Origin of the sequence: Prosthecochloris sp., from assembly GCA_015482705.2 — a bacterium.
Taxonomy (GTDB): domain Bacteria; phylum Bacteroidota; class Chlorobiia; order Chlorobiales; family Chlorobiaceae; genus Prosthecochloris.
In genome coordinates, this window is sequence record JADMLA020000023.1 from 1 (window position 1) to 44,771 (window position 44,771).

At 47.2% G+C, this 44,771-nt stretch carries 45 protein-coding genes, 1 pseudogene and 1 riboswitch; of the genes and pseudogenes, 24 read left to right on the top strand and 22 right to left on the bottom strand.

What is annotated here, in order from left to right; genetic code table 11:
• Positions 1-90: pseudogene (locus tag QZ209_RS05440) on the bottom strand (MotA/TolQ/ExbB proton channel family protein); the annotation flags it as partial.
• A gap of 85 nt (positions 91-175) precedes the next feature.
• Positions 176-2,518, bottom strand: coding sequence for a TonB-dependent receptor (locus QZ209_RS05445; protein WP_294345440.1), 2,343 nt, complete (start codon positions 2,516-2,518; stop codon positions 176-178).
• Between the two features lie 218 nt (positions 2,519-2,736).
• On the opposite strand from QZ209_RS05445, the gene QZ209_RS05450 reads away from it, so the two are divergent.
• The 4 genes from QZ209_RS05450 to dmeF all read left to right on the top strand — a co-directional run bounded on the left by QZ209_RS05450 (position 2,737) and on the right by dmeF (position 6,302).
• A complete protein-coding gene (locus QZ209_RS05450; RefSeq protein ID WP_294345443.1) occupies positions 2,737-3,675 on the top strand; it encodes a CbiX/SirB N-terminal domain-containing protein in 939 nt (312 codons plus the stop codon).
• 12 nt (positions 3,676-3,687) lie between these two features.
• Positions 3,688-4,257, top strand: a complete 570-nt coding sequence (locus QZ209_RS05455) for a PepSY-associated TM helix domain-containing protein (protein WP_294345445.1) — start codon at positions 3,688-3,690, stop codon at positions 4,255-4,257.
• 44 nt (positions 4,258-4,301) lie between these two features.
• Positions 4,302-5,258: a CbiX/SirB N-terminal domain-containing protein gene (locus QZ209_RS05460; RefSeq protein WP_294345447.1), complete on the top strand. Its 957-nt coding sequence runs from the start codon at positions 4,302-4,304 to the stop codon at positions 5,256-5,258.
• A gap of 75 nt (positions 5,259-5,333) precedes the next feature.
• Positions 5,334-6,302, top strand: coding sequence for a CDF family Co(II)/Ni(II) efflux transporter DmeF (dmeF, locus tag QZ209_RS05465; protein ID WP_294345450.1), 969 nt, complete (start codon positions 5,334-5,336; stop codon positions 6,300-6,302).
• 82 nt (positions 6,303-6,384) lie between these two features.
• Here dmeF and QZ209_RS05470 read toward each other — a convergent pair whose 3' ends face one another.
• The 4 genes from QZ209_RS05470 to QZ209_RS05480 all read right to left on the bottom strand — a co-directional run bounded on the left by QZ209_RS05470 (position 6,385) and on the right by QZ209_RS05480 (position 10,885).
• Positions 6,385-8,211: a TonB-dependent receptor gene (locus QZ209_RS05470; RefSeq protein ID WP_294345453.1), complete on the bottom strand. Its 1,827-nt coding sequence runs from the start codon at positions 8,209-8,211 to the stop codon at positions 6,385-6,387.
• Between the two features lie 88 nt (positions 8,212-8,299).
• Complete coding sequence (locus QZ209_RS12615; protein WP_366515751.1) at positions 8,300-8,488, bottom strand: YezD family protein; 189 nt, start codon at positions 8,486-8,488, stop codon at positions 8,300-8,302.
• An 8-nt stretch (positions 8,489-8,496) separates the two neighbouring features.
• Complete coding sequence (locus tag QZ209_RS05475) at positions 8,497-8,958, bottom strand: c-type cytochrome (protein WP_294345455.1); 462 nt, start codon at positions 8,956-8,958, stop codon at positions 8,497-8,499.
• Between the two features lie 19 nt (positions 8,959-8,977).
• On the bottom strand, positions 8,978-10,885 hold the full coding sequence (locus tag QZ209_RS05480) for a TonB-dependent receptor (protein WP_294345457.1): 1,908 nt from the start codon (positions 10,883-10,885) through the stop codon (positions 8,978-8,980).
• A gap of 120 nt (positions 10,886-11,005) precedes the next feature.
• Between QZ209_RS05480 and QZ209_RS05485 the strand changes: the two genes are divergently transcribed.
• The 7 genes from QZ209_RS05485 to QZ209_RS05515 all read left to right on the top strand — a co-directional run bounded on the left by QZ209_RS05485 (position 11,006) and on the right by QZ209_RS05515 (position 14,789).
• The gene (locus tag QZ209_RS05485; protein WP_294345459.1) at positions 11,006-11,605 is read left to right on the top strand and encodes a MotA/TolQ/ExbB proton channel family protein; all 600 of its coding nucleotides are present in this window, start codon (positions 11,006-11,008) and stop codon (positions 11,603-11,605) included.
• A 2-nt stretch (positions 11,606-11,607) separates the two neighbouring features.
• Entirely contained in the window at positions 11,608-12,021 is a 414-nt protein-coding gene (locus tag QZ209_RS05490) for a biopolymer transporter ExbD (RefSeq protein ID WP_294345463.1), read from the top strand.
• Positions 12,011-12,655, top strand: coding sequence for an energy transducer TonB (locus tag QZ209_RS05495; RefSeq protein ID WP_294345465.1), 645 nt, complete (start codon positions 12,011-12,013; stop codon positions 12,653-12,655). Before QZ209_RS05490 ends, QZ209_RS05495 begins: the two co-directional genes overlap by 11 nt.
• A 160-nt stretch (positions 12,656-12,815) precedes the next feature.
• Positions 12,816-13,163, top strand: coding sequence for a hypothetical protein (locus tag QZ209_RS05500; RefSeq protein ID WP_294345467.1), 348 nt, complete (start codon positions 12,816-12,818; stop codon positions 13,161-13,163).
• Between the two features lie 26 nt (positions 13,164-13,189).
• Positions 13,190-13,696, top strand: coding sequence for a flavodoxin (locus QZ209_RS05505; protein ID WP_294345468.1), 507 nt, complete (start codon positions 13,190-13,192; stop codon positions 13,694-13,696).
• 98 nt (positions 13,697-13,794) lie between these two features.
• Positions 13,795-14,175, top strand: a complete 381-nt coding sequence (locus QZ209_RS05510) for a hypothetical protein (protein ID WP_294345471.1) — start codon at positions 13,795-13,797, stop codon at positions 14,173-14,175.
• A 119-nt stretch (positions 14,176-14,294) separates the two neighbouring features.
• Positions 14,295-14,789, top strand: coding sequence for a ferritin (locus QZ209_RS05515; RefSeq protein ID WP_294345474.1), 495 nt, complete (start codon positions 14,295-14,297; stop codon positions 14,787-14,789).
• A 272-nt stretch (positions 14,790-15,061) separates the two neighbouring features.
• On the opposite strand, the gene QZ209_RS05520 is transcribed toward QZ209_RS05515, so the two are convergent.
• Complete coding sequence (locus QZ209_RS05520) at positions 15,062-15,928, bottom strand: metallophosphoesterase (protein ID WP_366515752.1); 867 nt, start codon at positions 15,926-15,928, stop codon at positions 15,062-15,064.
• Between the two features lie 142 nt (positions 15,929-16,070).
• Here QZ209_RS05520 and glgP point away from each other — a divergent pair, with 142 nt between their 5' ends.
• Positions 16,071-18,182, top strand: coding sequence for an alpha-glucan family phosphorylase (gene glgP, locus QZ209_RS05525; protein ID WP_294345480.1), 2,112 nt, complete (start codon positions 16,071-16,073; stop codon positions 18,180-18,182).
• Positions 18,183-18,220: 38 nt separating this feature from the next.
• Positions 18,221-19,165 (top strand): dihydroorotate dehydrogenase, encoded by a 945-nt coding sequence (locus QZ209_RS05530; RefSeq protein ID WP_294345482.1) that lies wholly within the window; start codon positions 18,221-18,223, stop codon positions 19,163-19,165.
• A gap of 128 nt (positions 19,166-19,293) precedes the next feature.
• On the opposite strand, the gene QZ209_RS05535 is transcribed toward QZ209_RS05530, so the two are convergent.
• Positions 19,294-19,623, bottom strand: coding sequence for a hypothetical protein (locus tag QZ209_RS05535; protein WP_294345485.1), 330 nt, complete (start codon positions 19,621-19,623; stop codon positions 19,294-19,296).
• Positions 19,624-20,159: 536 nt separating this feature from the next.
• On the opposite strand from QZ209_RS05535, the gene QZ209_RS05540 reads away from it, so the two are divergent.
• From QZ209_RS05540 to QZ209_RS05555, 4 genes are all read left to right on the top strand, one after another.
• Positions 20,160-20,615, top strand: coding sequence for a GatB/YqeY domain-containing protein (locus tag QZ209_RS05540; RefSeq protein ID WP_294345545.1), 456 nt, complete (start codon positions 20,160-20,162; stop codon positions 20,613-20,615).
• Positions 20,616-20,740: 125 nt separating this feature from the next.
• Positions 20,741-22,024 carry a serine--tRNA ligase gene (gene serS / locus QZ209_RS05545; protein ID WP_294345486.1) on the top strand — a complete coding sequence of 428 codons (1,284 nt, stop codon included), beginning with the start codon at positions 20,741-20,743 and terminating at the stop codon, positions 22,022-22,024.
• Positions 22,025-22,204: 180 nt separating this feature from the next.
• Positions 22,205-23,182, top strand: coding sequence for a sulfotransferase domain-containing protein (locus tag QZ209_RS05550; protein ID WP_294345488.1), 978 nt, complete (start codon positions 22,205-22,207; stop codon positions 23,180-23,182).
• Between the two features lie 194 nt (positions 23,183-23,376).
• Positions 23,377-23,862 carry a DUF4405 domain-containing protein gene (locus tag QZ209_RS05555; protein WP_294345495.1) on the top strand — a complete coding sequence of 162 codons (486 nt, stop codon included), beginning with the start codon at positions 23,377-23,379 and terminating at the stop codon, positions 23,860-23,862.
• Positions 23,863-23,951: 89 nt separating this feature from the next.
• Here QZ209_RS05555 and QZ209_RS05560 read toward each other — a convergent pair whose 3' ends face one another.
• From QZ209_RS05560 to QZ209_RS05570, 3 genes are all read right to left on the bottom strand, one after another.
• On the bottom strand, positions 23,952-24,137 hold the full coding sequence (locus QZ209_RS05560) for a DUF2934 domain-containing protein (protein WP_294345497.1): 186 nt from the start codon (positions 24,135-24,137) through the stop codon (positions 23,952-23,954).
• 291 nt (positions 24,138-24,428) lie between these two features.
• Positions 24,429-25,502, bottom strand: a complete 1,074-nt coding sequence (gene metX, locus QZ209_RS05565) for a homoserine O-acetyltransferase (RefSeq protein WP_294345500.1) — start codon at positions 25,500-25,502, stop codon at positions 24,429-24,431.
• A gap of 93 nt (positions 25,503-25,595) precedes the next feature.
• Complete coding sequence (locus QZ209_RS05570) at positions 25,596-26,885, bottom strand: O-acetylhomoserine aminocarboxypropyltransferase/cysteine synthase (protein WP_294345502.1); 1,290 nt, start codon at positions 26,883-26,885, stop codon at positions 25,596-25,598.
• 106 nt (positions 26,886-26,991) lie between these two features.
• A riboswitch (SAM riboswitch) is annotated at positions 26,992-27,097 on the bottom strand.
• A 163-nt stretch (positions 27,098-27,260) separates the two neighbouring features.
• Here QZ209_RS05570 and rsmB point away from each other — a divergent pair.
• Together rsmB and xerD are read left to right on the top strand one after the other, a co-directional pair.
• Positions 27,261-28,598 carry a 16S rRNA (cytosine(967)-C(5))-methyltransferase RsmB gene (gene rsmB, locus QZ209_RS05575; RefSeq protein WP_294345504.1) on the top strand — a complete coding sequence of 446 codons (1,338 nt, stop codon included), beginning with the start codon at positions 27,261-27,263 and terminating at the stop codon, positions 28,596-28,598.
• Positions 28,599-28,726: 128 nt separating this feature from the next.
• On the top strand, positions 28,727-29,641 hold the full coding sequence (gene xerD / locus QZ209_RS05580; RefSeq protein WP_294345506.1) for a site-specific tyrosine recombinase XerD: 915 nt from the start codon (positions 28,727-28,729) through the stop codon (positions 29,639-29,641).
• A gap of 52 nt (positions 29,642-29,693) precedes the next feature.
• On the opposite strand, the gene QZ209_RS05585 is transcribed toward xerD, so the two are convergent.
• The 8 genes from QZ209_RS05585 to thpR all read right to left on the bottom strand — a co-directional run bounded on the left by QZ209_RS05585 (position 29,694) and on the right by thpR (position 36,974).
• Complete coding sequence (locus tag QZ209_RS05585; protein WP_294345508.1) at positions 29,694-30,206, bottom strand: tetratricopeptide repeat protein; 513 nt, start codon at positions 30,204-30,206, stop codon at positions 29,694-29,696.
• A gap of 36 nt (positions 30,207-30,242) precedes the next feature.
• Positions 30,243-31,631 (bottom strand): MBL fold metallo-hydrolase, encoded by a 1,389-nt coding sequence (locus QZ209_RS05590; protein ID WP_294345510.1) that lies wholly within the window; start codon positions 31,629-31,631, stop codon positions 30,243-30,245.
• 15 nt (positions 31,632-31,646) lie between these two features.
• Entirely contained in the window at positions 31,647-32,486 is an 840-nt protein-coding gene (locus tag QZ209_RS05595) for an ARMT1-like domain-containing protein (protein WP_294345512.1), read from the bottom strand.
• Positions 32,483-32,962, bottom strand: coding sequence for a DUF2721 domain-containing protein (locus QZ209_RS05600; RefSeq protein WP_294345513.1), 480 nt, complete (start codon positions 32,960-32,962; stop codon positions 32,483-32,485). The genes QZ209_RS05595 and QZ209_RS05600 overlap by 4 nt, the downstream gene beginning before the upstream one ends.
• 30 nt (positions 32,963-32,992) lie before the next feature.
• The gene (locus tag QZ209_RS05605; protein WP_294345516.1) at positions 32,993-33,685 is read right to left on the bottom strand and encodes an arginine N-succinyltransferase; all 693 of its coding nucleotides are present in this window, start codon (positions 33,683-33,685) and stop codon (positions 32,993-32,995) included.
• Between the two features lie 96 nt (positions 33,686-33,781).
• The gene (locus QZ209_RS05610; protein WP_294345518.1) at positions 33,782-35,539 is read right to left on the bottom strand and encodes a DEAD/DEAH box helicase; all 1,758 of its coding nucleotides are present in this window, start codon (positions 35,537-35,539) and stop codon (positions 33,782-33,784) included.
• 286 nt (positions 35,540-35,825) lie between these two features.
• A complete protein-coding gene (locus QZ209_RS05615) occupies positions 35,826-36,329 on the bottom strand; it encodes a hypothetical protein (protein WP_294345521.1) in 504 nt (167 codons plus the stop codon).
• A gap of 114 nt (positions 36,330-36,443) precedes the next feature.
• Entirely contained in the window at positions 36,444-36,974 is a 531-nt protein-coding gene (thpR, locus tag QZ209_RS05620; RefSeq protein WP_294345522.1) for an RNA 2',3'-cyclic phosphodiesterase, read from the bottom strand.
• Positions 36,975-37,458: 484 nt separating this feature from the next.
• Between thpR and QZ209_RS05625 the strand changes: the two genes are divergently transcribed.
• The 5 genes from QZ209_RS05625 to QZ209_RS05645 all read left to right on the top strand — a co-directional run bounded on the left by QZ209_RS05625 (position 37,459) and on the right by QZ209_RS05645 (position 41,546).
• The gene (locus QZ209_RS05625) at positions 37,459-38,736 is read left to right on the top strand and encodes a glycosyltransferase N-terminal domain-containing protein (RefSeq protein WP_294345524.1); all 1,278 of its coding nucleotides are present in this window, start codon (positions 37,459-37,461) and stop codon (positions 38,734-38,736) included.
• A gap of 144 nt (positions 38,737-38,880) precedes the next feature.
• A complete protein-coding gene (locus QZ209_RS05630) occupies positions 38,881-39,348 on the top strand; it encodes a DUF4293 domain-containing protein (protein ID WP_294345527.1) in 468 nt (155 codons plus the stop codon).
• Between the two features lie 2 nt (positions 39,349-39,350).
• Positions 39,351-40,352, top strand: a complete 1,002-nt coding sequence (gene pdxA / locus QZ209_RS05635) for a 4-hydroxythreonine-4-phosphate dehydrogenase PdxA (protein ID WP_294345529.1) — start codon at positions 39,351-39,353, stop codon at positions 40,350-40,352.
• 77 nt (positions 40,353-40,429) lie between these two features.
• A complete protein-coding gene (locus QZ209_RS05640; protein ID WP_294345532.1) occupies positions 40,430-41,125 on the top strand; it encodes an ATP-binding cassette domain-containing protein in 696 nt (231 codons plus the stop codon).
• A 196-nt stretch (positions 41,126-41,321) separates the two neighbouring features.
• Positions 41,322-41,546 (top strand): DUF433 domain-containing protein, encoded by a 225-nt coding sequence (locus QZ209_RS05645; protein ID WP_366515753.1) that lies wholly within the window; start codon positions 41,322-41,324, stop codon positions 41,544-41,546.
• A gap of 480 nt (positions 41,547-42,026) precedes the next feature.
• Here the strand turns inward: QZ209_RS05645 and QZ209_RS05650 are convergent, their stop codons facing one another.
• The 3 genes from QZ209_RS05650 to QZ209_RS05660 form a co-directional block, all read right to left on the bottom strand.
• The gene (locus QZ209_RS05650; RefSeq protein ID WP_294345537.1) at positions 42,027-42,554 is read right to left on the bottom strand and encodes a GNAT family N-acetyltransferase; all 528 of its coding nucleotides are present in this window, start codon (positions 42,552-42,554) and stop codon (positions 42,027-42,029) included.
• A gap of 21 nt (positions 42,555-42,575) precedes the next feature.
• On the bottom strand, positions 42,576-43,004 hold the full coding sequence (locus QZ209_RS05655) for a VOC family protein (protein WP_294345541.1): 429 nt from the start codon (positions 43,002-43,004) through the stop codon (positions 42,576-42,578).
• Between the two features lie 231 nt (positions 43,005-43,235).
• Complete coding sequence (locus QZ209_RS05660; protein ID WP_294345544.1) at positions 43,236-44,474, bottom strand: hypothetical protein; 1,239 nt, start codon at positions 44,472-44,474, stop codon at positions 43,236-43,238.
• Between the last annotated feature and the right edge of the window lie 297 nt (positions 44,475-44,771).

A 44,771-nucleotide genomic window follows, 5' to 3' on the forward strand; every position in this document is an offset into this window, starting at 1 on the left:
GTCCGGCGTCGTTCCCATCCAGAGGTAAAAACCTCCCGACACCAGCGTCGTCAACACGATCAGGAGAGTCGTGAATATTCCTTGTTTCATAGCATGAATCATCAATCATTAACAAAAAACCTCAAGCACAGCGCCCGTCATGACGGGCGCTGATAAAACGGACCACCACTCTTCATCAGAGAAGATTGCCGAACTTCATGCCGATATAGAAGGTTCGCGGGCTCAACGGACCATAGACGTAGCCCGGGTCACGATCGATCCCCGAATCGAAATCATCCTGATAGGAATTGAAGATATTCTTTACGCCCGCATAGAACTGAAGCCCGGCATCATCGACCGGAACCGTATAACGAACCTTGAGTCCGGCATCGAAAAACGCATCACTTTTACGCAACTCACCTGCGTCTGGATCAGCGATTTCAGGCCCGTAATACGGCACCAGCATCTCACCGGTGTAGTTACCGGTCAAGGCGATACCGACTCGGTCAACCGGTTCCCAGTCAACCGTTATGAAACCATAGGTATCGGGAGTCCTGAAAAACTCTTTTTCATTGAACTCCTGCGGTTCGTCATATTCGCTCGATTGGATGGTAAACCCAGCCCTCATACCAAGCATGTTCGAAGGAGCAAGATGAGCCTCGAGATTGACCCCCTTGACAACCGCTCCCTCGGCATTGTAACGGGTATAGATAACATTACCATCCACATCCGGTGTACCGATATCGATAGCGAACGGATCATCCAGCTCCGTGTAAAACCCCTCGACGAGGAAACCGAAATCCACATCGCCGACCATGGTATCGTAATCGACCGATGCCATATAACTCCTGCTGGTCTCTTCGGTAAGATCCGGATCGTTGACATGAATGATGCGCCTCGAACCGGACGATTCGATATGAAGATCCTCATCGAAAATCTGGGGAGCACGATATCCCGCCGCATAACTCAAACGCGCCTGCAAGTCATCGGAAAAAGAGTAGAGTAAGGTCGCTCTCGGGAGCAGAATATCATCCGATATATCCGCATCAGGACTGATTTCGTTGGTAATCTCGTAATTATCCCAGCGCAGCCCCAGAGTAGCTTTCAACTTGTCCCACGTATACTGATACTCCCCGAAAACACCGACAATATTGCTCTCCTGATCAGCCACTGGCGTTTCCGGCACATGGGTATCCGTGTCGATATCATAGTAACCGAGCTTATCATCCTCGAGCCACTCACGGTTGTTCTCGACACCCGCGATAACCTGGGAAGGACCGAAGATCGCCTTGTATTGAGCCCCCATCTGCAGACTCAAATCATCCGTATGGCCATAGGCGTCAAGCTGCTTCTCCGCACCGTAGTAGGCATCACGGTCGATGTGCTGTGTAGCGATATAGAGAGAAAGCTTGTCATAATCCCTAAAATACTGAGAGTAGGTAAGTGCTCCGTTGATGATCTTCTGCCTGATGGATTCAGCGATATCCGCCTCGTGTTCGACTGCGTCGAAATCGTTACCGCCTCGACGATCTTCATCGATCGTAAAGAAATCGGCCGTCAGCTTGCCACGATCGCCGATCTTTCTGAACGCACGAAGACCGATCGTTGTATTGGTGATTTCCGGAAGTTCGGAGAAGCCATCGCTGTTGGCGTCGAAAGGATCACGGTCCCGGTAAAAACCGAATACCGTCATCCCCATCTTACTGTCTGACGACACCACGGAAGCATTGAGAGTAGCCGTATAGTCATTGGCAGCATCATCGAAATCATCACCGCCTACACCGACCCATCCTGAAGTTCCTGAAAATTCATAGGAATTGACAACGGGATCCTTCAAAATCAGGTTGACGGTACCCCCGATAGCATTGCTGCCATAAAGAGCCGAACCGCCCCCTCGAACCACTTCGATTCGCTCGATCATATTTGCCGGAATCAACTCGAGACCATACACACCAGCAACCGCACTGAACACCGCCCGACCATCGATAAGAATCTGCGAATAAGGTCCTTCGAGACCGTTCATACGAAGCTGGTTGAAACCGCAGTTCTGACAGTCGTTTTCTATGCGAAGACCTGTCGCGAAATTCAATCCTTCACTAACCGTTGCTGCCTGTACCACTTCGGTCAGCTCTTCACCGCTCACTGTTGAAACAATAACCGGTGACTCTTTCCTCAACACCTCGTCCCGAGATCCGGTAACAACGATTTCACTCCCTCTGATAGCCGAGGTTGTAAGACTGAAGTTGAGCTCGGCATTCTGACCGTCTGTCACACTCACTGTCTTTTGCGAAGAACCGTACCCCATTGCACGAACTTCGATAACTCTCGAACCGGAAGGAACACCGATCAATCGGTAATTCCCGTCTTTGTCGGCCGCGATGCCGATAGTTGTCCCTTTTACCGTAACGTTCGCATAGGGAACCGGTTCCCCTTCGCTGACAACCCTACCCGTAACGGTATCGGCCATCACCCCCTGAAAGGGAATTGCACACAACGCGAGAAGTGCACATATCTGTTTAACCTGCTTTTTCAAGATCATGTTGCTGCTTTTCTTGAATTTTACTGATTACTAAAATCCTGCCACTTATTTATACAGAGTCAAAATAAAAATAGACCCCGAAAAACCAAGAAAAAAGTGCACAGCAAAGTAAAATAACCGAACAGAACAAATTATAACTGGACAAATTAAAAATATTTCCACTATATTATTCACAAATTTTCACTTAGCAATAGATCACTTCAAAAGCGATAAAAGCCATGATTGACAAGACTCCCTTCGGAAAACATCTCCTTCTTCTCTTCTGTCTGTTCTGGACGGTAGCATGTACCGACAACAAGAGTGAACCGGTAGAAAAGCCGAACAGTATCGAAAAAAAAACCGGCCTTCTGCTACTCAGTCACGGCTCACATTCGGAAACATGGCGTAATACATTGTTCGAACTTGAAAACAATGTCAGTCAAAGAATCCTTGAAAGGGGTGATATCGCCGGGCTAAAAACAGCGTTTATGGAATACCATGAACCGTCAATAGCCACCCGTCTGAAAGAATTCGACAAGGAAGGTTATTCGGACGTCATTATCGTTCCCGTTCTTTTGACGGTCAGCTCTCACTCCTTCGATGATATTCCGACCATCGTCGGTCTTAAGGAAAACCCGGAATCGGTTGAATTGCTGCGACTTGAAAACATCGAACGCTATACACCGAAAGCGAACGTGCATATCACACCTCTTCTGGATTTCGGAAAAATCCTCGAAAGCAATGTCCTTCGACGGACAAAAGCTCTGTCAAAACAACCCGAAGAAGAGGGTCTGGTACTCATCGGATATGGTTCGGAACCTTATGAAACCGAGTGGAGAGACCTTTTCAGGTCGACAGCGGAACATGTAGCCCGTGAAACGGGTATCGGTGAACACAGTATCGGGTGGTGCGGGCACATTGTACGCTATACTCCCGATTCGACAACAACAGCCATCGAACGCATCCTCGAAAAGAAAAAAACAGCCATTGTCATCCCGTCATTGATCGCGTTCGACGAAAATTTCCAGATACGCATCATTGGAGGTGGAATAGAAAAAATCGGGAATGAGAAAGACAGAGTGCTCTATAAACCGGACGCCATATTACCCGATCCCGATGTCGAGCAATGGGTTATCGATATCAGCAAGGAGTATGCAGCTACAATCAGTAACCAGTAATATCAGTTGAATATGAGTAAGAAAAACCGTGACTCACTGAGAAAAATCAACAATGTCCTGCATCGTGACTTGGGCTATTTTTTTGCCGGATTGATCATCGCTTACTGTCTTTCAGGTATAGCGCTGAACCATATCGATGACTGGAACCCCGATTTCATCGTCAACAAAAACACTCTGGATTTCGGACAGGGTTACGCGATCGACGACATTACTGATGAAGTGATAGCCGAATTCAGCTCCAAAGCGGGAGAATCATCGTTCAGACTCTATGACTTTCCTTCGGAAAGACAGGTAAAGATTTACTACAAGGATGCAACTCTTTTCGTCAATCTGCAGGATGGCACCGGAGAATACGAAAAAATATCACGAAGACCGTTGTTCTATCAGGTCAATGTACTCCACCGTAACAGCGTAGAATGGTGGAAATGGGCCTCGGATATCTTTGCCGGGATGCTGATTGTCATTACAGTATCTGGAATGTTCATGCTGCGGGGCAACAATGGGCTTTCCGGTCGGGGCAAATGGCTGGCGACCGGGGGGTTGATCCCTCCCCTCGCAGCCATTATCATTCAGAACCTTTGATACCGTTCGCCGACATGCCGAATTTGCACCATAACCGCTCTACCATGAAGCACAGATTCTACCGGAATAATTTTTTCTCATTGCCGCAAAAAATCATTGCTTTTCTGCTGATCTTCCTCACAGCATGCAGCGCACCGGAAAAGGAAATCGTTAGCGATTCAAAGCCAAAAAGTATAGGAGTGCTTCTGCTCAACCACGGCTCGAGATCGGAAAGATGGCGCTCGAATCTGCTTGACCTGGAAGAAAACATATCTGGAAAAATCCTTGCTATCGAAGGGATAGACGGCGTCAGGACAGCATTCATGGAACATGCTGAACCATCTATTGCCGATGCCTTGGAAACGTTCGACCGTGATCAATACCGGCATATTGTCATCATTCCGATTTTTCTGACCATCGGCACTCACATGTTCGATGACATCCCTACGATTATCGGAAAAAAAGAAAATCCTGCCTCCCTCGAAAAAATGAAACTCGAAAACATAGAACGATATGTGCCGAAAGCAACAACACATCTCGCACCGCCTCTTGATTTTTCCGACCTCATGAAAAAGAATGCCCTCAGAAGAACGAGAGCATTTTCCACCGAAGCACAAGAAGAGGGCCTGGTGCTTGTAGGCTACGGTTCGACAGCATTTGACGAACAGTGGACGGCACTGTTCAATGATGTAGGTACACATGTCTGCAACGAAACAGGTATCACCGCTCATACCACAGCCTGGTGCGGCCACATCGCTCATTACAGTCCTGACACGACCACTGCAGCGGTGAGCCGTATACTCCAAAAGAAAAAACGAGCGATCGTCATCCCGTTGCTTGTATCGAGCAGTGAACAATTCCAGGGAGAAATTATCGGTAGCGGCATTACAAAAATCAACGACTACGAAAGCAGGGTTCTGTATAAACCCGATGCCATTCTCCCCGACATTAATCTGGAGCAGTGGATTATCGATGTGGCGAGAGAATATGCTGAAAATATTCAAGCAGGAACAAAATTCTAAAAAAACTGAAATTTGTAATTATCGTCGAATCTGCCATGAGTAGAGACACTAAAAAGGAAAGTAAAAGAGAACAACATGCATGTACACACATTGGCACGATGGCAACACAGCCATGACTTTGCCACGATAAACAACAGGGGTGAACAGCGCACACGCTACGTTCTTCTTTTGACAGCGGTTACCATGGTGGCGGAGATCTATGCCGGCAGCATGTACGGTTCGATGGCTCTTCTTGCCGATGGATGGCACATGGGTACGCACGTAGCGGCGTTCATGATCACTATTTTCGCCTACCGGTACGCCCGCAAACATGCCAAAGATCCCGCATTCACCTTCGGTACCGGCAAAGTCACGGTACTGGGAGGCTTTTCGAGCGCGGTCGCCCTTGCTGTCGTAGCTCTCGTTATGGTCGTGGAATCACTGGAAAGAATCATGAATCCCCAGGTCATTCATTTCAACGAAGCCATTACTGTCGCAACCATCGGCCTCCTGGTCAATCTGGCCAGCGCCTTTATGCTCAAGGACGAACATGCACACCACCATCATGGGCATATACACGAACACAATCACCACCACGACCACAACCTACGTGCAGCATATCTGCATGTTCTGGCTGACGCCCTGACGTCATTGCTTGCCATCATGGCGCTCATGGCAGGAAAACATATAGGCTGTAACTGGCTGGATCCAGTCATGGGGATTGTCGGAGCCGTTGTCATAACCCGCTGGTCATATGGATTGCTCAGGGAAACCGGACCGATACTGCTCGATGCGAGTATCGAGAAAGAGTATCGAAAAAAGATACTCGATGCCATCGAGAAAGATGCCGACAACAAAGTTTCCGATATGCACATATGGAAAGTCGGAACAAACGATTATGCTGCAATAATTTCTGTGGTAACCCATTTTCCCAATACGACAGAACATTACAAGAATCTGTTACATCCTTTCGAGCAGTTGTCACATGTTACCATAGAAGTGCATGAATGTAAGGAACCTCCTTGCATAACACCGCAGCTTTCCGTTCAGCCGCAACAGCGGTGAAAAAACAAAAAAAGAGCCCCGAGAACCAGCCACGCTTCTCGAGACTCCTTCAAAAACAGCAAAAAAGCTGTTTTATCAATGATTACAAGTCAACTCTTACCCCGGCAAGAAACTCCACGCCGTCGATATCGTACTCGTCATCGATGTCTTTCTCATCAAAAATATTGTCCACCTTGACAAACACCTCGGTATACTCGCCGATCTCTTTTGCAATGGAAGCGCTCCATATCCAGAAATCATCGAGCCTGATCGTGTTGTCTTCGTCATCCCAACGCTCACCGGTATACGCCGATTCGATATGCATGCGAAGATCCGCTACCGGAATTCTGAAATCGACACCTGCAAAAAATTTGTGGTCGGGTCTATGAACCAGTTCATTTCCGGTAAGTTTGTTTTCCGTATCGAGCAGCGTATATCCGGCCCTTGCTGATATATGGTCATTGAGGCGAGCATCCAGGTTGACCTCAACCCCCTGTGTCATGGCTTCATCGACATTTTCGTAGTACATATCCCATGGAGGAGGCCCCATACGCACAGTCCTGGTATCGATCAAATCCTCGAGCTCGTTCCTGAACAACGATACCTTTCCGGTCACATCCTTGCTGAACGCATACTCGGCACCTGCTTGATATCCCAGGGATTTTTCCGGCTCGAGATCAGGATTGGCATGAACGAGGTATGGCCCCATCATCCAGTCGCCGTATAGTTTCAAGAGCGAAGGAGCCTTGAACGCCGTCCCGACCGAAGCTCTGAAGGTCAAAGCATCGGATGCTTTATACATGACGCTTGCTTTCGGGTTGATCTCCTCCCCCCATTTCTCATGTGCATCGAGCCGCCCGCCCAGCACTATGACAACAGGGGAAAGATCGATCTCGTCCTGCAGATAGAAGCTGTGCAGGTTTTGATCGACAAAAAGCGATTTGCTTTCATCTTCACGCTCTTCCTGCCAGAATTCATAACCGGCGCTCACCAAATGCTTGTCGAACAGCACCCTCGAATAACCAACTTCCAGCTCATAATCGTCCAGCACATAATCGGTAGCCCTGTCTTCAGTCCAGTGATGATAATCGAACAGAGAACCTCTTATCCGCGCTGTCGATGCATCATCCGGCTCCCATTCGAAAAGAGCGTTCAAACCGTAACGCTCCTGGAACCGATCCTGTTTCGACATTTCACTATAGGAGTAATACGGCTTGAGATCTATATCCATTGTTTCGGAAAGATCATACGACAGGGTTCCCTGCACAATGTGCTCATAGTAAGGATCGAACTCTTTATCGACCCCATCGGACTCACGGTAGGTGTAGTTGAACCGGCCCCCGAGTTTCCCGATTCCTGTCCCGGCCGAAACGGTTCCTATCGTCGTGCCCCGGGAGCCCATTCCCAGCGAACCGGAAAATTCAGGGCTGTCGGGAGTCCCTCGAGTAATGATGTTGATCACACCTCCCACGGCATCACTGCCGTACAAAGCGGATGCGGGACCCTTGAGAATCTCGATTCTCTCGATCATCTCGATGGAAATCTGCTGGATATCGATAGCGTTCTGGTGCCCTCCGAGAACCCGTTGCCCATCGATCAGCACCAAAGTATGGCGGAACTCGAGTCCATGGATGCTTACATGACCTTTATCCCCATAAGAACCCGAATTCGATTCGATCGTAAGCCCTGTTGTTTTTTCGAGAGCTTCCTGAACCGTACGGACATTTTTTTCAAGCAGCTCCTCACGTGTAATGACTTCGGCGGCGACCGGTACATCTCCCAGGGTATGCGGCGTTTTTGTCGCGCTCACAACGATCTTGTCGAGAGTTTCGCTGCGCGGCTCTGCCGCCACCTTACCCGATGGACCGACGAATAGCAGCAAAACCAGTGTAAGAGTACTGATTCTCCTGTTATTGAAATGTAATTTCATAGTACATCGTTAATACACCAAGCATCCTCCGGTATTCCGGTCGGACGCTCTCTTGTTACTTCTGTTAAACTCTGCCTGTGCAGTCGCCTTATTTCTCGGACGGAAATCTTTTTTTTTCACGCCTTTCGATCTGAACAATTCTGGAATCGTGTATTGTGACAACAACCTCTCCGTACGCAATAGTTTTAAAACACTGAACCAACTCTTCCAGAATAATGGTGTCCTGACTCTTGCAATCATTGTGGTTTACCGCTTTCTTCTCAGAATTGTCTATCATAGTTTTTATCAATGATGATGACCGGAATCATGGAGACGTTTCAGTTCCGGATCGAATTGCTCCCAAAGCCACTCGGAAACCACGCTCAATTTTTCTTCAGACAGGTTCATGGCGGGCATGAGCCCGAAACGACGTATTGCTTCAGGACGGCATTTTGACAGTGAAGCATCGGGCTTCTGCATGAAGGTCACCATATGTTCTACGGCCTCTTTTTTTTCGGCAAAAGCCTCACGGTAATGTATTGCGATACCTTTTATCGGTGGACCGAATTTCGGAGGTGGCTCCATGGAATGACATCTGCTGCAGTAGCGTTTATAAATCGATGCACCATCGACCACCTCTGCAGCTTCACCCTGACTATCTTTGTTATCCGAAGCGTTTTGGGGGGAACCGCATCCATACCCCCCGGCAATACAGGCAAGCGATAGTGCAAGCAGTGCATGTCGCCCGAAAAGAAACTTTTTTTTCACTGTTAGTTTTTTTAATTCGTTACAGATTCAAACTTACACCACCATAGAAAAAAGTTCCGCTGCTCCCTGCCCCGTAGACGTTTCCATACCCGCCGTCAACCTGCTTGTCGAACAGATTGTCAACACCCGTGTAGAGACGAACATTGTCCGTCAACGATTTCGAGGCATACACATTGACGATGGAGTACGCTTCGGCTTCAGTCTCGACTCCTGTATACTGACTCCCTACGGTCACCACCCTGACATTACTCGAAAAACCGACGGAAGGTTCGTTATAAGCCAGCTTGAGAACATTGGAAACATCAGGAACGTACAGCAGTTTTTCTCCCGTCGTCCGGTTCTCTCCTTTCAGCATGGTCAACTCTTCAGCCAGCGACAGTCCGTAGCCAAGATCCAGCCTGACCGTCAATTCGAGCCCTTGGGTCATGGCCTCGGCAATATTTTGCATTTCATTGATCGGTATCTTCGGTTTCGATCCCTGGTACCGTCCGGTAAAGACTTCCGCGATCATATCGTCGATATGATTGCGAAACAGGGTAACGTTCACCCTGAGTGCACTGTAATCGAGATCAGCTCCGACCTCCCACGTACGCGATGTTTCCGGATCGAGGTCGGGATTCGGGATAAGGATTCTCCTTATGGTATAAGGCGAGCCGGAATAGAGTTCAAAAGCTGAAGGAGCACGGAAACCCTCGCCATACGACCCTCTTACACGCAAATAATCACTCAACTGATAAGCCGCCCCCAATCTCGGGCTATAGACCGATCCAAATCCTGAATGATCGTCGAAACGCAGGCCGAGAATGGCGTTCAGCCTGTCGGTAACGGACACCTCATCCTGAAGAAAAAGTCCAAGGTTGTCGATGTCACTCTCGACACCATCTTCAGTCCGTTCTTCAGTGCGATACTCGATTCCTGCAGTCAGCTTGTGACTGCCGAACAGGGAACCTACCCAACGGCCTTCGAACTGATCGGTAGTCTGCTCGACATCGTGCACCTCGGGCTCGGAACCGTCCGTCGGGGTGAGACTGACGTCCCAGTCATATTCCGAACGATAGGCGCGAAACAACATACTTGAACTCTCTGTAAGTGCTTTCTTGAACTCTATCCGCCCGGTCAGTCTTTCCGATGTGTTCAGCCAGTCGTTTTCCTTTTTCCTTTTCGGGCGTAACCCCTCACGCTCTACATCGGCATAGGTGACACCGACAGCCAGTTCCGAACCTTCATCGATTTCCCATGTCAGGGTTGCCGCTCCAGCTGTAACCTCTTTGTCGTCTCCATCGGTTTGCTGATCCGCTGTATCGAAATCAAACCTGCCTTTATCGACAAAAGAACCAGCGATAACATACCCCAATGCCCCGGAACTACCGCTTACTCCTGCATCGAATGCCGTGTTTTCGGCTTCACCGTGCCGACTCTCTCCATACTGAGCGTTCAACCATGCTGACGTTTCACTGGTCGGTTTCCTGGTGATGACATTGACGACACCGCCGATAGCGTCACTGCCATACAGAGCCGAAGCCGAGCCTCGAACGATTTCGATCCTCTCGATCAGTCCAGCAGGGATTTCTCCCAGGTCGACCTTATCCTGAAACCCTGTCGGCAAGCGCATACCATCGATCATCACAAGGGTCTTGCTGCTGCTCAATCCGCGCAAACGAACGGTACTCATTCGTCCACTGGCCGGTTCGAGATTGACCCCCTGCGCTTCAGTCAACACCTGATGCAGTGTCTGCACCCCCATTTCTTCGATATCACTTCGATCTATGATTTCGATGGCAGCAGGAATCTTTTCGACCGGTGTTTCCGACAACGTCGCCGTCACTACCATCTCACCAAGCTGATGATGCTGAACAGTTTCATCAGCGTAAACAAAAGAAGAACAACCTACGGCTACCGCTGCAATACCAACTAATTTTTTCACCATAAAACGTTTACCTCAGTGATGTTTTGAAAATCTAACTAATTTTAATTTGTCTAAATAACAATTAATTTGTAATTATTGAAACATTTTTTCGTCTCTCGCACCTGTAACCTGTTTTTCTCTATGTGGTATTTTTTTGATGCTGGTGGCCCCCTGATGTATCTGCTTCTTGCCTGCTCTGTTCTCACACTGGCATACACCATCGAACGAAGCATTCATTTTTTCAGGGCGGGACGCTCGGCCGATGTCCCTGAAGCCGTTCATGATCTTATCGAAAAGGAACAGATCGATGGAGCATTGCGGCTTTCCCAAGCATCATCCGGCCCGGTTGCAGCTGTACTCACGGCGGGACTTTTGCACGCAGGGGAAAAAAAGGAATCGATCGAAGAAGAAGTGACTTTGACCGGAAACAAAGAAATCAAGAGGCTCAGCAAAAACCTGCATCTTATCGAATTGATCAGTAGAGTTGCACCGCTCATAGGCCTGCTTGGCACAGTTCTCGGTATGGTCAATGCGTTTCAACAGTTTTCCTATGCGAACAGCTCTGTCGATCCGTCCATGCTGGCAGGGGGAATATGGGAGGCGCTACTCACAACAGCCGCAGGACTCGGAGTTGCAATCCCGTCGATGGTTGTACATCACCTGCTCGAAGAAAAAGTACAGTCCTTTACTTTCCTGATGCAATACTACGGTTCGGAAGCCATAAAACATCTTGGAAAATAACCATGCTGGAACTTCAAACACCTCCCCCAAAAAGGAAATGGCTCGACCTGACACCAATGATTGATGTGGTATTTCTTCTACTTATTTTTTTCATGCTGACATCGATTTTTGCAAAGCCGATGATGCCGGTCAGTCTTCCGGAATCAGAAACGTCAACCGTTCAGGAAGAACCTGAAATAACTCTCGGTATAAGCAGCGAAGGCTCCCTGTCGCTCAACAGCCAGAACATAACCATAGATCAGCTCTATGAGCGACTCTCCGGGCTCCTGGACAAGCATAGCGAGAAAAACATACGACTCATAGCCGACAAACAGATTCATTTCGGCCTGGTAATCAACGTCATGGACATCGCCAAAAAAGCAGGTGCAGACAATATCGCCGTAGTAACGGAAAAAAAGCGGCGTTATGAGCAATAAACAAATCAACATCATCTCGTTTGCCATTGCTTTTGCATTCCATTCAGCCTGCTTTTTGCTCTACAGGATCCCCCCTCTTGAAAGCCAGGCACAAATACCTTCAGCCGCAATCAACCTGAGCTTGGTATCGATACCGGCAAAAAACACTGACACACCACAACAGAAAACACCCTCTGAGCCGGAAAAAACAAATCCTTTACCCGCTCCCGTTAAAAAGAAAACTCCAGTAAAAAAGGAAAAGGTAAAACATCGAACGATCCAGCCAACGAAAGACAAAAAACTGCTTCAGAAAACAACCGATGAAACAGGAGAAAACCCACGGCAAACATCTTCTCAGGCGTCTGCTTCGAAAATCAGCAGTTACCTGGCTATAATTCGTGCTCAAATCGAACAGAACAAGCACTACCCCCGTTTTTCAAAAAAGCAAAACCATGAAGGCACCTCGCTCATCAAACTTCATATTGCAAAAGACGGGAGCGTGCTACAGATCACCATGCTCTCCTCCTCTGGCTATGAGCCTCTTGATAAAGCAACACTGGATGCCGTCAAGAAATCATCACCATTTCCCGCGCCATCCGATTACAAGCTTGGAGAATTGAGCCTGGAAATCCCCGTGTGCTACATGCTCAACTGACGCTCGGCACTCATCCCCAATAGTCATTCCATTGTCAGCCTTTCGCGAAAAATCAACAATTGCGAATACCTTTACTATTTCATGCGATTTTGAAAAAAATGTTTGACACAAAAAAATGTTTATTTATATTTTGTCTAATTTAAAACAAAACATCATAACTATGCCGGAACATCAGAATAAACACCGCCATTGCAGGCCGCAAAATACCCTGCTGAAAAAGTGCCATTGCGGGCACTACCACCTTCATTACAAATATGTGATGCTGACCATCCCCCAACAAACGCTCTTTCATATCATGAGGGAATGCTATGAATGGGAAGAGATGCGATCGGCAAACCCGGAAATATTCCATGATAAAACGTTGAAGCTCATGGTCGGAATCGTACAACTCAGCATTTCGGGAAAAGATTTTGATGAGTTCAACGCTGTCATTCAGGAAGGTTCGTCCGAAGCCCTAAAAATACTGGAACTGGTAGAAAAACCTTCTCGTCAAGGAAGCAAAAAATAATATCAACGCACAAAAATGATAATCTTATGAAAACCATCGGTTTGTTTTATGGCTCTGAAACTGGGAATACTGAGCATGTCGCATCGATGATTGCAGCAGAGATGGGCAACGACAATGTTGAACTACACAATATTGCCGACGCAGATCCTCAATCTCTTTTATCGTATGACAATATTATTCTCGGTTCATCGACCTGGGGATTTGGAGAGCTTCAAAGCGATTGGGAAAACTTCTTACCGGGTTTTGACCAGCTGGATCTTTCAGGTAGAACCATAGCCTTTTTCGGTCTCGGTGATCAAGTGAACTATGCAGACGTTTTTCTCGATGCAATGGGGACCATTTACGAAAAAGTCAAGGAAAGAGGAGGTCAAACCGTTGGCTCCTGGTCTGTTGAAGGTTATGACTTCGCAGCGTCTACGGCTGTGGTGGAGGGAAATTTCGTTGGTCTTGCACTTGACGTTGACAATCAGGACGATATGACGCCCGACCGGATAACTCATTGGGTCTCGAACATCAGCCATATGTTTCAATAACCTTTCAGTTCTTCACTCGTTGCCAGAATCCCCCAGCATTGAACGGCCGCTACCTCCTTGGCGGTCGTTTGTTTTACACTCATTGGAAAAAGAATATCATGAAAACGTTACCAATCATAGTCGCAGGAATACTAAGTCTCTTTACGTTTTCTTCAGCCTTTGCCGAAGAAGAACTGAAAACGGAACATATTGTGTTGTCGCAGCTGATGAAGGCTATTGCAGATAACGATTACGACGCATTTTTATCAAATGGAACACCCACATTCAAAAAAAACATCCCGAAACAGGCTTTTTCCTCGGTTTCCGACCAGCTCGCACCCCTTATCGGAAAAGGATATACAACCGAATATTTATCGAAGCTCCATCAACAAGGTAATACTGTGCATCTGTGGAAAATCCGTTATGGAGAAAGCAAAGAAAATTCAGTGGCGAAAATGGGCGTGATTGACGGACAGGTATCTGGTTTTTGGATCTTTTAAACCAATCCTCAAACAGGGAAAAATGGAAACATTTTGCTCGTAGATGATGTTTTATATCGAATTGTATATTTCGTCCCTTATGTTTTTAGTAACGTAATCGAGAAAAGGAGTAACAGTCAATGTTGAACAAAACTCTTCAGAAAGCATTCAACGAGCAGATAAACAAGGAACTGTATTCTGCACACCTCTACCTTTCCATGGCGGCCTATTGCGAATCCCTGAATCTCCCGGGGATTGCCCATTGGCTGAAAGAGCAGCAGAAGGAAGAAATCGGACACTCCATGCAGTTTTACAAGTACATCATTGAAAGAGGCGGCCGCGCTGAACTTGGGGCGATCGAACAGCCCCCATTGGATTTCAAATCACCAACGGCTCTGTTCCAGGATGTATTGAACCATGAGCGATCCATTACAGCGTCGATCAACAAGCTCTATGAAAAAGCCCTGAAAGAAAACGATTACGCTTCTCAGGTCATGCTCCATGGCTTCATCAAAGAACAGGTGGAAGAGGAAGCTTCCGCATCCGAGATTCTCGAAACCCTTAAGATGGCTGGTGAAAAAGGCCAGGCCCTGTTGATGCTCGATCGCCAGCTTGCCCGCCGCGGCATGGGTTGATAGAACGGAACATCCCGACAAATCGAAAGTTATCGAGAAAAAAAGGAAGAGGCGGTCTCAAAAGGACAGCTTGACGACTTTCGGTCACCATACATATACGTATCAGGCAGAGAGTCATGCCGCACTTGATGCGGCATACACACTGACTTTTATTGGAAGATGGATCCCCGGATCAAGCCCGAGGATGACTGCATGAAGACTATAAGGACTAATGAGACCGCCTCTTTCTCGTTGCCCCCCCATTACCTACCCATTACCTACTATCTTACTACCTATATATCGACAAACCTTTGCGCATACCTCCCGTCACTCTCGATGGAAATTTCACTATAACGCCGGGGGTTGCAACTGAAGCTTCCTCCATTAAAAAACCTCATGCCACCGATCATATAGGTCTGAAAACGATGAAAATGCCCATGAAGCACAATACCTGCATTTAAATGGAGCATTGCATTCAGAAGCTCTTCCCTGTTTTTCAACTCCATCGTCCAGTCAAATGCCTGGTCGATCAATGCATCCGTTTCATAAATCCTGAAGGCATGATGAAAAACCCCAACAACAAAACTTCCCTGAAGTGCTTTTTTTACCTCAGGATCGAAAAGAGCCTCGAGTTCGCCCATGCTGACCTGCCCTCTTGCTCCCAATGGATTATCGATATTCGCCCAGGGATAAGCCGTGTTGACGACGACAAAAGAAATAGACACTTCACCGAAATTGATCACCTTGATATAAGGAAAACCTGACGTCTCGCCTTCCCCTGTTATCAACTCCCTGAACATATGGCAGAACTCGTTGATCTTTCTGCGAAACCTTTTTTTTCTGCCGTTGGTATCCGGGTTCAGTGAGTTGTAGATTCGCATCTCCTCTTCAAGATTGATCAAATCATGATTACCTGGAATGATCGTCACCTTGTCCCACGAATAAAGCCCTTTTTTTTGCAACACCTCTTTGATTGTCACCCAGTCCGAAGGATCGGTAGAGTTAAAAAGATCACCGGTAATAACGATATGATTGCTGCCGGTATTTACAATAGCGGTCAGCAATCTGTCAAGGCGCTCGAACCCACGACTATCTTGCCTACCGGCAAGGTGCAAATCTGAAAAATGTGCCAGTTTTATGCTTGTTTCAGACAAATCCACAGAATTGATTTCCGGGCACCGCTAAAAATTCACATTTTAGAGACGCCGTTTTGTAATAGAAACTGTAAATTACTGCCGTTTAAAATAGCTATTCGGAATACACACAGCAATCTTTTTGGACTATTTTCATTCTTTGTAAGTTATGCGCCATATAATCGAATCACTACAAAATCTTTCCCGAAACCTCTGGTGGTCATGGGATACAGAAGCAAAAGAACTGTTCAAGGAACTTTCTCCCCTTGTCTGGGAGAGAGTCAATCATAACCCAGTCGAACTCCTGCGTCATATTTCACATGACGAAATCAAAGCCCGCCTCGATTGCGAATTCGGCAAAAAACTCGACAACGTCACAAAGCGTTTTGAAGCGTATCTCTCGGAAAAGGATACATGGGCATCAAAGCATGCCCAATCCCTGACAGAAAAAACTGTTGCCTACTTCAGTGCAGAGTTCGGCATACATGAAAGCGTAAGGATCTACTCTGGAGGCTTGGGCGTCCTTTCCGGCGACCATATCAAGTCCGCCAGCGACTTGGGCCTGAATTTCGTTGGCATCACCTTGTTTTATAAAGAAGGATACTTCCGCCAATATCTCAATCAGGAAGGATGGCAGCTGGAAGACTATCCTTTACAGTATCCGGAAAGTCTTCCGCTGGAAAAAGTTACAGACGCCGACGGTAACGACCTGATCATCTCCCTCGATATCGCTCAAAGCGAAGTACTTGCCCAGGCCTGGTACCTGAATGTCGGTAGAGCGAAACTGTATCTTCTCGACACCAACATTCCGGCCAACGAGTCTCATTACCGTGACATATGCTCCAGAGTGTATGGCGGTGATCAGAACATGCGAATCAACCAGGAAATTGTACTGGGTATCGGCGGCGTAAAATTGCTCAGAGCTCTTGGAATCGATCCTGCCGTCTATCATATGAACGAGGGCCATTCCGCATTTCTCACGGTAGAGCTCCTCGCGAAAGAATTGGCCGATGGCGTGGAGCCTGAAAAAGCGAAAGCTAATGTCAAAGAGCAATGTGTATTCACGACACACACCCCTGTAGCTGCAGGCCATGATCGCTTTTCACGTGACATGATGCACTACTCTTTCGACCGTTACCTCCAGAAAAACGGTATAGCTTTTGAGGATTTCCTCCGCCTGGGCTCCGAAAACCCTTCGAATCCTCACGATTTGTTCACCATGACGGTTCTCGCGCTCAACCTTTCACGAAATGCAAACGGTGTTTCAAAGCTGCATGGAGAGGTATCACGTGAAATGTGGCGGCATATTTATTCGGTTGATTCTCCGGGTGACGTCCCTATCGGGCATATCACAAACGGTGTTCACACCGCAAGCTGGACCAGCGGCTTCACCGATAAATTCTGGCGCCGTTATACCGACAGCCTCGACACTTTGACATCTTCCCAGGAAGACGCATCGAAGGTTCTTGCGAACGTAACCGACGAGGAGCTGTGGTGCCTGCGCTACCGCCTGAAAAGAAACCTTATCGACTTTATCTATAGGTACCTTTCAAACCAGCTTTTCCATCAGCATGTTTATACAACCTATATGGAAGCGGATTCATCGAAATCAAGTAAAAACCCGCTCTCGCCGGACGTTCTTACCATAGGTTTTGCAAGACGCTTTGCGACATACAAAAGAGCACCGCTGATTTTTTCGGACATTGAACGCCTCACCAGAATTGTCAACCACCCGACGATGCCGTTGCAGATCATCTTCGCTGGCAAGGCGCATCCTCATGACGATGCCGGCAAACATTACATCCAGCAGATTGTAGAGCATACTCGTCTTCCCCAGTTCAAAGGAAAAATCATCTTTCTCGAAAACTACAATCTCGGAGTGGCAAAACGCATGATATCCGGTGTCGATGTCTGGCTCAACAACCCGATACGGCCGATGGAAGCCAGCGGGACGTCAGGACAGAAAACCGTTCTGCACGGCGGTTTGAACTTCAGTGTTCCCGATGGCTGGTGGCCTGAAGCCTATGATGGTGAAAACGGTTGGTCGATTGGGAGCGGTGAGCTGCTCGACAATCATGAAGCCCAGGACCATCATGACGCAGAAAAACTCTATGATGTTCTTGAAAACCAGATAATCCCTACATTTTATGATCGTAACGTGGATAACATTCCTGTCAAATGGCTCAAGAAAGTCCGAAAAGCGATTACAACCATTGGCCCGGAATACAATACCCACAGGATGGTCAGGGACTATACAAAGAAATATTATTTGAAAGATTGAGAACCTATTCGTTCATCAGCAATAAAGCTGTTTAAACAATGATAGAAAATCCTGAACAGCGATCTTCGAGGTTTTCGGCTGTTTCCCTTGGGCGCGGTCTCGATCTGCGCTCACCGGTTCTTCTTGCATCGGGAACGGTTTCGTACGGTGAAGAACTCAACAAGCTTACGAACTTGAGTAAAATAGGTGGCATTGTCACCAAAGCCATATCGCCTGAACCCCGTCAGGGAAACCCTCCACAGCGTATTGCCGAAACCCCCTGCGGTATGATAAATGCCATCGGTCTCGCCAATGTAGGCCTGAAGAGATTCATAGCGGAAAAAATCCCTTTTCTACAGCAGCTCGACACCTCGGTTATCGTCAATATCGCTGGAAAATCCATCGATGATTACTGTACGGTCATCGAACACCTTGAAGACTGTGAAGGCGTCAACGCTTATGAAATAAATCTCTCTTGCCCCAATGTCAAGGGTGAATGTATGATCATGGGCGTCAGTCGTGAAGCGACTTTTGAAATCGTCTCGAAGCTGCGTTCGATTACGAAACGGCATCTCATGGTAAAACTAACCCCCAACGTCACCTCCATCAGCTCCATCGCATTGGCTGCAGAAGAAGCGGGTGCCGACTCGGTGTCGTTGATAAACACGCTGGTAGGTATGGCTGTTGATTACAAAAAAAGAAAACCCCTTCTTACCAACGTTACCGGAGGGCTGTCAGGACCCGCAGTGAAGCCTGTGGCGCTCGCTAAAGTCTGGGAAGTATACAACGCCGTCACGATACCGGTAGTCGGTATGGGTGGGATAGCCTCGTTTGAGGATGCCATGGAATTCCTGCTCACCGGAGCCAGAGCGATTCAGATCGGTACCATGAATTTTGTCGACCCCGATATCGGTGAAACCATTGCCGATTCCCTCGAAGAGTTCTTTGCCGAACCGGAAAATCCGACAATCGGGGAGTATACGGGAAGTTTGATTGTAGGATGAGAAAACGGAAACTATCGTCACTGTAACCGGTTCCCACAGAACTACATGGAACTCAACGAACATGCAGTAACTTCACTGTAGACGTTGGGCGATGAAAAATCCTCGCCCAACATCTACAGCAATGTCATCTACTTCCCGCCTTGAGAATCCTGCTTACCGCCGGCACGTTCTGCACCAAAGGCAGTCGGCACACCCGACTGCAACATGTAAAAGCAGCCATTCGATCCGCTGAAAGAACTCGAGATACCGGTAATCGATTTACTCGCAAGGTTACCGGCATAGGTCGTCTCACTGTTGTTGAAAGTAAACATGAACATCCCGGCAATTTGTACCCACGGACCATCGTAGCCTTCACCATTGGTCCATGTTCCATTAGAATTGACAGTCATCGAAGTCTTACTGTAAGAACCATCGCAGCCCCAATCGTAAAACAATGTCCAGTCTCCTGTAACAGCCATAATTTTTTCTCCTCATAAAGAAATGGTTAACGAAATTATACAATCAGACAAAACACAGAACTGCCGACACGTATGCATCACCTCCTTGAAATTGTAGCTTCATCGAGGGCTTTTCCGCCATTGATCATCAATCGACATTGATTGAGTTGATCCGTTTAGAACGTGAAATTGCGGCAAACTGTTTATGCAGAGTCACTCTCTTTGACATCGTGCAACGACAACGCATGTCACTCTACAGACAAAACAACAGGAACTGCTGAGGGGTAACACTGAAAAAAGAAAGGAATCTTGCATGCATAGTATGCAAAATCTGACCATCGAAAAAGAGAAAAGGCTGGTGTTATCGAAAATAAAAAACGAGAATGCGCCACATCAAAAATCTTGACTTTCACGAACAACGAGCATTGACTTTCATTAGGGAGCATATTGCCGAAACGCTGTGGTATAGTTTTTACTTTTAACTTTTGAGTTATGACTTTTGAACTTATCTTGGCTGACACCATTTCTTTCATTGATCACGATAAACAGCTACAATGATGAGTTTAAAAGTGCGTATCGACCAGGACCTCAAAGAAGCCATGAAAAGCGGGGATAAAAACAGGATAAATACCGTTAGGGCAATCAGGGCGGCATTTCTCGAAAAGGAAGTTTCATTACGAGTTGGAGGTAAGGCCGAGCTGAGCGAAGAGCAGGAACTCGAAGTTGTCATGAGTCTTGCCAAAAAACGTAAAGACTCCATTCAACAGTATAAAGATGCCGGGAGAATGGATCTCGCAGAAACCGAGCAAGCAGAACTGTCGGTGATTGAAACCTATCTGCCTGTCCAGATGGCAGATGAAGAAATCGAAACTACTGTAAAGGATATCATTGCCGAATTGGGAGCAACATCCATGAAAGACATGGGAAAAGTCATGGGTGCAGCCATGAAACGACTGAAAGGCAAGGCCGATGGCGGAAAAGTACAGGAGATCGTCAAATCAGCGTTATCATAATACGATGTAACCTTATTGTAAAGATCGATCGCCATTGCTATCGCTGTTATTATCGGTAAAAAAGTAAATGGTAATTAGAGTACAAACTCTCCTATAACAAAGCATCAAAACCGTGTTCCATTAACATGCTTGATATCAATTATATCCGACAAAACCCGGAAGAAGTTGCAGAAATGCTGAAAAAACGTCAGCAAGCAGAGGACTCTATCCGGCTCGATGAACTGCTTGAATTCGATATACAGCGCCGGCAACTCGTCCAAAAATCAGATGAGCTCAAAGCATTGAGAAACAAGGTTTCAAAAGATATCGCCACCATTAAAAGAACCGGGCAGGGCTCTGCGGAAGACCTCATTCGTGAAATGAAAGAGGTCGCGGACAACATTGCCCGAATGAACGAAACCCTGGGAGAACTCGAGGAAAAAATGGAAGCGATTCTGCTCTCGCTTCCCAACAAACTGCATATCGACGTTCCAACAGGTTGCTCATCTGAGGACAATGTCATTTATAAAGAACCGATAGCTTTCGATCATGCTCTTGATTTCCCTTTGAAGAATCATCTTGACCTTGGAAACACATTAGGCATTCTTGATTTTGAACGAGGAGCTAAAATTTCTGGCAGCGGTTTTCCGGTCTATGCCGGAAAAGGAGCTCGACTCGAACGTGCGCTTTTAAATTTCATGCTGGATTACCACACGGAAAAGCACGGATATACCGAAATCTTTCCTCCTTTCATGGTTAACGAAGACTCACTTCGAGGTACGGGACAGTGGCCCAAGTTTGCCGACCAGGTATACTACATGAACGAGGATGACCTCTACGCAATCCCGACTGCAGAAGTTCCTGTCACCAATCTTCATCGTGAAGAAATACTTCGTGACGAACAGCTTCCCATATCTTATGCTGCTTACTCGGCCTGCTTTCGCAGGGAAGCTGGAAGCTATGGGAAAGATACACGGGGATTCCTCAGAGTGCACCAGTTCAATAAGGTCGAAATGGTCAAGTTCACACGCCCCGAGGATTCGTATGATGCCCTTGAAGAGATCTTACACAATGCCGAAGCAATTCTCAAAGCACTGAAAATCCCTTATCGAGTCTTGCTTCTTTGCAGTGGAGATATCAGTGCCACTGCGGCAAAATGTTACGATATCGAAGTATGGTCACCGGCTGAAAACAAATTCCTTGAAGCGTCGAGTTGCTCCAATTTCGAGGATTACCAAGCGCGGCGAGCCAACATTCGCTTCAAGCCTGCGGGCTCATCAAAACCGGTTTTCATCCATACTCTAAACGGTTCCGGACTTGCGACTTCGAGATTGATGGTATCATTGCTCGAAAACTACCAGACCCCCGAAGGCACAATTATCGTACCGGAAGTGTTGAGAAAGTATACGGGATTCGACCTGATTGATTAGTACCCTGTTCTACAAACAGCAGAGATGCTTTTTACACATCTCTGCTTACTGTACGGAGTAGATGGAAAAAAGCTCATCATAAAAATCTCGAGCCTCTACCATCATTTTATTTTATCCACAAATAATAGAGATGTATCTTTTTGTTGTTTGGCAAACTGGAAACTTGAAAGGAAAAAAGCCGTGCACATCGAACAGATCATCTTGTCCCACCTGCTGAAACCGGTAAGAGATGTAACCCTGCACGCCAATCGTCTGCTTGATAACTATGATGAAGTCATATGGTTGATCGGAGACGGCCGAAGTGGCACAACGTGGGTGTCCGACCTGCTCAATCATGACAAAAAGTACCGGGAGATGTTCGAACCGTTTCATCCCCAACATGTCGATGAAATGAGCTTTTTATCACCACATGAGTACGTCAGAGCTGATGATTCACATGATCAGCTGAAACACATTGCAGCAGATGTTTTCAGCGGAACCTTCACCCATCCCGTAGTTGACTCGGCCAATCACTCACACCTCTACAGTGGTTTATTGATCAAGGATATTTTTGCCAATCTCTTTGCCTACTGGGCATCGATTCGTTTCCCGAACCTGAAAATCATACTGCTGATCAGAAATCCTTTTTCAGTTGCCCTCTCAAAAAGCAAAAAGAAAGACTGGTACTGGGTGACCGATCCGATGTTGTTGCTCAACCAGCGGAAACTTTACGAAGATCACCTGCATCCTTTTGAAGAACTCATCAAAAAAACCAGTGAGAATAATGACTACATCCTACGCCAAATCCTGATCTGGTCAATAATTAACTACGTTCCGCTTCGCCAGTTTCCATCGAACAAGATTCACATTGCATTTTATGAGGAAGTTTTTGCAGACACGAACAATCAGATTTCTTCCGCATTTCGATTCGTCAAGAACACTCGCGAAAACTGTCATGTTGAACTCGATGATGAAACCATCAAACGCCCAAGCAGGGTCGTCAGTAAAGACAGCAGCCTCTTTCAAGACAAATCTCCCGTAACCTCCTGGAAAAACGAATTTTCTCCAAAACAAATCGATGCGGGATTAAACATTCTCGATGAGTTCGGCCTAGCCGAACTTTACGATGATAACTCGTTACCCAACCGGAAAGTGCTGAATACAATCCAAGGTTTATAATCCCGTCGCGTTCCCCTCGAAGCATAACAAACGCAAAAAACGATAATACCCTGTTCATCCTTGAATTGCGGCATAATGTGGAAATTATTTACAACGTCCCGCAAAAAAAATGAAACCTTTTTGTTTCCTCATGCATAGTAACAATCAAAAGGCTTTGTCTTTGATGAAAAACTATTGAAAGGAGAAGAAAGCATATGAGCGCTACAATGAAATCATGGGCTACACCGTTGGCTGCCGGCACGTTTATCATCCTTGCCGTTACAGGGATTCTGATGTTTTTTAAAGTCGACGCTGGATATATCAAGCCTGTTCATGAGTGGTTGAGTTGGGCAATGGTGATCGGGGTGTTGTTTCATACCATTGCGAACTGGAAACCTTTCATCGCATACTTTTCACGCAAGCTTCCTCTCTCCATCATCGGAGCAGGTGTGATCATCACCATGCTTTCAATTGTTGTACCCTCTTCAGAGAAAGGCAGTCCCAAAAAGAACATGTTCAGAGCGCTCGAGTCGGCAAAAATTGAAATGCTTGCCGATATGACCGGTCAAAGCAGTGATGCCCTTATCGGTAAACTCGAGGGAAAGGGAATTACAAACGCCGAAACATCCATGACCATCGAGGAAATTGCAAGTGTGAACGGGAAAAAGGAAATGGAGATTCTCTGGACGATCTTCGAGTGAGAAACGCGGTTGTGATGAAAACATTTGAGGGATAACGTGCGCGATGGAGAAAGGGGGACCTCCATCGCGTACGAAAAAAACGAATCGGCTCAAACGTTTTTCTGTTCGGCAGATTCAGCTGACCCGGCAAACGCTGCTTCGGCTTCGAGCCAGTCTTCGACATCCGAACCGTATTTTTCTCCTTTTGCCTGCCACAGGTAGTAAGCTGCAGTCCTGATCTGTTCTTCACACTGTTCCTGCGTCATGATTTGCTTTTCATTCGTTTCGTTTGACATCGCTTTTGTAGTTTTAGGTTATACCATCCGCTACTGCCTTGCTTTTTTCACATCTTTGCAACATGTACTTCACTCTTTCAGCAAAACCAAATTACTCCGCCCCTCATATTCTGTCAAGGATCACCTTGTTACAATCATGTGAATTATGACTGGTGACATGAAGACAACACCTTTGCGCAGTGCATCGTTCTTTCAGCCACCAATTCGATCGATGGGAAAGTGCTTTCCGGAAAATAACGTTGAGTTCTCGACGGAGCAAGGCTATCGCATGGTTCCGAACGAAAAATGCCTTCAGGCTGCCGAGCTGTCTTTTGCCGTTATCTTGTCCCGAAACGCTTTCACCAGACGGCTGACTTTGTCAACCTCGATGAGAAACGCATCGTGCCCGTATGATTCATGGAGATACTCGATACGGCTTTCGGGAATATGCTCTGCAAGCTCTTCCTGCTCCTCTTTCGGGTAAAGAATATCCGAGGTGATAGAAAGCACCTCGACAGGCATCGCAAGAGACTCGAGTACCCTTTTGTAGTCTCCTCTCCCGCGTGACACGTCATGAGTATCCATTGCCCTGGTAAGGGTTATATAGGTATTTGCATCGAAACGGTTGACGAGCTTCTCACCCTGATAGCGAAGATAGCTTTCAGCCTGAAAGGTAGCATCGTCCTTTTTTTCACGCCCGAAACGTTCCTGGAAATTGTCGAAGCTCCGGTAGGAACACATCGCCATCATACGGGCGGCCGCCAGCCCCCTTGCCGGCGGAGCATCCAGCTCATACCATCCGTCATTCCAGTCCCGATCCGCACTGATTGCCTGACGCTGGGCTTCACTCTGGGCGATACACCATGCCGAATGCCGCCCGGACACGCCCATCGGCATCAGCGCACGAACCATTTCAGGGAACATGAATCCCCATTCGAGAACCTGCATTCCACCAAGTGATGCTCCGACAACCAGCTTCACCTGCCGGATGCCCAGTTCATCGAGCAACAACCGCTGAAGCCTCACCATGTCACGGATAGTCACCGCAGGAAAATCAGGCCCGTAACGTCTGCCGGTCAGGGGATTGCGGGAAAGCGGTCCGGTCGTACCGTAGCAACTGCCGAGTACATTGCTGCAGATAATGAAATCTTCAGTATCGTCGAAACCCATCGCCTCACCGAACATGCCGTCCCACCAGGCATCGGCATCGGCCGAACCGGTCAATGCATGACAGATGAGCACTACATTGTTTCGCTCCCGGTTCAAAGTACCCCAGGTGCGATACGCTATAGTCGTTTCCGGCAGTTCACCCCCGAGCTCGAGGCTGAAAGGTTTACGACTGACAAAAAATCCTGTCTTTTCAGATATGCTATCGATATACTCCATCCCCGATTATTCGTTTTCAAATTGGGAAAACCTTTTCATGTATCCCTTTCAGGACATACCGCTTTTCTTTTTTCGACTTCCTCCAACCTTTTCTCACAATGTTGAAAAGGCTTGCTCAAAATCACTCTTTATATCATCGATATGCTCGATACCGACCGAAACCCTGACCATATCCCTGCCGACTCCGGCAGCAGCCTGTTCCTCCTGGCTGAGCTGCTGATGTGTCGTCGATGCAGGATGAATAACCAATGTTTTTGCATCACCGACATTGGCAAGGTGACTGGCGAGTGTAACACTGTCGATGAACTCGATGGCTCCTTCATATCCCTTTTCAACACCGAACGTCAGAACACAACCAAAACCATTGGCAAGATATCTTTTTGCATTTTCATGCGTTGGATGATCGGGAAGACCTGGATAGTTTACCCAGGAAACTGCCGGATGTTCCAGTAACCAGAGAGCGAGAGCCAAGGTGTTATCGGCATGGCGCTGTGCCCTGAGCGACAGGGTTTCGAGTCCCTGAAGCAGAAGAAACGAATTGAACGGGCTGATAGCCGGCCCGAAATCCCGCAACCCTTCGACTCTCGCCCTGATGATAAAAGCAAGCTCACCGAATGTTTCGTGAAACTTGAGACCGTGATAACCTGGTGAAGGCTCTGTAAAAAAAGGAAACTTTCCATTGCTCCAGTCGAAAGCCCCTGCATCGACGATGACCCCACCCATGGAAGTACCATGCCCGCCAATCCATTTCGTTGCAGAACCAACCACGATATCGGCGCCGTGATCGAGAGGTCTGCAGAGATAGCCGGCACAACCGAACGTGTTATCGACAATCAAAGGAATACCGTTTGTATGTGCGACATGTGCAACCGCTTCGAAATCAGGGACATGAAAAGCGGGATTCCCTATCGATTCGAGATAGATGGCTTTTGTCGTTTCATCGATCAGACCTTCGAACGTTTCCGGCTGAAGATCCTCTGCAAACCTGACATCGATCCCAAGTCGTGAAAAAGACACCTTGAACTGATTGTACGTCCCACCGTACAGAAAACTGGAAGATACGATTGAATCACCGGCTTCACAGATATTGCTCAATGCTATGAACTGCGCTGAATGACCACTCGCAACGACAAGCGCCGCTTTACCTCCCTCGAGCGCAGCAAGTCGTTTTTCAAGCACATCCGTAGTGGGATTCATGAGTCGGGTATAGATATTGCCGAACTCCTTGAGCGCAAACAGATTCGCCCCGTGCTCCGGACTGTCGAACACGTACGATGTTGTTTGATAGATTGGAACTGCACAGGAGTTCGTTGCCGGGTCTGGCTCCTGTCCTGCATGAACCTGGAGTGTTTCAAACCGGTAGGAGGAATATGGCTGATTCATGATAGACGCTAATAGATGATTTCATGCAATCATCCTCTAAGCTGGAATCAGAAAGAGAAATTAGAACGAAGATTGGAAAATGGTATGAATACACAGCATGTACATACGATCATCTTCCCCGCACTCTCTGTCCGGGATGGATTTGGCACCAATCACTAACGACGGTTGCCAAGGCTTCTCAGGGCCAGTCCCTCCACCTTTCTGGATGATAGCTTATAAACTCGTAGAGAAAGAACTACTCTGGTTGGTCTCAATCTACAACAGAGAATATTATTTTACAAACCGCCTGTACCTCGAATAAATTGTTTTATTGTACGTATGCTCGTTATTTCGGAGCAATGTGAAACTACCATTTCATGAATCTGTCACTTTTTCATGCAAGCAAGAGAGATAGCACTCCTGGCATTACAGGAAACGGAAAAAAACAACATCAAGTCCGAACAGTCACTCCATCGGTTGCTTGATAAACACAACCCCGACAAAAACGACCGGTCTCTTGCCACAGAACTCGTCAACGGTACTCTGCGTTTCAGGTTGAAACTCGATTTCATGATAAGCCTTCACTATCATCATGATTTCAAGAAAGCTGCCCCGGTACTGCAGAACATTTTGCGCCTCGGCACCTACCAGTTGCTGTTCCTCGATAAAATACCTGGCTGGGCCGCTGTCGACGAATGCGTCAAACTCGCAAGAAAATACAAAGGGCGGCACATCAGCGGAATCGTTAACGGAGTGCTCCGCAAAATCGCATCCGAACCAGCTTCGACCTTCAATGAAACGCTCGAAAAAATGCCGCTTTCTAAACGGCTTTCGATAGAACAGTCGCATACGCAATGGCTTGTCGAACGATGGTTGGACACATACGGTGAAGAGCAAACAATATCGATGCTTCGCTGCAATAATGCATCGCCTCTGACGGCACTACGCATCAATACGTTGAAAACCTCCCCTGAAACCATGTTTGCCGCTTTGAAAGATGCATCGGTTGCTTTCAGCACTTGCATGCAAAAGCGGTTCATCCTCACAAGAGATTTCGATGCGTGTAAGCCTTTCATCCACCTTGGGCTGCTGACTGTGCAGAACCCGACACAGGCTATCCCCTGCCTGCTGCTGGGCCCCTTGCCTGGAGATACCGTACTGGATATGTGCGCCGCTCCGGGAGGAAAAACCACGTTCCTCGCTGAAATGATGCAGAACAAAGGTACCCTGATCGCAGTGGACCGCTACCCCAACAAGTGTAGAAAAATCATACAACGAGCCAATACGCTCGACATAACGATCATACGAACTGTTGTTGCGGACGCAAGGACAATTCGCCCGGAAAAACCTCCGAATGCGGTACTCCTCGATGCTCCATGTACGGGAACCGGTGTTCTGGGAAAAAAAACGGAACTTCGCTGGAGAATGTCACCCGAAAAGCTCAAGGAGCTGACGCTCCTGCAGTCGGAACTGCTGGACCATGCTGCAGATATACTGAAGCCAGGAGGAGTTCTGGTGTATGCCACATGTTCCGTGGAACCCGAGGAAAACGCTCTTCAGATAGAACGCTTCCTGAAAAGCCATCCTGACTTTTCAAGAGAATCGCCGCCAGAAACGTTTCAGGCTATCTTCCGCGAGCAGAAAACTGCTCACCCCGGTTCCTTTCTGACCCTACCGGGACAGCACGAAGGCTTTGATGGCGGCTTTGCACAACGCTTGAGAAAGAAACGTTGAAGTGTCGAGTCCGAAATGCCGGGACCGTTGAACAGCAAGAGCATAACAGCTTTTGCTTGTATGAGCACAAAGAATCGACATAAAACATGGTATGCTTTCTTTACTTCTGAATTTTGACTTCACCCGTAATGCAAGCCTTGAAAGAACCATACAGCAGTCATCTTGAAAGCTTTGTCAACTACCTGACGCTCGAAAGAAATTTTTCTCAACACACGATAGCATCTTACGTTAACGATCTGTACCGCTACCTTCTGTATGCAGAGGCCATCAAAAAAACGATTGCAGAAATCACCCTTACCCACATACAATCTTTCATTGTCGAGCTTCACGATGCAGGACTGGAAGCGCGTTCAGTGGCAAGAAACATTTCCGCCATCCGCTCTTTCCACAAGTTCCTCGTACGCGAAAACATCATCGAAATCAACGCAACGGAAAACCTTCATCAACCAAAACCCGCTCAGCATCTGCCGACAGTATTGACTGTTGACGAAGTTTTCAGGCTCATCAATGCTCCGATGCAGGAAGATCCTCCCGGAAAATACCGTTTACGGGACAAGGCATTGCTCGAGTTTCTCTATGCAACCGGCGTTCGTGTAAGCGAACTGGTCAACCTGCAGCAAAGCAATTGTTATCTCGACGCCGGTTTTGCCCGAATTTTCGGTAAAGGGTCAAAGGAACGCCTCGTTCCGGTCGGCCGTAGCGCAACCGAGTGGGTAAGACGTTATCAGCAGGATTTGCGGTTGAATATCTCAAAACCGGAGTCCGGAGATTATCTGTTTCTCAATGCTCGGGGTAAACAGCTCTCCCGAATGTCGGCTTACACCATTGTTCGCCGATACAGCGCAGTTGCTGCGATCACAAAAAAAATAAGCCCACACACGCTTCGCCACACCTTTGCCACACACCTGCTGGAAGGTGGTGCAGACCTTCGGGCTGTCCAGGAAATGCTCGGTCACAGTTCCATCATCGCCACACAGATCTATACCCATATCGACCGCTCTTTCGTCAAGGAAGTGCATAAAACCTTTCATCCCAGAGGATAGGCGCACAGCAAATTCTCTGCAAGTCGTCTTTTTTCAACGAGAAAGCACTCATTCAGTTCTGCCGTTCCATTTCTCCAAGCAACTCAACTGCCTTGGACTTTCCGAGCTGTGCTGCATCCCGGATATCTTTCAAGGCACCCGTGGTATCTTCCATCGCAAGTCTCGCAAGCCCTCTACGGTAGAACGCCTTGGCATAATCATCCCTGATCTCGACCGCCTTGGTATAATCCGCTACCGCCTCGCTGTAACGCCCTAGTTTATAGTAGGTTTTCCCTCTTCGGTAATATGCCTTGTGATAATCGTTCTTAAGAGAAACAGCTCGGTTGAAACTTTCGAGTGCTTCAGAATATTTTTCGAGTTTGTACAATGCTTTTGCACGATGGTAATTCGCTTTTGCATTTCGAGAATCGGCTTTGATGGCACGATTGAAACTCTCGAGAGCCTGGTGATACTCTTCCTGGTCATAGCGCTCTCTACCTTGCTCAATCAGTGTTTCGGCTGATTCGGCAAAAACCGGACCAGAGAGAAAAAGAAGGAACAACACGGAAACAATTAAAGCACGCATGACCGATATCTCCTTTTACGATTGATTGCAAAACCGCTATAACCGCACTGTTTCTCCTGGCTCTGGTACACGTGCCCGCAAACCAAGTTCGCTTCGCAACAATGCACTGAAATGTTGTTTTACCTGTTGCTCCCCATGGACGACAAAGACGTGTGGAGCCGTAACGAATCCTTTCAACCAGCGAAACAGATCACGTTGGTCTGCATGGGCGGAAAGTCCCCCGACCGTATGAAGAGCAGCTTCAACCCTGAACGTTTCGCCGCGAATACGAACTGTCTCAGCTCTCTCGACAAGCTCCCTGCCAAGCGTACCGGCAGCCTGATAGCCCGTGATGAGAACATGACATTCAGGACGGCCGATATTGTGCTTGAGATGGTAAATGATTCTTCCACCGTTACACATACCACTCCCGGCAATGATAATCGCTCCATGCTCTATTGCATTGATTTCCTTGGATTCACTCGAGTGACGGGTAAAACGGAGATTACGGGGTTTCGGCATCTCGTGAATTCGACGGCGAAACTTGGTGGCTTCTTCGTCGTACAGCTCAGGATAGTCCCAGTATATTCGGCTGGCTTCGATAGCCATTGGGCTGTCGAGAAAAATCTGCCACCGCTCCAACCCCCACTCTTTGCCGTATTTTCCGAACAGATACAACAGTTCCTGGCTCCTCCCGATTGAAAATGCCGGAACCAGAATATTTCCCTTTTCATGGGAGGCACTGCCGATAATCCCGGCAAGCTCCTGCAAGGTTTGCTCTTTTTCTTTGTGAAGCCTGTCTCCATAGGTGCTTTCGACAATAACCGCATCAGCATCGGCTATTTCAGACGGATCATGGAGAATAGGCGTATCGTACTGACCAACATCACCGCTGAAAACCACTTTTTTCGTCCTGCCGTTTTCGGAAAGCCAGAGTTCGACCATTGCTGAACCAAGAATATGACCGGCATCCTGAAACCGCAGCACCACACCGGGCAAGATCTCTTTTTTCACCCCGTATCTCAACCCCTGCATCACATTTATCGTTTCGACAACATCTTCTACGCTGTAAAGAGGATCGATAAGCGGCTGCTTTTTTTTCTGCCTGATTCTGTTTTCATAATCCGTATCCCGTTCGTTGAGCCTGGCCGAGTCCTGTAAGAGAACAAGAGCGAGATCTCTGGTGGCAGGATGGGTGTAAACCGGCCCCCTGAACCCCCTTTTCACAAGTAACGGTAATCTTCCGGAGTGGTCGATGTGACCATGGCTCAGCACCACGGCATCTATCGCCCTGGGATCAAAAGGAAAATCCTCTCTGTTCAAGGCTTCTTCTTCAGGCAGACCCTGAACAAGGCCACAATCGAGAAGAATCCGGCGGCCGTTTATCCTCACGATATGACAGGAACCCGTAATTCTGCCGGTAGCTCCGTAAAACTCTATTTCCATGATTGCCGCTTTCGGTCAACCGTTTTTCAAAACAATATCATCCACGTCCACCCCGAGATGCGATGCGATCACGGGACACTTCGCCCGCAGCATGAAAAAAATATTTTCTCCTTTCCCGGAAAGCGCCTCATAGTTCCCTTGCCCTTTACTGATGATCAGGTCCGCAGAATGAAACAAGTCAAGGAACCTTTTGTTACAGCGATCCAGCAATGTTCCAGGTGCCGTCGAACCTGACGAAATGATTTCGGCTTCGCCTTCTATACCTGAAAGAAGCGCATCTTCCATAGTCACGTCATTGATCACCGGAACTTCACGCACCACGTAAATCACCGGTTTATCGAGCACTTGTATCAGCAGTCTGTCGAAAACAGATTCTCCGGCATTATCCCCTATATACAAGACAAATGAAGTACGCTTCAGTTTCTCGATAAAAGCTGCAAAGTCACAGATTGCAAAATCCTGCCGCATACACTGTTCGACCATAGCAGCAATATTAAAGTTCCGATTGACACCATGGTCAATGATGTTACCGGCTATTGCCATCCGAATTGCCGCCATCAGCCTGTTCGACGAGTTTTCCACCTTTTTTTTCACCTCCGGATATAGCTCCAGGGCTTCCCGAATATTCTTTTTTTTTACGTTGAGAAAGGGATCGTCTACACCGGTCAGTCGGCGTACCTCTTTATATATCCTGTCGCCGATTTCAGGAGGAGTCATATCAAAAGATATCTCGCGCACCATTTCACCTGTAACAGCAAGCAAATCCTTGAGGGTTTTCTCATCTTCAGTTGCGAAACGTCCGGCTTTCAAGGCCTGGTTCATAAAACAAGGGATACAATCGAGAAATGTTTTCATGGTAATACAGAAGAATCTGAACAGTGGCGGGCCTTGTGACTCTCCAATTCAATTTTCAAGGCGGCCAGGGTTCTGTTGACATCGAGAAGAAAAAACAGCAGGGAGCAAATCAGGCAGACCATGCTGGAAATAAACAAAAAAGAAAGCAGTAACGGCAGATCGAGCGAAACGAGCGGTGAAAGAAACAGAACGATCACAAGGAGGGAAGCGAAAAGGCAGCTGAAGGATGCAAGCATAATCGCCAACCGGATGAGTCGTGCTCTCGCCCAAAGGATATCGATTTCCATGGAAGCCCTTTTCCTGAGAGCAGCTTCAGGAGCATCGAGATCGCAGGACAAAGACCGGGAGCGATCGATTATTCTTCCAAGCCGGTTGGTCATGGTCAGCAACAGCAGCCCCAGTCCGGATATGAGAATAACCGGTCCAATCGCTGTTTGGATAATCGGAACAAGGAGTTCAACAGACTGTAACGACATAAGGATCCTAACGCTTCATAACTTTGAATATCACTCCTTCAATCGAACGAACACTTTTCCTTCTCTAATGGCCAACGTATCGATACCACCTGAAAAACCTCTCCAGAAACCGTACTCCTCGGCAAGATCCACATTCTTGATACCTCCCAGCCATGCATTCGGCAACGGCACCCCCATAAGACTTATCCCTTTGAGCTTCACAACCGGCCTGCCTTCTCGAAAAGCGAACTCGAGGCCGGCGCGTACCCTGATTGTCTTGCCACCGAGAATTGGAAAATCAGGATCGACCGGCACCAATAGTTTCGCGCTGATAAGATCTCTGGAAAGATCGATAGCCGCTTTTTGGGCGAGTTCGGTATTGTTGGCCAGAAGAGCATTCAGTTCTCGCTCCGAGAGGTAGATTTCACGACTGCCTTCCTCTTCACTGTAGGGTTCAGGTTTGAGCAATCCGTCAGCAGTCAGTTCCTCATCCTTTACAGCGCCAAACATATCTTCAAGCGATAAACCACTCGCCTGCTCTATTTTATCGAGTTTTCCGGCAAGCTGTAGCTTTTCACGCTCACTGAGCTCGACCGGTGCAAACGGTGCGGGAAAAAAGAAAAAACGTAAAGCCAGCAGCGTTATCGCAACCGTAACAAAAAAAATTCCGAGACCAATGGCAAATACCTGGGAATTGCTGAATCTTTTCGAGGAGTTCTCGGTAACATCTTTTCGTGTATCCATAACCGAAACCTGTAAAAGAGATTTTTATACCGTAGGCTCTTGTACAAAATAATACAGATTCGGTTTATCGTGCAAAAAACCTTCTCCGCAGCACTATCAACCTCTTTTACCTTTGACTCTGGATATACGTTTGGTCCGCTTTTTCGGTTTCCGCTTGTCTTTTACGGAAAGCTTTCTCCGGCCGCCAAAATCTTTTGAAAGCCTCGATGCACGGAGCTGCTGACCGCATACCCACGCTTTACCGAGTTCTCTCAAGACATCCTTCGGCATGCCTTCAGGGAGTTCAACCGTGCTGTAATCATCAAAGATGCTGATCCGTCCTACCGCTTCACTGTCGACACCGATTTCATTGATGATCGCACCGGCGATGTTCCCCGGTTTCACCCCATGTTTCTCACCCACCTCCAAACGGTACCGCTCATAATCGATAGCCTCGTAAAGCGGATCTTTTTCCCGCTGAAAACGCTTGTTACCGGTATCTACGGAAGAGATTCCACCCTTTTTCTGCCGCGAAGGCTTTTGCGGTTTTGCCGATATGAGCAAGGGGCTGTCTCCCTGATAGAGACTTGCCAGAGCAGAAGCCGCATCGATAGCTGTCACTTCGTGCTCATAGCAATATGACTCGACAAGATCACGGAAAAAACCGAGATCTGCCGTCGAAAGCGTATCGCTGATCTGCTGCTTGAAACGTGCTATACGTTTGTCGTTGATACTTTCGGTCGATGGCAACTCCATCCTTTCGATACGTTTCCTGATGGCTTTTTCAATCGTTCGCAACATCGATGTTTCACGAGGGGTAACGAAAAGAATCGCTTCACCGCTTCGCCCTGCACGGCCGGTTCGACCTATACGGTGGACATAGCTTTCCGTATCGGTCGGAATATCATAATTGATGACATGGCTTATTCTCTCGACATCGAGACCTCTTGCGGCCACATCTGTTGCAACGAGTATGTTATACTCGCCATCCTTGAATTGTCCGATGGTTTTTTCACGATGCTTCTGAACCATATCACCGTTGAGTGCCGCAGCAGCATACCCTCTCGCCCTCAGCTTTTCTGACAACTCGAGTGTGGCGGTCTTTGTACGAACAAAAAGTATTATACCGTCGAAATGCTCGATCTCGAGAATACGGGTTAGTGCATCGAGCTTGTGCTGACCTGAAACAGGAAGAAATCGCTGTGTTATCGTTTCGACCGTAGAACTCTTCGCCTTGATCGCGATTTCCGAAACGTCACGAAGGTATTTCTTCGAAATACGACGAATTTCAGCAGGCATGGTTGCCGAAAACAGCGCCACCTGCCGTGTGGCGGGTGTCTTGTCGAGAATCCACTCGACGTCGTCTACAAAACCCATGCGAAGCATCTCGTCAGCCTCGTCGAGCACGAGGGTTCTCAGCCTGTCAAGAACAAGAGTTTTTCTCCTGATATGGTCCATAACCCTTCCCGGTGTCCCGACCACGACATGCACTCCCCGTTTCAGCCGCCGAAGCTGACCACTGTAGTCCTGTCCTCCGTAAATCGGGAGAACATGGAAATCATCCATACAGGCTGCGTATCGCTGAAAGGCTTCGGCAACCTGTATCGCAAGCTCTCGTGTCGGGGTGAGCACCAGCACTTGAGGTTCAGCTTTGGACAGATCGACTGTCGAAAGCAACGGCAATGCAAATGCAGCCGTTTTCCCGGTACCGGTCTGAGCCTGGCCGAGAATATCTCCCCCTTCGAGAATAATTGGAATGGTTTGAAGCTGAATGGGGGTAGGTGTTTCGTAACCCACAGCATCGAGAGCCCCGAGAACCTGATCTGAAAGCCCAAGGTCTCTGAACCCGGTTGGCGGAACATGTTTTTTCGTCATTAAAATCTATCTCCTGGTATGAGGACAACCTGAAAAACAGCAATGCGACAGGGTAATACCGGTAACAGGAGCTTTTTCGTAATGTCCGCAAGTTGATGTAAAATATCAGGAAGGCGTCTATGAGAAAGGTTTCTCGTCGCTCTGCTTCCCTTTTTCTCCATCACTGATACTCGAGATTTCATCGGTATTGTCTTGAGCACAGCGACCGAGACACTGCTTATTGTACGAATTAATCATACAAAACACTAACAGGTCACTCTATTCATTTCAAACCATCATCCCTATGCTATGCCTCATCGCTTTGGGTGTCGGCATTGTCAGGTTTTTTCTTCTCTTCATTACGAACAATAAAAACACCCTCTTCGTCAAATCGCTTTATGATATCATCTATCTTGCTTTCGGTGCCGTTGAACTTGCTTTCGACACCCTTGATCCTGTTTTCCAATGCATCGAACTTTTCCCTAAATGCATCTATCTGTCCTGAAAGCGCGCTCTGCAATTCGGTGATACGGCTCTTTTCCTTGCTTAAAGCGAGTTCACGCGCCTCTTCGAGCGACTTGCTGCATTTACGAGCTTCGAACATTGAAGCGACTTCCAACCTTCCGATAAAAAGGAGGTAAATAACGCTTAAAATCCCAACCGTACCCAGCATGATAAATCCCAGAGGGGCTTCGACGGTGAAAAAAATGAAATTGATGCTGTCCTGCCGAGCGAAAAGGTCCCAGTTTATTGCGGCAAACAAGACCACGACAAACAAGACCAGTGCCAAAATGACCGTATGCAGTTTCATGGGGTATATCCTCCTTGTTTTTTCGAGCTTGGTGTTCAGGAGAGGCTGATTCGGCAATATACATAGGGTTTTTCACTTGCAGCAGATTTCCCGCACCACCTGTAATATACGTTTTTATTCCGCTCCGAGTTCAACCTCACACAAGACCCGGTACTCAGCTCCAAGAGGACGCAGTATCGACTCGTAGAGGCGAACAGAATGAAACGTAACCTTCCAGTCTATGATTTCGGGAACCAGATATATCTTCTGGTTTTTTTTTATCCTGGCAAGGGTGACATGCAGCAGAAAAGCCCTTTCCAGCTGGCTGAAACTCGGTTCGACAAGACATGAGAGTTTTTCCTGAAGTTTACCCAAACCATCATGAACGCCACCCGATGCCCAGATCAGACGGGGTTTCCTGAGCGTCGGCCCGACCGATATTGTACTGAAACACACATCGAAAGCCTTGAAGGCATCGAGAAGGTCGTGCAGTTTTCCGAAAATCCCCTCTACATCATCACAATACCAGGGGGGTAACAGGGTAACATGGAGAGTATCCAGGGGAACCCAGCGAACCGGAAGCTTGCAATGGGCATCCCTGAAAGTAGAGGCTCTCGACTGAAGCTCATCGTCAGCAGGCATTGCGATAAAAACCCTTTTTTTCATATTCAGATATCAAGAACAGGTTTTGCAAGCCGAATCCCTTTTCCTGTTTGCCCGGCATAAGCTTCGTTCAGGGCAACGGCATTCATCGATTCAGCGAAAAGACCGGGAAAAGATTGCACGGCTTACCTCCAGCCGGATATCTGCGACGTGTTCATGGAACATGTAGGACACAGTATGGTACAGGCTTTGAAATTCCGGTTTATAGTGATACCTAAATTTATCGATTGTCGATCATGCAGAAGATGCAAGACGGAAGAAATGACACTGTATCCCGACCAGTCGGGACGCAAGTCACCTGTAACGAATCAGGTTCGGTATGACCGACAATCCCGAAGGATTTTAACAAATACGGTTCTTTAACACTTTTCGAACAGTATATAAGACTGTTTTCAATAAACTTGCTATTATTGAGCATCCCGACGAGTCGGGACGCTCAGTTTAGGTAATACCAAAGAGATCGTTCTCCATCAGAGCTAACATGACCATGGCACCGCAGCTATTTCTCTACAACACAATAGTACCGTTTTTAGCAGGATCTCTGAAATTATTCAGCAGGGCATTGCCGAAACTGCAGACTTTTTTCTTCGTGAGGAAAAACCTTTTCACAGAACTTGAAGCAGCAGCGAATACGACAGACCCGAGCCCCAGAATTTGGATACATGCGGCTTCTGCCGGAGAGTTCGAGCAGGCTCGACCGATCATAGCCGAAGTAAAAAGAGCCCGTCCGGATACGCTGATATTCATATCGTTTCAATCCGACTCGGGTTACACCGTCTATAAAAACTACCCTGATGCCAAAGCAGTGTTTTATCATCCGGTCGATACAAAGAAAAATGCAGAGCGAACCGTTGCACTGATCAGGCCGGATGTACTCGTGGTAATGCGATACGATCTCTGGCCGAACCATCTTCATGTGTCAAAACGGCATGGAGCGACCCTTATTCTTGCCGCCGCTGTTCTTCAGGAGCATTCAAACTACTTCAAACCCTTCATCCGTCAGTTTTATCGTTATGTTTTCTCCCTTTTCGACACGATCTACACGGTCTCGGATGAAGACCGTACACGGTTCACGGAAACGTTCGGGAAAGATAGTGCCGTCACCGCGGGTGATCCCAGGTTCGACCAGGTACTGTTACGAAGCCGTAACACGGACAGAATCAGCCATCTGAAAAAGCTTTATGCGGAAAAGACGCTTCTAGTTGCCGGAAGCTCCTGGGAAAAAGATGAAAACCTGCTTCTTCCCGCTTGTGTATCGCTGGCAGAACATCTCAGTATGATCATCGCCCCCCATGATGTATCCGAAAACAATATCATCCGCCTCGAAAGCGACCTTGACTCCGCCGGGCTTCCTTTTACCCGATTTTCTTCGCTACCCGACAATTTTACTGCAGATCGTATTCTCATCATCGACAGTATCGGCTTGCTCGCCGAACTCTACGCTCTTGCGAAAATCGCCTACGTCGGCGGCGGGTTCGGCATCAATGTCCACAACACCCTTGAACCTGCCGTATACGGTATTCCCGTCCTTTTCGGCCCGAAGCACCACAATTCTCCCGAAGCTGAAGCGTTGGTAGCGACAGGGGGCGCAACGGAAGTCCTTGACGCACCGTCTCTTCTCGAAACATTACAGAAACTCGTCGACAATCCCTTGAAAAGAGCGGAACAGGGCACTATAGCCGGAAACTACGTTCGAAACCGACTCGGCGCCTCACAAACAGTCGCCCAAAAGATCCTCGACACGCTCGACAGTCTTACAAAGTGAATGCTTATATTCCATTATCCGATCGCATCAGCAGGTACATATAACTGATAACCGATAGAAAGAAAATCTGTTATAGTTCGTTTTCTGTGCTCATGTTTTCGGACCGTTTCATTCAGTTTCCACAAGCTTAAACTCCTGATTATTATGTTAGCGCGAATGCAAAGCTTTTATTTTCTTACAGCTGCTCTTTTCGCTTTTTCAAGTTCGTTTTTCCCTTTCTGGTATTTTGCCGCGGAAACACCGCTCTTTTTACTGGATTTCAGACCACTTGCCGATGCAGGTGTCATTCACGTATTCAGCCTTTATGTTTCAAGTATCGTTTCTCCCGTCACCGGTATAGTATCGATTGCCGCCATTTTTTTATACAAAAACAGGAGCCTTCAAAGCACACTGATAGTTGTACTGATTCTGCTTTTCCTTGTCGATCTACTTTCCGGCCTTACCGCAGCGCATTTCATGAACCAGAAGCTCGGCCTGAGTTTCGGTTCAGGTATCGAACACTCTCCCGGAGCCGGATTTTTTGTTCTTCTTCCTGAGCCATTGTTATTCTGGCTTGCGATGAAGGGAGTGAAAAAAGATGAGAAAATCGTCAACGCCTATAAACGCTTGTAACGATGTTTACCGCATGGACAATCGGTGACATTCACGGGATAGGTCCTGAAATCATTCTGAAAAGTTTTCAGGAGATCGATCACAGCTCGTGTAAACCGCTCGTGTTCGGTTCCGCGGAGGCACTGCGGTATTATAACCGGCAACTTGGTCTCGCAGTGAAAATAGCCGAGTTCAAATCATACCGGGATCTGGTTAATGCGCCAAAAATTCCTGACGATGTGCTCCCGTTGATCAGCGTAGCCGAACCCGTAAATCCCATAAAACCGGGAGCGATTTCATCCGAAGCCGGACATATTGCGATGAAATCCATAGAGACAGCCGCCAGCTTATGTCTCGAAGGGAAAAGCCGGGCCATGGTAACCGCCCCGATCCACAAGGAAGCGATTGCTGAAGCAGGGTATGCCAATACCGGGCATACCGACTTTCTTGCCGAGTTCTGTAACACCCCGAATCCGATAATGCTCTTCCATGACCGGACATCACTGCTTACCGTTGCGCTTGCAACCATTCATGTACCGCTCTTGTCCGTACCCGGACTCGTGCGCTCGATGGATCTCGAAAGCTTTCTGCTCAGGCTGTCGCGTTCTCTGCACACGGATTTCAATATTGCTTCTCCCCGGATAGCGGTTCTCGGCCTCAACCCACATGCCTCGGACGGTGGAGTCATGGGCACTGAAGAAGAAACGGTTCTTTCCCCCTGCATCAACAGACTCGCCGAAAAAGAATGCATCGAGGGACCGTTTCCTGCCGACGGTTTTTTCGGAGCAGGCATGTACTGTAAATACGATGCTGTCGTTGCGATGTATCATGACCAGGGGCTGCTGCCTTTCAAGGTTCTCTCATTTGAAACCGGTATCAATGTCACTACCGGACTTCCCATCGTACGTACCTCCCCTGACCATGGAACGGGTTTTGACATAGCCGGACTTGGTAAAGCATCGCCGAGAAGCTTTACCGAAGCAGCCGTATTGGCGGAACAAATTGCGGACAACAGAGGAGAATAAGTCAAACAATCACCAACCCCGACATTTCGGAGCAAACAGATCAACAACTCAACAACTCAACAATTCAACGTACACTCATGATTTCATTTATCGACGTAGATCTGGAGCTTGGAAAAAAGCTGATCCTCAAGGATGTCAATCTTGCCATTGAACCCGGCCAGCTCGTCTATATCGTAGGGAAAAGCGGCAGCGGAAAAACAACACTGCTCAAAGCGCTGTACATGGAAATAAAACCGACGAGAGGAGAGGTCACCATCGGCGGTTATAAATCCTCCTCCATGAAAAAACGACATATCCCGCACCTTCGCCGGAAACTGGGTATCGTATTTCAGGATTTTCGGCTTCTCGAAGACCGCACGGTATTCGAAAATCTCTCGTTTGTCCTCAAGGTCACCAACACAAAAAACCGGCTCATAGAAGAAAGAGTAATGACCGCGCTGAAAGAAGTCGGTCTCGAACACGCGGCAAAAGAGATGCCGCTGAACCTTTCGGGCGGAGAACAGCAACGGGTAGCCATCGCCCGTGCACTCGTCCGTGAACCCATTGCAATTCTCGCCGACGAACCCACAGGAAATCTGGATCCAGATACATCACTCGAAATTCTTGAATATCTCAAAAAGATCAATCAGAAAGGAATCGCGGTCATCATCGCCACACACGACTACGAACTTGCGCGGCACCATCCGTCGAAAACCTGGAGAATTAACGACCAGTCTCTCCAGGAAGCCACGTTTACCAATGCAGCGAAAGGTTACAGACCGGTGTCTTCTTAGAAGCAAATTGCTCTCAATAGAGTTTTGCGGAGAAGAAGTGGTTTGTTCAGCGAGATCCACGTCCTAATGAATAAAAGCTCACTGTGACTAATTGAGGTTACGGATGTTTCTCAAGCTCCTTACGTGTTGAGAACCGAAATTAGTATGCATGTTTACTTTTTTCACTACTTTTAAAAATAACGTAGATGATACAACAATGAATGAATGGTCAAAAAGAATAACAATCAACCCTGAACAATGCGGAGGCCGTCCGTGTATCAGAGGTTTAAGAGTACGAGTGGTCGATATATTGGATTTGCTGGCTGCGGGGCTTTCTTACGACGAAATAATCGAAGAATTACCTGATATCGAAAAAGAAGACATCGTGGCTGCGCTCAAGTACGCAAGCCGTAAACTGGACCACCCTGTAATTGCAGCATGACTCTACCAACCTCCCTCCATCAATCATCTGGATTACTTGCGGTAATACTTCTCTAACCGGAAAATGAGAGACATTCTGAGCTCTTCTCTCGAAAAAGCTGTTGCATTAATCTCTTCTGGTGAACCGGTTGTTGAAATCAGCGACAAAGCTTGACATAACAATCAGGGAAAGAAAAACGATTGCCAATTCTCCGATCCCAAAAAAATTGACCGGCGCCTGAAACGAAAAAAGCCTAAAATTATTGGCCGTAACAGCGTACTTTATTATTCATTAGCATACCTGTCTATCCTGGCTTTCGGGAACATCCTATAAAAAAACCACCAAAAACAAACATCTCACGTTCAAAAATACGCCCACCACGAGCTTCGAAAAGCATGAGTCGTCTCTGTACATGAGATTATTGATCGAGTGACATAGGAAAAAAGGGGCCTAATGTGCACTACAACTGCGTGAGGAATAAGTGCTGGCTGAAAGCAATTGTCATCTGAAGCCTTCTCTGTTTAGTGCGTAGTAAAGGACATCCATTCCGTAGTAGTGCGCATTCTTCTCGTACTTCAGACCTATCTTTTCGAAAACACGTAAGGATCCCCTGTTCTGCGGGTGAGATATGCCGACGATACGTTTTAAACCTACATCATCGAATCCATACGCAATTACGGCCAAGGAAATCTCCGTGCAAAAACCCATCCCCCAGAATTGAGAAAAGTACCGATAGCCGATCTCTATCTCCTCGGTGTCCTCCAGGTTCTTGAGGAGTGTCCAGCCGATAAACTTGTCGCCGTCCTTCAGAATCGTTGGCCAGACGCCCAATCCGGGCTTCTGCGAGTAATACCGAATACATTCTTCCACCGTGGCCGCTGATCTTTCGAGGGAAACATTCTCGCGCTCAGACGCAGGTAGAAACTTCATGACTTGCAGATCACTATGTAACTCGAAGAGTTGGGAAACATCCTCCGGAGTGAACTCACGGAGGTAGAGTCGCTCTGTTTCTACGACCCTTTGCTGCACGACAGGATATCCTTCATTATGCTAAGGAGCATCCAGGTAAACGTTGCCTTTCTCATCTATTTTCCAGTACGGATTGTATGCAACTTCCCAAAGATGACCATCTGGATCGGAAAAATACCCGGAGTACCCACCCCAAAAAACGTCCTGCGCAGGCTTTATTATATGAGCCCCTGCATCTTCCGCCCGCTCGAGAACTTCGTCAACTTCTTCCTTGGATCGGGCACAATATGCAAGTGTTATCCCCGAAAATCCTGTTCGTTCATTCGGCACTTGCGCATCTTCAGCCAATGCATCCCTTGGGTAAAGCCCAAAAATCAATCCATTGAGTTGAAAGAATGTGATCTGCTCACCCGTATAACCGACAGTCCACCCCAACCCTTGCTCGTAAAACCTCTGTGAACGTTCCAAGTCGGCGACGCCGATTGTCACCACACTCATTCGTTGTTCCATACCTCAAGTCTCCTTTTTCAACCATGATTGTCGATACCATGCAGCTTTTTATTCGGAGCGTCAAGACGTCCACTGCAGCGATTGAGTGGCTGCGGTTCTTTGTTTTATCCTGACTAGGATATGACATTTCCAGTATCACCACTTCGCCATCAGCAGTAAAAGGCCCATGAACTTCGCCCGGGGGGGCTACTTGTTACAGTGATTATAGGGAAGCAAGTTAAAAGAGACAGCTTAACTATTTTTAGACTGAGTATATGTAATGGTAGAACTGTAATTATACCCTTTATCCATACCTGGAAGAGTATGTTTGCCATGAAGTGCTGATATTCCAGCATTCACAGTTAGTTGACCGCTAGGATTTGATAACTCCCATGATTCAACCTCGTCTTTATTCTCGTGGCCAGCTTTATCCGCCCCAAAGGCAAATCCCATACCATTAGCCCCAGAATATGGAATATTAAAGGCTATATTGGCTGTCTCAATAGTATTTCCTTTATCATCTACAAACTTGAGATTCATACTCCCTGTAACACCATAAAGAGCCTTTTTCTCGATAAAAGAGAAGTTTGCAACAGTAAAAGTATATTGAGGAGTATAGCCTTCAGGAGAAGTGTTTGCAAGAGCAGGAATAGTATATTCGAATCCACCTTTGCCATCAGTTGGAGCACTATTCATGTCACCATGTTTCATCTCTGGTTCACTCCAAACAATGTCATACTCAGTTCGGTTTTCAATTGAAAAGGTGTAGTTTGTTGTATGAGCAATAAATGAAAAAACACCAGCCACAACAGCTATAGTGACTACTGCAAACATACAACCATCAGCAACAGTTAGGTCAAAAGCTACATCTTTTAGAGCTGCCTCTTCTGCTTCTCTTGCTTCATCTAGCGCCTCATAAGCTCCTCGCCTCACTGCTTCATCAGATTCAGTTAATGCTTCTGCCTCTTCTGGATTAGGGAATACATCAAATTGAGCTTTATCGATCCTGGCTAATGCTTTTTGTATGCCTTTTCTTACTCCTCTTAAATAAAACCCCATAATCAATGGAGCAATCGATAGCGCACCCGCACTAATACTTGTGATTAGAGTGGCTTTATTAAAAGTCGATCCGCCAATTGAAATACTGATTGTAACCATTTTTTGTATTTTTGGCTCATCATTTTCATGAACTTTTAGCGAATAGTTTTCAGGGTTATAGGTAATTTCTAACCTTGCCTCTTTACCACCCAAATCTGCTGCAACATAGGACAATGGAATACCTGTTTCCTCATTTTTAACAGTTGACCAGTTGTCATCAGTATAGGTAGATATTACCTTTATAAATTGCATTAAGTCATTTTTTAATTTCAAGTAATCAACAACAGAGTCACCCCCATTCAACGATGAAGTTTTTAAAGCATTAGCTAACGTGGACGACGACATAATACCACTCGTGTTACTTGTTATACTTGCTCTAACGTTCTGTGTCATAACAATCTCCTTATATTGCCAGATTAGAGTTAAAAGGGGCATTATCTGCGGCATCAGGAGACACCCTAACATTATTATCTACGCTACAGATTACTCTTAATTTTAATCAAAATTTACCACATTCATACATCACACCCAAACAAACGCAGCAGAAATAGGGGACGTTGTTTATTAGCTTTAAAAGTCATCAAATTAATGAACCTTATGGCTAACGGCTTTTGCCGTCGGGAACATGCCCCTTTTACTGTATCACAAGATTTAGAGAAGATTCTGTTACAGTGAGCAACCTGCCGCTCT

What these genes read in the sequence shown, in the direction of transcription:
- QZ209_RS05500 (WP_294345467.1), top strand. Translation starts at nt 12,816, where the DNA reads ATGCCGGAACATCAGAATAAACACCGCCATTGCAGGCCGCAAAATACC.
- pdxA (WP_294345529.1), top strand. Translation starts at nt 39,351, where the DNA reads ATGTTTACCGCATGGACAATCGGTGACATTCACGGGATAGGTCCTGAA.
- QZ209_RS05485 (WP_294345459.1), top strand. Translation starts at nt 11,006, where the DNA reads ATGTGGTATTTTTTTGATGCTGGTGGCCCCCTGATGTATCTGCTTCTT.
- QZ209_RS05640 (WP_294345532.1), top strand. Translation starts at nt 40,430, where the DNA reads ATGATTTCATTTATCGACGTAGATCTGGAGCTTGGAAAAAAGCTGATC.
- QZ209_RS05470 (WP_294345453.1), bottom strand. Translation starts at nt 8,211, where the DNA reads ATGAAATTACATTTCAATAACAGGAGAATCAGTACTCTTACACTGGTT.
- QZ209_RS05570 (WP_294345502.1), bottom strand. Translation starts at nt 26,885, where the DNA reads ATGAATCAGCCATATTCCTCCTACCGGTTTGAAACACTCCAGGTTCAT.
- glgP (WP_294345480.1), top strand. Translation starts at nt 16,071, where the DNA reads ATGCGCCATATAATCGAATCACTACAAAATCTTTCCCGAAACCTCTGG.
- QZ209_RS05530 (WP_294345482.1), top strand. Translation starts at nt 18,221, where the DNA reads ATGATAGAAAATCCTGAACAGCGATCTTCGAGGTTTTCGGCTGTTTCC.
- QZ209_RS05455 (WP_294345445.1), top strand. Translation starts at nt 3,688, where the DNA reads ATGAGTAAGAAAAACCGTGACTCACTGAGAAAAATCAACAATGTCCTG.
- QZ209_RS05560 (WP_294345497.1), bottom strand. Translation starts at nt 24,137, where the DNA reads ATGTCAAACGAAACGAATGAAAAGCAAATCATGACGCAGGAACAGTGT.
- QZ209_RS05595 (WP_294345512.1), bottom strand. Translation starts at nt 32,486, where the DNA reads ATGAAAACATTTCTCGATTGTATCCCTTGTTTTATGAACCAGGCCTTG.
- xerD (WP_294345506.1), top strand. Translation starts at nt 28,727, where the DNA reads ATGCAAGCCTTGAAAGAACCATACAGCAGTCATCTTGAAAGCTTTGTC.
- metX (WP_294345500.1), bottom strand. Translation starts at nt 25,502, where the DNA reads ATGGAGTATATCGATAGCATATCTGAAAAGACAGGATTTTTTGTCAGT.
- QZ209_RS05590 (WP_294345510.1), bottom strand. Translation starts at nt 31,631, where the DNA reads ATGGAAATAGAGTTTTACGGAGCTACCGGCAGAATTACGGGTTCCTGT.
- QZ209_RS05540 (WP_294345545.1), top strand. Translation starts at nt 20,160, where the DNA reads ATGAGTTTAAAAGTGCGTATCGACCAGGACCTCAAAGAAGCCATGAAA.
- QZ209_RS05615 (WP_294345521.1), bottom strand. Translation starts at nt 36,329, where the DNA reads ATGAAACTGCATACGGTCATTTTGGCACTGGTCTTGTTTGTCGTGGTC.
- QZ209_RS05445 (WP_294345440.1), bottom strand. Translation starts at nt 2,518, where the DNA reads ATGATCTTGAAAAAGCAGGTTAAACAGATATGTGCACTTCTCGCGTTG.
- QZ209_RS05450 (WP_294345443.1), top strand. Translation starts at nt 2,737, where the DNA reads ATGATTGACAAGACTCCCTTCGGAAAACATCTCCTTCTTCTCTTCTGT.
- QZ209_RS05625 (WP_294345524.1), top strand. Translation starts at nt 37,459, where the DNA reads ATGGCACCGCAGCTATTTCTCTACAACACAATAGTACCGTTTTTAGCA.
- QZ209_RS05460 (WP_294345447.1), top strand. Translation starts at nt 4,302, where the DNA reads ATGAAGCACAGATTCTACCGGAATAATTTTTTCTCATTGCCGCAAAAA.
- rsmB (WP_294345504.1), top strand. Translation starts at nt 27,261, where the DNA reads ATGCAAGCAAGAGAGATAGCACTCCTGGCATTACAGGAAACGGAAAAA.
- QZ209_RS05510 (WP_294345471.1), top strand. Translation starts at nt 13,795, where the DNA reads ATGAAAACGTTACCAATCATAGTCGCAGGAATACTAAGTCTCTTTACG.
- serS (WP_294345486.1), top strand. Translation starts at nt 20,741, where the DNA reads ATGCTTGATATCAATTATATCCGACAAAACCCGGAAGAAGTTGCAGAA.
- dmeF (WP_294345450.1), top strand. Translation starts at nt 5,334, where the DNA reads ATGCATGTACACACATTGGCACGATGGCAACACAGCCATGACTTTGCC.
- QZ209_RS05555 (WP_294345495.1), top strand. Translation starts at nt 23,377, where the DNA reads ATGAGCGCTACAATGAAATCATGGGCTACACCGTTGGCTGCCGGCACG.
- QZ209_RS12615 (WP_366515751.1), bottom strand. Translation starts at nt 8,488, where the DNA reads ATGATAGACAATTCTGAGAAGAAAGCGGTAAACCACAATGATTGCAAG.
- QZ209_RS05660 (WP_294345544.1), bottom strand. Translation starts at nt 44,474, where the DNA reads ATGACACAGAACGTTAGAGCAAGTATAACAAGTAACACGAGTGGTATT.
- QZ209_RS05630 (WP_294345527.1), top strand. Translation starts at nt 38,881, where the DNA reads ATGTTAGCGCGAATGCAAAGCTTTTATTTTCTTACAGCTGCTCTTTTC.
- QZ209_RS05645 (WP_366515753.1), top strand. Translation starts at nt 41,322, where the DNA reads ATGAATGAATGGTCAAAAAGAATAACAATCAACCCTGAACAATGCGGA.
- QZ209_RS05605 (WP_294345516.1), bottom strand. Translation starts at nt 33,685, where the DNA reads ATGGATACACGAAAAGATGTTACCGAGAACTCCTCGAAAAGATTCAGC.
- QZ209_RS05505 (WP_294345468.1), top strand. Translation starts at nt 13,190, where the DNA reads ATGAAAACCATCGGTTTGTTTTATGGCTCTGAAACTGGGAATACTGAG.
- QZ209_RS05610 (WP_294345518.1), bottom strand. Translation starts at nt 35,539, where the DNA reads ATGACGAAAAAACATGTTCCGCCAACCGGGTTCAGAGACCTTGGGCTT.
- QZ209_RS05655 (WP_294345541.1), bottom strand. Translation starts at nt 43,004, where the DNA reads ATGGAACAACGAATGAGTGTGGTGACAATCGGCGTCGCCGACTTGGAA.
- QZ209_RS05585 (WP_294345508.1), bottom strand. Translation starts at nt 30,206, where the DNA reads ATGCGTGCTTTAATTGTTTCCGTGTTGTTCCTTCTTTTTCTCTCTGGT.
- QZ209_RS05600 (WP_294345513.1), bottom strand. Translation starts at nt 32,962, where the DNA reads ATGTCGTTACAGTCTGTTGAACTCCTTGTTCCGATTATCCAAACAGCG.
- QZ209_RS05495 (WP_294345465.1), top strand. Translation starts at nt 12,011, where the DNA reads ATGAGCAATAAACAAATCAACATCATCTCGTTTGCCATTGCTTTTGCA.
- QZ209_RS05480 (WP_294345457.1), bottom strand. Translation starts at nt 10,885, where the DNA reads ATGGTGAAAAAATTAGTTGGTATTGCAGCGGTAGCCGTAGGTTGTTCT.
- QZ209_RS05515 (WP_294345474.1), top strand. Translation starts at nt 14,295, where the DNA reads ATGTTGAACAAAACTCTTCAGAAAGCATTCAACGAGCAGATAAACAAG.
- QZ209_RS05490 (WP_294345463.1), top strand. Translation starts at nt 11,608, where the DNA reads ATGCTGGAACTTCAAACACCTCCCCCAAAAAGGAAATGGCTCGACCTG.
- thpR (WP_294345522.1), bottom strand. Translation starts at nt 36,974, where the DNA reads ATGAAAAAAAGGGTTTTTATCGCAATGCCTGCTGACGATGAGCTTCAG.
- QZ209_RS05535 (WP_294345485.1), bottom strand. Translation starts at nt 19,623, where the DNA reads ATGGCTGTTACAGGAGACTGGACATTGTTTTACGATTGGGGCTGCGAT.